This is a genomic window from Thalassospira sp. B30-1, from assembly GCF_015767575.1.
In the GTDB taxonomy this organism is placed as follows: Bacteria; Pseudomonadota; Alphaproteobacteria; order Rhodospirillales; family Thalassospiraceae; genus Thalassospira; species Thalassospira xiamenensis.
The window spans coordinates 2,038,792-2,096,462 of sequence record NZ_CP065232.1; the positions used below are offsets into that span (position 1 = coordinate 2,038,792).

Below are 57,671 nucleotides of genomic sequence, written 5' to 3' on the forward strand. Positions count from 1 at the left end.
GCGAAACACGATCACGCTATGCAATTGGTGAGTGATTTTGAAAAATCACTATGCCTTGGTATAGATGTTTAACTAAAATTAACTTCAATCGGGCATTTTCGTTTCCCACGCCTTTTGACGGGAATGCACATGACCGCGTCTTCAACAAAATCGGAACTGACCTTAGCAAGGTTCGTTGAAAACCTGCGCAAACACGGGGCCAATGGCAAGCGGTCGATTGTTGCAATTTTGAATATCCCCGTATCCTTGCGCCTTGAACCGCAGGATTATCAGGATATTTCGCGTGATGCATTTCATCATCTGCCTGAAAAGACCCAAGAATATCGTCTTGAAAACGGTATGGTCGCTTTTATTCGTCCATCCAAATCGTTTGGTGAAACCGATACGTTTTTGACCAGTGTGACCGAAACGCTCAAGGACGTTATCCATCGACAGGGTTTGGGCGACATCCCGCAAAAGCTTTGGAACGAATTTTCCTGGCCAGAAGACCGCAAGGCAATGTTTGGTTTGTTGGGGCTTCCTGAAGAAAACCATTTTCCAAACGAAAGCCTGCAACGCTTTGATATGGCCGAAATGCTGCGTTCTGCCATCACTGATGAAGCGGTTTTCGATTCCTGTCGCCGTCAGGCTATTCTGGAATTTCACGACAGCCGTCGCGAAATCCTTGGCCATGAACTTTATTGTTCGCTGGATTATCTGCGTCACCACCATCTTGCCAGTTTCCTTCTGGAAGGCCCGGGCGAGGTTGAAATCCTGTCGCGCGTGCTTGATGAGAAGGTGATGGATGTCACCAAAAGTCTGGCCCCTCAAATGCTGCCGGATACCTTGCATCTGAATATGATGGTGCAAACGGTATTCAGTGATCGCTTTGCCGAGTTTCTGGGCTCGGAAGACAGTCGTTTTGCTGAAAATCTGGCGATTGAAATCTCGCTTGAAAATGCGATTTCAGATTGGTGGGAATTCGAAGATGCCTGCAATCTGCTGCATTCTGCTGGCGTGCGTGTGGGGCTTGATCGTATCACCTTGCCATCGCTTGAATTCCTGTCGCCTCAAAAGATCAATGTCGATTTCGTCAAGGTGATCTGGGATCAGAACATTATCGGCTCCAAACGGGCTGACGCGACAGACAGGCTTCGCGAATTTGCTTCTGTTTTTGCCGACCGCAACCTGATTCTGACCCGGTGTGACAGTCGCACGGCACTGCGCATGGGCCGAAGCCTTGGTGTGGATGCGTTTCAGGGAAGCTACATCGACGCGCTTTTGGGTAAATACCTGCATAAGGAATGTAAATCGCGTAATACCACTTCGGATCGTAAATGTGCTGTATGTCAGTGGGCACCGCGCGAATTACGCAAAAATGGTTGCGAATTTCATTTCAGGGCTGGGAAAATTCTGGCCGAGATTTGACCTTGTCGCCCTACTACCCGGCAACACAGTGTTTCCACTGACACCCTGTATAGGGGGTTTGACAACAATCTTTCCATTTTCTAAAGTGAACAAGCCTGATCATGGTGGTCAGGCATGTCGTTGAAACACGGCGCTTATTCTCAGGGCAGGGTGAAATTCCTGACCGGCGGTAATCCTGATTTCAGGGAAGCCCGCGAGCGCCTGCCAAAGCAATTTGGCAGGGTCAGCAGATCCGGTGAGATTCCGGAGCCGACGGTAACAGTCCGGATGGGAGAGGATAAAGCGTGGCGGATAACGGGGGAACCTGTTGTCGTCAGCCTATGACTGGCGTGCGGCTTTGTCGTGCGTGCAGGCCTTTCTTTTGATGCCTTGATTCGTAAGCTCCTTAAACGGAGAACCGTTATGAATCAGAGTGTTCATCAGGAACCGGAACTTTCGATATTTGGCGATCCGATTGCACGTATGGAACGTGCACTTTCGGATTTGCGCAATGGCAAGGGGGTTCTGGTTGTCGATGATGAAGATCGCGAAAATGAAGGCGATCTTATTTTTTCCGCAGAAAATCTGACCAATGAACAGATGGCGATGCTGATCCGCGATTGCAGCGGCATTGTCTGCCTGTGTCTGACCGATGAAATGGCAACTGCACTTGATTTACCGCCGATGGTTGCAAACAACACGTCGAGCATGGGAACCGGTTTTACCGTTTCCATCGAGGCAAAGGTTGGCGTGACCACCGGTGTTTCCGCTGCTGATCGCGTGACCACGGTCAAAACCGCAATTGCCGATGGAGCAAAGCCGGATGACCTTGCCCGTCCGGGGCATGTATTCCCGTTACGTGCGCGTGCAGGGGGGGTTCTGGAACGCCGCGGTCATACCGAAGGAACGGTTGATCTGATGCGTCTGGCGGGCTTTAAACCGGCAGGTGTTCTTTGCGAAGTCACCAATCCGGACGGCACAATGGCGCGTTTACCGGAACTGATTGCCTACGCACAGCAGCACGACATTGTTGTGATCAGCATCGAAGATATCGTTGCCTATCGCGGCGTTTTACAGCTTGCAGCGGAATAAATATGTCAGACAGGGACCGTCTGGGGGTGAGAGTTTAATCTGACTTTGCGCTTCTTGGGCCCTTGGCGAGCGAGTAGCCCGACAAATTTGCGCACTTGGCAAGGCTTGCTTTATGCTTTGCTCAAGCTGAAAGGCAGCAGAGTTTTTCTGCTGCCTTTTGCGTTCGATGACTTTGTCTCGCCGGGCCGCGAACGATCCTTGATCAGTCGTCGATCATGCACCAGACCGGGGTGTGATCCGATGCCTTTTCCTTGGCGCGCGGGTCGCGATCAATATCCGATGCGCTGAGCCGGTCGGCTGCGGCCGGAGTCAACAGCAGGTGATCAATGCGAAGCCCGTTATCCTTGTTCCACGCCCCCGCACGGTAATCCCACCAGCTATATTGGTGGCCCTGCGGATTGAAGGTCCGGAATGCGTCGGTGTAGCCCATATTCATCATGGTTCGCAGTTTTTTGCGTTCCACGGTCGAACATAGAACGGTTTCGTGCAGCTTGATCGGGTCGTAAACATCCGAGTCATCCGGCGCGATGTTGTAGTCACCGCCCATAACGGCGGCGTCGCCACTTTCACGGATTTTCTCAAAACGCTTGATCAGGCGATCCAGGAAGTTCAGCTTATATTCGAATTTCTCCGATCCGACCTCGCTTCCCATCGGGACGTAGATCGATGCCACACGAATCGGACGATTTCCCGATATAGTGGCTTCGATATAGCGTGCCTGTTCGTCGTTGTCATTGCCCGGCAGGCCGCGTTCGACATCTTCAATCGGGAATTTTGACAGGATCGCCACCCCATTATAGGTCTTCTGGCCGTGCAGGGCGATGTTATAGCCAAGATCCTCGATTTCCATGGCTGGGAAGCCGTCATCGACAGTTTTGGTTTCCTGAAGCAGGACAACATCGGGCTTTGCGTCGCCAAGCCATTCAAGGATATTGGGCAGGCGAGCCTTGATCGAGTTGACGTTCCAGGTGGCGATTTTCATGCGGGCCTCGATGTTCAGGATGAATTTTGCGGCTTTATGCACAGACATAACAGCATTATGTCCAAACAAAAACGGGGTCCGTGAAACACGAACCCCGTTTTATAAATCGTTTTTCCGATGCGGATCAAACTGAGAAACTGGATCCGCAACCGCAAGATGATGTTGCGTTTGGATTATTCACACGAAACGCAGCACCAACCAATTCGCGGACAAAATCGATTTCCGCACCACCGAGAAGATCGAGCGATACGTCATCAATCACCATTTTCGCGCCGTGATTTTCGAAAATGTGGTCTTCATCGGTCTTGTCGGAATCGAGCGAGAATTCATACTGAAAACCGCTACACCCGCCACCGGAAACCTGAAGACGCAACATCAGGCCCGACTTGCCATCGCTAGCAATCAGTTCCTGAATACGTTTTGCGGCACTTTCGGTCATCTGGACCTGCCGGGCAGTTTCCGTCATTCGACACTCCTTGATTGTGCTATCCCGAAATATTCCAGTTACTGGATATTCACGGGCAACCCAACGGGTATATTGACGATCATGGTGGCAACTTTAACACAGCCTGATCGCGTTCCTTAAGGGTCTATTTAGCGTGCATGGCAGAAATGTCAAAACCTGAGAGCACGGCAACCAAGCGGTTGCTTGCGTTTTGATGCGAAATGTCCCAAAACAGCCACATCAAAATGGTTGTGATAGACCATGAACGAAATTTGCAAAGACCAAAAGTGATGAATGTTTTCAGCCTGTTGAAAAGCGACATCGAGAACCAGATTCTCGCCCTTGAAAAAGACGGCGTTCTGCCCGCTGGCAGCGATACCGCACGTATCACGGTCGAACCGCCGCGCGATGCCGCGCATGGCGATGCCGCGACCAATGCCGCGATGCTGCTTTCCAAGGCTGCGGGGATGAAGCCACGTGATCTGGCAGAAAAACTTGCTGAAAAACTCAGCACGCTAGATCATATCGAACAGGTCGAGATCGCCGGGCCCGGTTTCATCAATCTGCGAATGGCCGATGATTTCTGGTTGTCGCAGATCACCGAAGTGCTTGAAAACGGCAAGACCTATGGCAACAGCAATCTTGGTGCAAACACCAAGATGAATGTCGAATATGTATCGGCCAATCCGACCGGCCCGATGCATGTCGGCCATTGCCGCGGGGCGGTTGTCGGTGATGTTCTGGCAAATCTGCTGGCCAAGGCCGGTTACGACGTGACCAAGGAATATTACATCAACGATGCCGGTGCGCAGGTCGATGTTCTGGCGCGATCCCTGCATCTGCGTTACCGCGAAGCACTTGGCGAAACCATCGATGAAATTCCGGCTGGTCTTTATCCGGGCGATTATCTGGTGGCACCGGGCAAAAAGCTTGCGGCGCGTGACGGCAACAAATGGGTCGAAGCCCCCGAGGAAAATTGGCTGGAAGAGTTCCGAGGTTTTGCCATTGTCGAGATGATGGCATTGATCAAGGAAGACTTGCGTCTTCTGGGCGTTGATCACGACGTCTTTACGTCTGAAGCCGGACTTGTTGCCGCAGGCAAGGTGCAGGCCGCGTTCGAGCATCTGGAGAAAAAGGGCGACATTTATGTCGGCGTTCTGGAACCGCCAAAAGGCAAAACGCCCGATGATTGGGAACCGCGCCCGCAGACGCTGTTCCGGGCGACTGAATTTGGTGATGATGTTGACCGCCCTCTGAAAAAGTCGGATGGCAGTTGGACCTATTTTGCGTCCGATATTGCCTATCACTTTGACAAATACGAACGTGGTTTCAACCACATGATCGATATTTTCGGTGCTGATCATGGCGGTTACGTCAAACGTATGAAAGCCGCGACCAAGGCGATTACGGGCGGCGAGGGCGACCTTGATGTCAAGCTTTGCCAATTGGTCAGCCTATTTGACAATGGTGAGCCGGTTAAAATGTCCAAACGTGCCGGAACGTTCGTGACCCTGCGTGATGTGGTTGAACGCGTTGGTAAGGATGTCGTGCGGTTCATCATGTTGACGCGCAAGAACGACGCGACGCTTGATTTTGACTTTGCCAAAGTGACCGAACAGTCCAAAGACAACCCGGTATTTTACGTTCAATACGCCCATGCCCGCGTTAATTCGGTATTCCGTCAGGCGCGCGAAGCGTTCCCTAATCAGGATTTCTCGGATGCGGCACTGGTCGGGGCCGATCTATCGGCTTTGGTGTCGGAAGATGAAAAGATGCTGGTGCGTCGGATGGCTGAATGGCCGCGCATTGTTGAACAGGCCGCCGTTGCACATGAGCCACATCGTATCGCATTCTTCCTGAGCGAAATTGCTGCCGAATTCCACGCCTTGTGGAACAAGGGGCGTGACAATACCGCATTGCGTTTCATCGTTGCCGATGATCTGGCGGTGACGCAGGCGCGCCTTGCCATGATCCGTGCTGCCGCATTGGTTATTGCGTCCGGTCTTGATGTCTTGGGCGTTGCCCCGCTCGAGGAGATGTAATCACGATGAACGAAGAACAGGGTTTCGGCCTTAGAGCGGAGCAGCGTTATCAAGGGGCTGGCAAAAAAGCCCTAGGCGGCGGCTTGGCGAAAGGGGTGGGAACCATCGTTCTTGGTCTTGTGATTATTGGTGGTGGTCTGGGCGGGGCCGGTTACTGGTTATATAATCAGGGGCAGCCAGCACAGGAAGAAGGCAAATTGCCAATCCTTTTGCCAGATCCACTGCCGATCAAGTTGCGACCGGATGATCCCGGCGGAATGGAAGTTCCCCACCGGGATACAACGATTTATGAACAGCTTGATAGTAACCAGCCCGAGGATCAGGTGGTTCTTCAGGAACTGCCTGATATGCCAAAGGTGCCCGATGTCATACCATCCCCCGATAATACGGGAGAACCAGCGGTGATCGAACAGACACCGGAGGCCGAGATTGTCGCAAATGCAGCGCAGATCGGTTCGGGCAAAGATGTAAATGCGTCTGCGAAAACTCCAGCTGAAACAGCAATTGCCGCACCAAGCGATGCAGAAAAAGCAATCGCTGTTGCCAAGGTCAAGGAACAGGCCGCAGCACCGGCTGCCACCAACGCCAGCGGCGTATCGGAGAAAGACTTCCGCATTCAGTTGGCGTCAGTTCGCGATACGTCGGGGGCCGAAGCGGAATGGAAAAGATTGTCTTCTAAAAACAAGGACTTGCTTGGTAGTCTTCAGATGTATCTGAAACGTGCAGACCTTGGTGAAAAGGGTGTGTTCTATCGTTTGCAAGCCGGTCCTTTGCCGGACGCTGCTGCGGCTGAAACGCTTTGTGGCAACTTGAAACAACGCAATGTGGGGTGTCTGATTGTCCGGCCTTGAGGTAAGAAAACCGCGTGCCTGTATTCTGGGTGTTGAAGGTACAGAACTAAGCAATTGGGAAAAGGGCTTCTTTCGTGAAGCTGATCCCTATGGCTTTATCCTGTTTGCCCGTAATGTCACGGATCTGAAGCATGTCAAGGCGTTGAACAATCAACTGCGCGAAGTTGTTGGCAATATCAATGTGCCGATTTTTGTTGATCAGGAAGGTGGGCGCGTCATGCGCCTCAAGCCGCCGCACTGGCGCAAAATCCCTGCGGCTGGTGTGTTTGGTCAATTGTTTGAAACAGCACCTGAAAATGCCCGCGAAGCCGCATATATCAATGCGCGCCTGATGGCGGCAGATTTGCGTGATGCGGGGTTTAACATCACCTGTGCGCCGGTACTTGATATCCGATTCCCTGGTATGAGCGACGTGGTTGGCGACCGTTCCTATGGTTCGACGGTGGAACAGATTGTGCCATTGGCAAGTGCGGTTGCCGCCGGGTTGCTGGACGGCGGGATCGCACCGGTCATCAAACATATTCCAGGTCACGGGCGTGCATCGGTCGACAGTCACAAGGATTTGCCGATCGTGACCGCGTCGCGCGAAGAACTGAGTCGCCTTGATTTCGAACCGTTCCGTCAGATGAAGGATGTGGTTGCAGCGATGTCGGCCCATTTGCTGTTTACCGCGATTGATGATCAACGGCCGGGAACCGTATCGGCCAAGGTCATTTCCGAAATTGTCCGCGGTGATATCGGGTTTGAAAACCTTCTGATCAGTGATGATCTATCAATGGAAGCGCTTGGTGGATCGATTGCCAGTCGGACTCACGAATGCCTTGCCGCCGGGTGCGACATTGCCCTTCATTGCAATGGCAAGCGCACGGAAATGGAGGAAGTCGTATCCATGGCCCCGAAACTTGCCGGTGAGGCGCTGACACGTTCGCAATTGCTGAGCAATCAGATCGCAGGTTTTAATATTACACAGCCACCCTCGGCGCAGATTGCCGATTGGCAGGCCCGACTGGCTGAATTGCTATCACCGGTCTGGTCGGCTGGCGAGCAGGCGTAAGGGAAGCTGAATAGGTGAACGACATTATCGAGATTATCATTTCCGCGTCTACGTGGGTGTTGCCGGTATTGCTGGCGGTGACTTTGCACGAAGCCGCGCACGGCTTTGCAGCCAAGCTGTTCGGGGATGATACAGCGCAACGCGCCGGGCGGCTTAGCCTGAACCCGATCCGCCATATTGATCCGGTGGGGACTATTCTGATTCCCGGTTTGCTGTTGCTGACCGGTGCGCCGTTCCTGTTTGGTTATGCCAAGCCGGTCCCGGTCGCGTTCCATCGTTTGCATCCGCAACGTCTTGGTGTAATCGGGGTGGCGGTTGCCGGGCCCGCAACCAATGTCGCATTGGCAATTGCATCAATTCTATTACTGGTTGGGTTGCCGTCATTTTCGCCGGCGGTCAATGACTGGCTGGCAACGACGTTACAGCAGTCGATCTGGCTGAACTGCATTCTGGCGGTGTTTAACATGCTGCCAATTCCGCCATTGGATGGTGGGCGGGTTCTGACGGCGATATCGCCAATGCCAATTGCGCGGGTCTTGGCGCGCATGGAAAAAACCGGCATGATCCTTCTGATTGCGCTGATCTTCCTGTTGCCCTACGTCACGGGGCTTCTTGGCGTTAATCTGCCGATATTCCACTGGCTGGTGATTGAGCCTGCATCTGCACTTGTTGATTTTCTGGCCGGTATTTTCGCCTGATATGAGGCGGACGGTCCGGGGGGATTATGGCCAAACAGTTCGAACTCGATATTCCGGACGAGGTATTTGACAAGGCACCCGTTGATGATGGGCCAAGTCTTGCTGAACGCCTTATGCTGGATCTGGACGGGTTTGAAGGGCCGCTTGACCTTTTGCTGGAGCTGGCACGCGACCAGAAAGTCGACATCATCAGGATTTCGATCCTGGAGCTTGCCGAGCAGTATCTGACTTTCATTAATACCGCGCGTGAATTGCGATTGGAACTGGCGGCCGATTATCTGGTGATGGCGGCGTGGCTGGCTTATCTGAAATCTCGGTTGTTGCTACCAAAGCAGGAGTCCGACGAGGAAGAGCTCAGTGCAGAGGAAATGGCAGAGCTTCTGGCCTTCCAGCTGAAGCGGCTGGAAGCGATGAAAGCTGCCGGTGAGAAACTGCTGGAGCGGCCCAACCTCGGGCGTGATTTCTTTGGCCGGGGTGATCCGGAGGAAGTCCGGGTCACGACGGCGTCGGTTTATGATGCGTCGCTTTATGACCTGTTGAAAGCCTATGCGCAGATCATGCTGACATCTGAATCCAAGACATTGGAGATTGAGGCATTCGATCTTTATGCGATGGACGATGCAATCCGGAGGTTGCGCGATCTGTTCGGGCGACGGGTTGTACCGACATGGACAAAGCTTCTGGAATTCATGCCACATGGTCTTGGCACGCCTTTGAAGGCACGGTCGGCACTGGCTGCGCATTTTGTTGCCAGCCTTGAAATGTGCCGCGATGGCGAATTGGAAATCTCGCAAGAGCAGGTGTTTGGCCCGATCATGCTAAGGTCACCGCAAAAAAGACGCGATCCTGAATTGGACATCACATCCGGGGATTACAGCGATATGGACAAGCTAAGAGCCAAATCCGGGGCAGGGATGGATAATAATGGTGAATGAGACAGTAACCGACCCGCAGTTTGAAATCGATGGTATCGAACACGGTCCTCAAATCGACTTTCAGCACCTTCGAATTGTTGAAGCTGTGCTGTTTGCGTCTGCGGAACCGGTCAGTGAACGGGTTCTTGCTGCGCGTTTGCCCGAAGGTTCAGATGTTTCCCTTTTGCTTGAAGAACTGCAGGCAAACTATTCAGAGCGTGGGATAAATCTGAATCGTGTAGGTGAAAAATGGGCATTTCGCACTGCGGCTGATTTGGCAGGTGATCTTCATATCGAGGTCGAAAAAGCAAAGAAAATGACGCGTGCAACGCTCGAAACGCTGGCGATCATTGCCTATCACGAGCCGGTTACACGTTCCGAAATTGAAGAAATTCGTGGTGTGGCTCTGTCCAAGGGGACGCTTGATATTCTGCTGGAAGCGAAATGGATCCGTCCGAAGGGGCGCAAACGTGTGCCGGGCCGTCCGGTTCTTTGGGCGACGACGGATGATTTTCTGGATCATTTCGGGCTTGAACATCGTGACGATCTGCCGGGACTTGCCGATTTGAAGGCCGCTGGATTGCTTGATAGCCGTCCTGGCATGGGCCGATACGGTGCTAGTTCCGACGAGGAAGCATTGCCCGATCTGGTTGATGATGGCGAAGTTACCGATGCTGTTGTCGAAGAAGCTCTTACGACCCGTAATCTGGCCGATCTTGATGAAACCATCTACAGCGATAATCCCAATCTGGAAGAAGAATACGACGCGGAGAACCGTTAAATCGGACCCATTCACATCTTTTATCATGCTTCTTTGATCCAGCTTCTTGCATGCGCTGTTGGGTAGGATTAAATCTGGGAAAGATTTTGCAACTTAATTGCAGGGTTTCCCGGCAAAAGAATAAAGAGAGATCTGATGCCCGACGGCTTGAGAATGTCCAATGTCAGCCATGATTTCGGTAGTACCAAGGTTCTCAAAGACATAAGCTTTGACGTTGCGCCCGGCGAACTGGTTTGCCTTTTGGGGCCCTCGGGATGTGGCAAGACTACTGCATTGCGTATTGCCGCAGGGCTTGAAAAGCTTCAGCAAGGCAGCGTTTCCATTAATGATCAGCTTGTAGCGCGGCCCGGGGAATATCTTGAACCCGAAAAACGCGGTGTCGGTATGGTGTTTCAGGATTACGCCCTGTTTCCGCATCTGAGCGTTGCCAAGAATATCGGGTTCGGTCTGCGTTCATCAAATGAGATTGAACGCAAGGAAGCGGTCCAACGTGCGCTTCGGCAGGTCGGTATGGCAGATTATTACAATGCCTATCCCCACGAATTATCCGGCGGGCAGCAACAGCGGATTGCACTTGCCCGAGCTCTGGCGCCAACACCGCGCGTGATGCTGCTAGACGAGCCGTTTTCGGGGCTTGATGTCGCACGCCGGGCCGAACTTCGTGATACCACGCTGCATGTTTTGAAAAATGCCGGGATCGCAACCATCATGGTGACCCATGATCCGGAAGAAGCGATGTATATGGCGGATCGGATTATCATCATGAATGAAGGGCAGGTGATGCAGGATGGCACCCCAGAAGACCTTTATTTCAATCCGCAAAATCGTTTTGTTGCATCTTTCTTTGGCGAGGTTAACCGTTTCCCCGGAACTGTGCAGGGTGGGATTGTGACGACGCCGCTTGGTGATGTGGCGCAGGGTGATCTTGATGACGGAACACCGGTTGAAGTTCTGGTGCGCCCGGAAGGATTGCAGATTGCCGATGCCATGAATGGACATGATATTCTGGCGCGGGTCGATGCTGTGCGGTCACTTGGTGAAATCAGTCTGATGCATTTATCGCTTCATGCGGGCGGGCATGTCCATGCGCGCGTGCCACGCAGACTTTCGTCAGTAAATCAGGGGTCGGTCGCTATTACGCTTGATCCTGACATGACCTTTGTGTTTCCTATGAATTAGGCCAATTTCAACGCGAAACAGGTCCGATGAGACTAAGAAACAAACATACAGGTTCGTAGCGGTGCACGGTATATTCACAATCGTTGCATTGCACAGTGGGGGGCTTTCTGCCATTATCCGGGCATTCTCGCCGGATGGCAGATTGGATCTTTGGAGATAGAAGTTATGGGTATTGGCGTTTGGCAAATCGTTCTGATTCTGGCGATTGTCCTGATCATCTTTGGTGCCGGCAAACTGCCGAAAGTCATGGGTGACATGGGTAAAGGGATCAAGAGCTTCAAAGCAGGCATAAACGAAAAAGACGAAGACAGTGCTGCTTCGGCCAAAACCATCGAAAACAACACGTCTGCTTCGGTTTCTGCTGAAAGCAAAGACAAGGATTCCGTGAAATCCTGATCGTCTGTCGGATTTCCTTCAGATAGGCGTGTTCCATGTTTGATATCGGCTGGACCGAAATGGCACTTGTGGCCGTCGTCGCGTTGTTCGTCGTCGGCCCCAAGGACTTGCCCCATGTGCTTTACAAGCTTGCCGGGTACTGGAAAAAAGTGCGCGGTATGGCGCGCGAATTTCAGGGCGGTATCGATAATCTGATTCGTGAAGCCGAACTTGATGATCTGCGCAAGCAGGTCACCGATGCACGTTCGAGCACATCAGACTTCATCGAAAACAAGATTGCCGAGCCGAAAACCAAGCCAAAACAGGCAAAACCGGCAGATAAAACTGCCGAAAGCGAAACCGACAGCAAATCGGAAACCAAAACCACAGCACCGAAGACCGATGCCGCGGCATCGGCAAAACCTGCTGCTGCGGATAAGAAGACTGATCATCCGGAGAGCCAGGCGTGAACATGCAGTCGGATGACAAGCAGATGCCGATCATGGAGCATCTGATCGAGCTTCGGAACCGTCTGACATGGGCGGTTCTGGCACTCTTTATCACTTTCGGTATTTGTTATTATTTCGTCGAAGATATTTACGGGTTCCTCGTAAAGCCCCTTGCTGACGTCATGGGGCCGGACCGGCGCATGATCTATACCGCATTGACCGAGGTGTTCTTCACCTATGTGAAGGTCTCGTTCTTTGCGGCCTGTTTTGTTTCCGCACCGGTCTTTCTTGGCCAGTTATGGGCCTTTGTCGCGCCGGGACTATACAAGAATGAACGTTCGGCATTCATGCCGTTCCTGTTTGCGACGCCGATCCTGTTCCTTGCGGGCGGGGCACTGGTTTACTACCTGATCATGCCGCTGGCGTGGAAATTCTTCCTTAGTTTCGAAAGTGCAGGCGGGGCATCGGGACTTGCCATTCAGCTTGAAGCCAAGGTCGGCGAATATCTTGCGCTGGTGATGAAGCTTATTTTTGCGTTTGGCCTGTGTTTCCAACTGCCGGTATTGCTGACACTAATGGCGCGCGCTGGTATCGTAACCGCATCTTCGCTTGCCAAGCGGCGCAAATATGCGGTTGTGATCGCCTTTGTGTTTGCCGCAGTGCTGACGCCGCCGGATCTGATTTCGCAGGTTGGCCTGGCAATCCCCATCATCATTCTTTATGAAATTTCGATCCTGATGGCGCGGATGTCGGAACGTAAACGTGCCAAGCGCGAAGCGGAAGAAGATGCCGAGCTTGACGATGACGATGAGGATACCGATCACAATAAAGACGACGTCGATACCCAGAGTTCGGCTGCGGCAGCTGCTGATTACGGGGACGATGATGGCAAAGCAGATGACAAGACCGATTTCAAAGCGCTTGCAGGTTCTGCGCCAAAATCTGATACGCCTTCGTCATCCCGATCTTTGGGATCCGCGAAAGGCGACGATGACGAGGATGATTTCAACAGCGCGCGCTGATTGAATTGTCCGGTTCTCGAATGACCGATCTGACGGGGTGGACCAAGCGTCCACCCCATCGTATAAAAGCCCGAATAATTGCCCGCATAGCTGAATAACAAGGTGCCGTTTCATGCACGACATTAAATGGATTCGTGACAACCCCGAGGCCTTTGACGCGGCGATGACCGCGCGCAAGGTCGAAATGACCGCCCAGCGTCTGATCGATATCGATGCAGACCGTCGTCGCCTGATGACTGAACATCAGGAAATGCTGGCGCGCCGCAAATCCATTTCCGGTGAAATTGGCAAATTGCGCCAGAGTGGCGGCGATGCTGACGAACTGATGGCCGAGATGGGTAAACTCAAAGACCGGATCAAGGATGCCGAAGACGGGCAGGCCGGTTTAAACGAGCAGCTTGATCTTTTGCTGTCGTCGCTTCCGAACGTTATCGATGAGGAAGTTCCGGCAGGCGAAAGCGAAGAAGACAATGTTGAAGTTCGCAAATGGGGAATTCCCGGCGAATTTGACTTCAAGCCGCTTGAACATTTCGAGATCGGCGACAAGCTTGGCATGATGGATTTCGAAACTGCGGCTAAACTTTCGGGTTCGCGTTTTGTTATTTTGCGTGGTGGCTTGGCAAAGCTTGAACGGGCATTGGGTCAGTTCATGCTGGACCTGCATGTAAACGAGCATGGTTATGAAGAAACCATCACGCCGATGCTGGTACGCGATGATGCGATGTTTGGCACCGGTCAGTTACCGAAGTTTGCCGAAGATTCGTTCAGAACCACCAATGACATGTGGCTGATCCCGACGTCGGAAGTGACGCTTACCAATCAGGTCGCGGGCGAGATTATCGACGAAGCCGCATTGCCGCTGCGCTATACCGCATTGACCCAGTGTTTCCGCTCGGAAGCCGGTTCGGCCGGGCGTGATACGCGCGGCATGATCCGCCAGCATCAGTTTTCAAAGGTTGAAATGGTGTCGGTTGTGGCCGCCGAAAAATCGAACGAGGAACTTGATCGAAAAACCCGCTGTGCGGAGACCGTTCTTGAACGTCTCGGTCTTCCCTACAGGACGGTGGTTCTGTGTTCAGGCGATATAGGTTTTGCCGCGCGCAAAACATTTGATATTGAAGTCTGGCTTCCGGGGCAGGGTAAATATCGTGAAATTTCATCCTGTTCTAACACCGGTGATTTCCAGGCACGGCGCATGAATGCGCGTTATCGTGCCGCTGGCGACAAGAAAACCAGTTTTGTTCATACCCTGAATGGATCGGGGCTTGCTGTTGGGCGTTGCCTGATTGCGGTGATGGAAAACTATCAGCAGGCAGATGGTTCAATTCGTGTGCCGGATGCATTGAAGCCCTATATGGGCGGTGTCGAGGTGATTTCACCGCGCGGATAGGGGGCGATATGGTCGATCTGAAAAATGCCCGCATCCTGATCAGCAACGATGACGGGATTGATGCGCCGGGGATTCGGCTTTTGGAAAAGCTTGCCTGTTCGCTTTCCGATGATGTTTGGGTTGTCGCACCGACGACCGAGAAAAGCGGGGCTGGGCATTCGCTTACCCTGCGCCATCCGTTGCGGATCCGCAAACGTGACGAGCGACATTTTTCTGTCGACGGAACGCCAACCGATTGTGTTCTGCTGGCTCTTCAGCAAATCATGCGTGACAGTCCGCCCGATATTGTTCTTTCGGGGATCAACCGGGGTGGCAACCTTGGCGAGGATGTGACCTATTCCGGTACGGTTGCGGCCGCGATGGAAGCAACGTTGCTGAATGTGCCTGCAATTGCCTTTTCCCAGTTTTTTTCCGGCAATCTGATCGACTGGTCGGTTGCGGAAAAGCACCTTTTACCGGTTGCGGAAACCCTTATTCACACGACTTGGCCACGTGGCGTTCTGATTAACGTCAATTTCCCGGAAGCCGAACGTGACGGCGGTGCCCGGATCGAAGTTTCCCGGCAGGGGCAGCGCAAGATTGGCGATCATATTGCCGAACGCCTTGATCCGCGCGGAGAGCCTTATTATTGGATCGGTGCGATCAAGTCGGAATTGCCCAAGGATGAAAATGCGGACTTGCGGGTCATTGAGAGGGGCGATATTTCGGTAACTCCGATCAGTCTCGATTTCACGCATTACGAGACGCACGCAAAACTGACGAAGGCATTTCCGTGAACGAGCCTGTCATTGCCCGAGAAGCTGAAATCGAACATCTGCTTGCGATCCTGCGCAATGACGGGATCCATGACGAGGACGTTTTACGTGCGCTGGCCAGCATCCCGCGCGAAATTTTCGTCGCCGAGCCGTTTGTTAGCCGGGCATGGGAAAATGTCGCCCTTCCGATCAGCAAGGGCCAGACGATTTCACAGCCCTATATCGTCGCCCTGATGACGCAGGCGCTTGAGCTGAATGACCGGATGAAGGTGCTTGAGGTCGGTACCGGGTCGGGCTATCAGGCCGCTATCCTCGCCAAGCTGGCACGCCGGGTTTACACGCTTGAACGGCACAAGCCGCTTCTGCGTGAGGCGGAAGACAAATTCCGCGAATTGGGGTTGCATACGATTTCGACCCTGCATGGTGATGGCGGGCTTGGCTGGAAGGCGCAGGCACCGTTTGATCGTATTATCGTGACTGCGGCAGCACAAGATGTACCGCCGGTGCTGGTCGATCAGTTGGCGATTGGCGGGATCATGGTCGTGCCGGTGGGCGAGGTATCCCACACGCAACTGCTTTTGCGGGTTTTGCGGACCCCCACCGGGATTGATGTAACCGAACTGATGCCGGTACGTTTCGTTCCGATGTTGCCGGGTACCGAAGAATTCTGAGCCGATTGCTGCATCTGATTACGGATTGTTAACGGCTGATCGCAGACAATGTTTTCTATGATGGAAAATAGTGTCAAACAGGCAGTTCGAAGAATACGGACGCTGGCGCTTGTCTGTGGGACAACCGCAGCGCTTGGCGGCTGTTTGCTTAATTCCGTCCCTGTGCCAGTAGTTTACGGCGAAGGTGCGACTTACAGCCCCTATAGCATGCCAAATCTCAAAAATGGTGAGCGGGTTATTACGGTCGAACCGGGTGATACTGTTTCGGGGCTTGCCAACCGGTATCGCAGCGATTTTGGCCGTTTTACCGAGCGAAACAAATTGGCGAAGCCTTATGTGATCTATCCGGGACAGCGGCTTGTGCTGCCGCCTTGGGATCCGTCTTATGACAGTAACAGCCAGACTGCAATTGCAAGCCGGTCATCATCGACGACACCAAGTTCAACAAGCTCCGCGCCGCGTAAGACCGTCACCATCGGCGGCAAGCGCGAAGTTGTCAGTGTGCCGCTTGGTACATCTGAAACGGCGGCCGTACCCGAACGCTCGTCAACGGTTCAAACCGCGCGTATTAGTCCGAATAACGGCGGCAGCATCCCGACGCCTGGCCTGAAGCCACAGGATTTCGCCGCGCGCGCCGAACAGCGTTACGCATCTGCCAATAGCTGGAATAACGATACCCGCCAGATGCCCGAAGCAACACCGGTTGCGGGGCAAGGCAGTGCAGTTCGTAAGAATGTCGTTATTGCCGAACCCGACAATCGCAAGGGCTTTGTCTGGCCGGTTCGCGGTGACATTGTTCTTAAATACGGTGCCAGCACGGGCGGTCTTTACAATGACGGAATCAACATCAAGGCTGCGCGTGGTACGCCGATCCTTGCTGCGGATAATGGCGTTGTGACCTATGTCGGGAATGAGTTGCGCGGCTTTGGCAATCTGATCCTGATCAAGCATGCTGATGATTATGTGACAGCCTATGCCCATACGGAAAATCCGATGGTGGCACGCGGCGACGTTGTCGAGCGCGGTCAGAAGATTTCAAGTGTCGGCAGCACGGGTGCCGTTAACCAGCCGCAACTTCATTTTGAAATTCGTCGTGGACGAAAATCCACGGACCCGATGAAATACCTGCCACAGATGATGGTATCGCGATAAACAAAACGCCCGGACCTTGATGTTCCGGGCGTTTTGTTTATACGCTGCTGTCCTGGGCAGTCAGCCAAGCTTTTTCCCCATTTCGCCGGCTAATTCCTGAATGAATTGCCATGCAACGCGGCCTGAACGACTGCCACGTGTGACCGTCCATTCCTTGGCTCGGGCACGTAGGTCTTCAATCGGAACATCAAGCCCGAATTCCTTGGCGTACCCTTCGATGATTTCGAAATAGACATCCTGTGAAATGTTGTGGAAGCCAAGCCACAGGCCGAAGCGGTCGGATAGGGATACCTTTTCCTCGACGGCCTCGGACGGATTGATCGCGGTTGATCGTTCGTTTTCGATCATATCGCGCGCCATCAAATGACGACGGTTCGATGTCGCATAGAAAATCACATTGTTGGGGCGGCCTTCGATGCCGCCTTCAAGCACAGCCTTAAGCGACTTGTAGGATTCATCCTGCAAATCGAATGAGAGGTCATCACAGAACAGAACCGTCTTGCGACCGCTTTCTTCGAGAATATGCAGAAGATGGGGCAGGGTCGGGATGTCTTCGCGATGGATTTCGACCAATGCTAATGCGCCAGCCTTTTCCGTGTTGATTTTGGCGTGCATCGCCTTGACGATCGAACTTTTGCCGGTGCCACGTGCGCCCCAAAGCAACGCATTGTTGGCCGGAAGTCCATTGGCGAACCGTTTGGTATTGTTATAAAGAATCGTCTTTTGCTGTTCGATTCCCTGCAAAAGATCGATATCAATCCGGTTCACATTGCGCACCGGTTGCAGATAACCGCTTTCGGCCTGCCAGACAAAGGCATCAGCCGCGGCAAGGTCATTGGTTTTATGCGCAGGTGGGGCCATGCGTTCCAGCGCGTCGGCAATGCGTTCAAGGGTGGGCAGCAATTGATTGAAATCGTTGGTCATTAAAGCCTCTTGGATGTTTCTTTTTATCGTGGTGGCGACAGATATGCTCAAAACGCTATCACAAGGCGATCTGGCAATAACAGTGCCATATGATTTAGCGCGCTTTTGGTGACGTGAACAGAACCACAGAATACGGGATTTAACCGATAAAAATCCTGTTCTTTCTTGCGTTGACGGGACACACCGTTATATTCCGGCAGTTGATTTGTTTTGTTGTATGGGATTAGGAGTTCCTAATGTTGATTTCGCCGGCTTTCGCGCAGGGCGCAGGTGGCGCAGGTGGTGCAGATATGCTTACCAGCTTCCTGCCGCTGATCCTGATTTTTGTTGTTTTTTATTTCCTGCTTATCCGTCCGCAGCAGAAAAAACAGAAAGAGCATAAAGCGATGCTCGCTGCTGTTCGTCGTGGTGACAAAATCGTTACCGCCGGTGGTCTGATCGGTACCGTTGCCAAGGTTATTGGTGACGATGAACTTTCGGTCGAGATTGCTGAAGGGGTCAAAGTCAAGGTTGCACGCGGCATGGTTTCGACAGTTCTGTCGAAAACCGAGCCAGCCAAAGGCGACGACAAAGACGAAGACGAAAAAGAAGCTGAAGAGACCAAAAAAGACTGATCTCTTTGATGACTTGCAAGGCGGGGCAAAATGCTCCGCCTTCTTGTTTACAGCCGGTGGCCTGCGGGGTGTAACTCTCCCGATGTTCGATAGAACCAGACCAAGGTTTTCCAGACAAATCTGGTTAAAGGACACATGCTTTATTTTACGAAATGGAAAGCAGCACTGGTTTTGCTGGTGTGCGCTTTGGGCGTTATATACGCTGCACCGAATTTCCTGCCCAAGGGCACGTTGGCGACTGAAGCCAGCTATCTTCCGGGTAAACAGATCAGCCTTGGTCTTGATCTGCGCGGCGGATCGCACATGCTGCTTGAGGTAGACATTAACAGCGTGATCCGCGAGCGTTATGAAGCGCTTGGCGATACGATCCGTTCGACACTGCGCGAGGAACGCATTCGTTACCGTCCGCGCGATGCCGGATTGGACGGTGCGGAAGTCACCATCGTCAATGCCGACGAGGTCGAAAAAGCCCGCGATCTGATCCGTGATGTCGAACCTAATACCGTCATGAGTGGTGACGGCAACAACATTATCGTTTCCTACACCGAACAGGCCCGCAAAGAGCTTGTTGATCGCGCGATCAGCCAGTCACTTGAAGTGGTGCGCCGTCGTGTTGACGAACTGGGAACGACCGAACCGTCGATCCAGCGCCAAGGTGAAGACCGTATTGTTGTTCAGGTACCTGGACTTGATGACCCGTCGCGTTTGCGCGCGATTCTTGGCCGTACCGCGAAAATGAACTTCCACCTCGTGAACGAGGAAAAAACGGCTTCCCAGGCGCGTGCCACCGGCATGCCGCCGGGAACCATTATCCTGCCATCGGCTGATGCCGGTGACCGTGCGGCCGGTATCAACGAATATCTGATTGACCGTCGTGTGGTTGTTTCGGGTGATAACCTTATCGATTCCCAACCCACCTTTAACGATGGTCGCCCCGTTGTTTCATTCCGCTTTGACGCGGCAGGTGGTGCGCGGTTTGGCGACATGACGTCGAAAAATGCCGGTCGTCGTCTGGCTATCGTTCTGGATGGCGAAGTGATTTCAGCCCCGCGGATCAATGAACCGATCCTTGGTGGTAACGGTATCATTACCGGCCAGTTCAGTGTTCAGGAGGCCAACGATCTTTCGTTGCTGTTGCGTGCCGGTGCATTACCCGCACCAATGCAGATCCTTGAAGAACGTTCAGTCGGCCCCGGGCTAGGACAGGATTCTGTCGAGGCCGGTGAAATTGCAGCCGTTCTTGGTCTTGTCTTCGTTATTGCCTTTATGGTGATCAGTTATGGGCGGTTCGGGATTTATGCCGATATCGCACTTCTGATGAACCTTATCCTCGTGCTGGCAGTGATGTCGGTATTGCAGGCAACGCTGACACTGCCGGGTATCGCCGGTATCGTTTTGACGGTCGGTATGGCGGTTGACGCCAACGTACTGATTTTCGAACGTATCCGTGAAGAACGTAATAATGGCCGTACGATCATCAACGCAATTGATGCCGGTTATCGCAGTGCGATGTCGACCATCCTTGACGCCAACCTGACCACGCTGATTGCGGCTCTTGTGCTATTCAGCTTTGGTTCCGGGCCGATCAAGGGCTTTGCCGTCACGCTTGCCATCGGCATTATCACGTCGATGTTCTCGGCAATCTGGGTGACCCGACTGTTGATTTCGGTGTGGGTTAAACGCCGTCGTCCGACGGAACTGGTACTTTGAGGAAGGGAGCAGGAAAATTATGAAACCATTGCATCTTGTTCCGGATGACGTGAACGTCCCGTTCCTCAAATTCCGGAAAATCTTTTATATTGTCTCGCTGGTCATGGTGCTGGCATCTGTTGGCTTATTTGTAACCAAGGGGCTGAATTTCGGGATCGATTTCCGGGGTGGTATTCTCCTTGAAATCAAAACCGACGGTCCGGCCGATATTGGTGCGCTGCGTGATAATCTTGGTTCTCTTGGACTGGGGGATGTATCAATTCAGGAATTCGGCGAACCCGATGATGTCCTGATCCAGTTGCAGCGCCAGGACGGTGATGAAAAAGCCCAGATGGCAGCGCTTGCTACTGTGACCGAGGCACTTGGTGACAATGTTACCATTCGCCGTAGCGAACTGGTCGGTCCGAAGGTCGGTGACGAGCTGAAGGAAGCTGGAGTCTATTCGGTTGCCATCTCGCTTTTGCTGATCATGGTCTATATCTGGTTCCGGTTCGAATGGCAGTTTGCCGTGGCATCGGTTGTGGCACTTCTGCATGATGTTCTGATTACCATCGGTTTCTTTGTGATCACCGGTGTTCAGTTCGATCTGGCGACGCTGGCAGCGGTTCTGACCGTTGCCGGTTATTCGATCAACGATACGGTGGTTGTATTTGACCGTATTCGCGAATATCTGCGCAAATTCCGCAAGATGGAAATACCCGATCTTCTTGATCTGTCGATCAATTCTACCCTGTCACGTACGACCATGACATCATTTACCACATTACTGGCGCTGATTGCGTTGTTCGTATTTGGTGGTGAAGCGATCCGTGGTTTCACGATGGCGCTGATTTTCGGCATTGTCATAGGGACTTATTCGTCAATCTGTGTGGCGTCTCCGTTGCTGATGGTTCTGCGGCTTAACCGCAAGATTCCCGAAGGCGAAGAGACCCAGAAGGCCGGTGCCTGATTCCTCAGCCGCAAGACATGGATTTACAGAAAGGCCGGGTTTGTGCGAAAACAACCCGGCCTTTTCCTTTAGAGCGCAGTGGCGTATGACCTTTGCGAGCTGATTTAAACCATTTTCAAAACTGGTTCTTGCCTGTGGCGCTTAATATGGACGCAAGAGATGGTCATCGGGCAAACTTGCTCGGTAGTCTGTGGATGATGGCGGCAATGGCAGCATTCGCCGTTGAAGACGCATTTGTGAAGGCCGTTTCGGCGACGCATCCAGTGGGACAGGTTTTGATCCTGTTTGGTGTCGGAGGGGCGGTTTTATTTGCCGCGATTGCCAAAGCCCAGAATAAACGACTGCTTGACCCGGCGGTTCTGTCGCGTCCTATGTGTGTAAGGATCGTGTTCGAGGTTATCGGGCGACTGTTTTATGTGCTTGCGCTTGCTTTAACACCTTTGTCTTCGACCACGGCCATTTTACAGGCAACGCCGCTTATTGTGGTTCTTGGCGCGGCGCTCATTTTTGGTGAAAAAGTGGGATGGCGCAGATGGTTGGCAATTTTTGTTGGTCTGATCGGTGTTTTGATCATTCTTCGTCCGAGCGCCGATGGCTTTTCAGCCCTGTCGTTGCTGGCGGTGATCGGAACAATCGGTTTTGCCGGTCGTGATCTAGCCAGCCGGGCAGCCCCGATATCGTTGGGGACGTCTATTCTGGGATTCTATGGTTTTATTGCCATTATTATTGCCGGTATCGTGTTTTCGGTTTGGGAAGGCAAAGCATTTACGCTACCCGACGGCCATAGCCTTTTCTATTTTTCCGGTGCGGTCCTGATGGGGATTTCTGCTTATGCCGCCCTGATGAAAGCGATGCGCAGCGGTGATGTTTCGTCGGTTACACCGTTCAGGTATACTCGGTTGTTGTTCGGTATTGCCTTGGGCGTGTTCCTGTTTGGTGAGGAACTCGACATGCCCATGTTGATCGGGTGTAGTATCGTTGTTGTTTCCGGGTTGTTTATTTTGTGGCGCGGGAAAAAAGCAAAGGCACCTGCAGCTGCGCTTTGAGGCCGACAACGCCGGAAGAACTTTTCAAGGTTGCGTCAAGAGGGAATGATATGTCTTTGGAAGTAAGTCCGCTGATCGCAGAAGGCCGAAAGATCGTTACCAGCTATGGGGATGGCCTGTTTCGTTTTGGCGAAGAAGTTGTCACTGGTTCGGTTTTACTGTTTCCCAAGAATGTCTATTCCTGGCCGTATGAGAATATTGATCAGGTTGATGTCGATGCCTTTGGTCGGGTGATTGAAGCATCCGACGAGATCGATATCCTGCTGCTGGGAATGGGAAGTGGCATGAAACCATTGCCTGCTGAATGGCGCATTGCACTTCGCAAACATGGCATTGTCGTCGAGCCGATGGATACCGGTGCTGCGTGTCGCACCTATAATGTTCTGGTATCGGAAGCCCGTCGGGTTGCCGCAGCCCTGATTTCGGTTTGACCCGTGTTATAAGTCGCGCAGTTTCAGATATTCATGCAACTGCGCACGGACCTTCATCACACTTGCGATAACCGCTGCCGGTCCGGGCGGATAATCCGGCGGAAAGGCATCCCCGCATAAAAACAGGTTCCGCCAAGGTGGCGTAATCCGGTGGCGAAGTGCTGCAACCCCCGGACTGAGTTCCGGAAAAGGGGCTTCACAGTCAACATAACTGAAAGCCGGATGCTCATCGCCGGTTTCAATTTTTGTCCTTTCCGACAGATCAAGATTCAAATGCTGATCGCAAAGCTCTGTGACGCGCTGCCAGATCGTTGCGGCCAACTGAACCGCTGTGCCGTCGCTTGGCAGAATCAGACTGCTGTTCATGCTGACCTGTATGTGACGACGGTTGCAATAAATCGCACGTACCAGATCATCATCGGCTAGGACACAGCATGGTTCGGCAAAGCTTTTGCTGGCCTGAAACACAAAAGTTCGTCGATGCGCCGGGGCTGGCGGAATGCCGATATCAGGTACCGCATCGCAAAGTGGCCTTGGATGAAGTGCAAGCACCACGGCATCTTGCGGGCGCACCTCGATCTGATCATCGCCGAAAAACAGGTCGGTGGCGAAATCCGTCGTACTGTCGATATCACCAAGTTCCATACCGCTTATGATGTCGCCGCCAGCTGCGATAAAATGATCGCGCATAGTGGGCAGCGCGATATCGTTTAGGATGATAGGGTCAATCGCCGCGAAGGCGTGGCTTGCATTATGGCGGCGTATTTCACGCAATGTCGGCATTAAAACGCGCCCCAGCAAAGCGGCCGAGCAATTGTGGGCTGGCATTGAAAACAGTACCTCGGCCAGTGTCGCAAGTGCACCCTGATGATAGGTTGCTGTCGGTGTTTCCATATCTTCACCCAAATCAGCAGCGACCCGCATTCGTTGACTGACACGCCGGTCTTCACTGGCGTAACGGGAGAACCATAAATTCCATGCCGTAAACAGCCGTGCGAAAATTGTCGGGCGACGTGCAATCAAAGCCGCGGCAATACCGTGATCAAGATCAATGATGGCGGGGCTTCGTCCGGGGTGTTTAAGGCCGATAACCGCATGTGCCGGTCGGATCAGTTTTCGCGGAATTTCCGGCCATTGCGAGAAAAAATGCCGAACCAGATCCTCGGGATCATAGAAAATTTCGGGTTCGGCAACCTTGTGGTTTTTGGGGGAAGTTTTCATGCCGCGTGTCCAGCGGCTGGCGAAAGGTTCGCCGGAATCGTACAACGTTACGGATACACCATCCTGCGCCATTTGAGTTGCAAGTGCTGAGCCAGCAAGTCCGGCGCCAATGACATGAAGTCTTGGTGCAGCAAAGGATGCCATATGCCTGTCCTGTTTTAGTTGTTATACAGGGGCCGCAAGAAACAATCCGTAGCGGTAACCGTTAAGTCATTGTTTGATTTAAAACCTTAACAGCAGATTACATGTGAAGTCATGGACGAAATTACATCCGAAATTGATAGCCTGAATAGCGAAGTCATCGATCAGATGACCAATTGGGTCGAGATGCTGGGCGGCGGAGAAATCGGCAAATATGTCGTCGCAGGGGCGGTCCTGCTGTTTGTGTTCGTCCTGAAACGTGTTCTGGCACTTGGTGTCATTGGTAGCCTGCGCAAGCTGGCGCATCAGCACAAACATAGTACAGCCGCCCATGTTCTGGACGCCTTCGAGGCGCCGATTCAGCTTCTGGTGATTCTGGGGGGCGTGTATTTTGCGATCGAGATCCTTGATCTTCCGGAAAACTTTGACGCCGTTCTTTTTGAGCTGATCGGCATTTTTGCGACCTTCTCGGTCTTCTGGGCGCTATTCAGGTCGATTGAACCGCTGGCAATGTCATTTAACAATCTGGCATGGCGTTTTGGGGGCGGTCTTGGTGATGATTTGCGACAGTTCTTTATTCGGGCTGTCAAGACGCTGATTGTTGTGATCGGCGTTGTCGTTCTGTTGGAAAACTGGGGCCTTGATGTTTCTGCATTTCTGGGCGGTCTTGGTCTTGCCGGTATGGCCGTGGCATTGGCCGCAAAGGATTCTGTCGCCAATGTTTTCGGCGGCCTGACCATTCTGGCAGATAACCTTTACAAGCGGGGCGACTGGATCGAAACACCGCAGTTTGAAGGAACGGTCGAGGTCGTCGGCCTTCGCGCGACCAAGGTTCGAACGTTTGCCAAGGCCTTGGTGACGATGCCCAATGCGCAAATCGTCGATTCCCCGGTAATCAACTGGTCCCGCATGACCCATCGCCGCATCAAGATGGTGATTGGGGTCGAATATCGCACCACAGCCGATCAGATTGAAAAGATCGTCGACGATATCCGATCCTTCCTGAAAAACGATGATGATGTCGCGCAAACCGATGTGGCGCAGATGGTGCATTTGTCTGATTTCGGGGCAAGTTCGATCAACATCGATCTGTATTACTTTACGACCACTACCGATTGGGTGACATGGCGCGATATCCGCAACCGGCATATCATTGCATTCAAACGTATTGTCGAGGATAACGATGCGGCGTTTGCCTTCCCGTCGCAGTCGCTTTATGTCGAAACCCTGCCGGAAAAAATGACCGATAACACCAATGATGATCGCGCTGAAACATCGCGCAAGATCGGATAACGTGCGATGACTGACACGCCAAAACTTTCCTATTGTGCCGATTACGTGCGTCGAAATGACAAGGACCGGTTTTTATGTTCGCTTTTCGCAAGTCCGGACAAACGTGAAAGCCTTTTCACGCTTTATGCCTTTAATCAGGAAGTATCGAAAACGCGCGAAATGGTTAGCGACACTATGCTGGGCCATATCCGGTTGCAATGGTGGCGTGACACCCTTGCTGAGATTGAGCAGGGTAAAATCCGCAAGCATGAAGTTGTTGAACCTCTCTCGGTCGTGATCCAGTCCGGGCGGCTTGATGCGCGTGATCTGGAAAACCTGATAGCTGCGCGTGAATTTGACCTTGCCGATAAGGCGCCGGCAAATCAGGCTGAACTCGATCACTATATCGATCAGACGTCCGGGCATCTGGCGGTGATGGCGACCGAACTGCTTGGTGTGGATGATGCTGATGCCAGACACGTCGCCCGACTGGCCGGTAATGCATATGGTTTGGTGGGAATTCTGCGCGCGATGGTTTTCCATGGCCGGGCAAAACGGCTTTACCTGCCTCATGATCGGATGGAACATTATGGGGTCGGGCAGGGCGACATTTTTGAATTCCGCAAAACAGACACAGTCAAAGCACTGACGCGCGAGATCGCCGAACTGGCGCAAAACCGGATCAGGGAAGCCAGAAAGTATCGTAAATATCTGCCGTCAAATGCATTGGCCGCGGCATTGCCTGTGGTTCTGGCTGATGGATATTTACGCAAGCTTGAAAAGGCCGGTTTTGATCCATTCAGTGCCGAGTTTGGTCTTGCCCGCCCGGCCAGTTTCCGGCTGACGGTAAAGGCATTTTTAAATCGATACTGAGCACTACGCTGGATATTGGCGAAACCTCATCTAAATAGATGTAATGGATACAATATTTTCGTAAAGTCTTGTGGTAGCGTTATTTGACGCTGGTGGCCTGATGGCAAACGGGGCGGACGAAATGAACATAACGAGGTCCAACATGATGAATTTGCATGCGCCGATCAAAGCTTTGGGGCTGTTTGGCATGCTTTTGATCATGTGGCTTGTTGTGCCAGCGCCTTGTCATGCGGGAAATATCGGCACGTTTGTTGGCGAGTATCACGGGACATCGATCTATAACGCCGAGGAAGAACTTAAAGCGCGCGATCTTGACGTGAAGATCACGGAAACCGGTCGTGGCTTTACCATTGATTGGTCAACGGTAATTCACAAGGCTGATGGTCGCGAAAAAAACGTATCGCTGAGTATCGAGTTCTATGCCACGGATCGGCCCGACATTTATGGAAGTGCGATGCGCACAGGCCTGTTTGGCAAACGTGTTCCCAATGACCCGTTACAGGGTGAACCGTTTGTCTGGGCGCGTATCGTCGGAAAAACCCTGACCGTTCATGCGCTTTACATCACGGATGACGGTGGTTACGAAATGCAGGTCTATGAACGCAGCCTGGATGCAGATGGCAATATGGATCTCGTGTTCAAACGGTTCCGAAATGGCGAACCTATCCGCGATGTCACCGGAAAGCTCAAACGCCAAAACAAATATTGAAATTTAAAAGGCCACATCGGATGATGCGGCCTTTGTTTCATGCGGCGTTGATGTCTGAAAGCCATGTGTCAAACAAGGGAATAGCGCGGTCGCTATAAAGCTTCTTGCGGTCGCGGCCTTTTACCCGTTTGGTCAGGTCAAGTTCCGGGAAAAGCCCGAAATTGACATTCATCGGCTGGAAGGTGCTTTCGTCAGCGCCGCCAGTGATGTGGTTTAAAAGGGCTCCCATGGCGGTTGCAAGCGGCGGTGTCGGGATTGTTTTGCCTTGCTTTTCAGCCGCAGCAAAACGCCCAACCATCAGGCCTACAGCGGCACTTTCCACATATCCCTCACAGCCGGTGATCTGCCCGGCAAATCGGATATCGGTCCGGGCTTTCAGACGAAGCGTGGCATCCAGAAGACGTGGGGAATTCAGGAAGGTGTTGCGATGAATACCGCCTAGACGGGCGAATTCGGCATTTTCAAGCCCCGGGATCATGCGGAAGACGTCGGCCTGCGCACCGTATTTCAGTTTCGTCTGGAAACCGACCATGTTGTATAGCGTGCCCAAAGCATTGTCCTGGCGCAGTTGCACGATGGCGCGTGGCTTACGGGTCGGATCATGCGGATTGGTCAGACCAACCGGCTTCATCGGGCCGTGACGAAGGGTTTCGCGGCCACGTTCAGCCATGACTTCAATCGGCAGGCAACCATCGAAATAGGGAGTATCTTTTTCCCATTCCTTGAATTCGGTTTTATCACCTTCGATCAGGGCGTCGATGAAGGCGTTGTATTGCTCTTCATTCATCGGACAATTGATATAGTCCTTACCATCGCCCTTGTCGTAACGCGACTGGAACCATGCCTTGTCAAAGTCGATGCTTTCCTTATAGATGATCGGGGCAATCGCATCGAAGAAGGCAAGGCTTTCCTCGCCGGTGGTCTTGCGAATGTCTTCGGCCAGTGCGCTTGAGGTCAGCGGGCCGGTTGCGATGATTGTGCTTTCCCATTCGACCGGTGGCAGGCCATCGATTTCGCCACGCTCCATGGTGACCAGAGGATGATTCATCAGCGCATCGGTTACCGCCTGCGAGAAACCTTCGCGATCAACAGCAAGAGCGGCACCGGCGGGAACCTTGTGCGCGTCCGCACAGCGAATGATCAGTGACCCGGCACGGCGCATTTCATCATGGATCAGGCCGACCGCGTTATATTCCTTGTCGTCAGACCGAAACGAGTTGGAACAGACCAGTTCGGCACATTTGTCCGTGTGATGTGCGTCGGTCGGTCGGGTAGGGCGCATTTCGTGCAGGATAACCGGAATGCCGGCCTCTGCCAGTTGCCATGCGGCTTCGCTACCGGCAAGACCGGCGCCGATAATATGAACAGGTTTGACCGTGCTCACGGTTGCGAACTCCTCAGCAAAAACAGAATTAAACTTTCTGGCACACACATAGCGGTGCAGGAGGCCTGATTTCAAGTGAATTGCGCCATTTCGCTGCTGCATATCACTTATGTGACCGTAAATTATTCACAAACCACCTGTTGCTGCGTCGCTGATACCAGACACATCCATCACAAGGACGGCATCATGAGCTATCCGCATCGACCCTATGGTTACGATCCGGCCCATTGCCCTGTGATGGGGCTTGTTCCAATCCGGCGATCCAGACAGAGCACGACGATTGATTGTTTGCCTGATGGAAATGGCGGTGATGGTGCGACAGACGGAGATGATAACATATCTGCGCGCAAAACTGCCGCCTCTACCATCGGACGGATTGCCTTTCCATTTGGTGATATCGGCGCCAACAAGTTTGGCAGCAGTGATGTTGAAAACATGATTGATTATGTTGTCGCCACCCGCCAGGGATGGCGCGCATCGCTTGTCATGCGGTCGTTTTTGCGCTGGTGGCGCAAGGATGAAGGGCTCGATGCCGATGCCCAAATGCGCAAAACGTCAGATGCAATCGTCATGTTGCTGGCGCTCAATCAAGGGCGGGACGGATTTGTGCATGGTTATCTGTCTGATCTGGCGGGCGGGCACGAACAGCTTGATAACACACAGCGGGCTTTTTTCCGTTCGCTTCGGGTGGCAGCAATTGCGCTGGCGCTTTCGCCGATATTGCTGGTCGTGTCGGTGATACTGTTTTTGCACGTCGACCAGATCGTCAGCGCTGGGCACGGCAAACTGTTCGGGTTCAGTTATGATTTGTTGTTCTTTGTCGGCAGTTTCGGTGCGATCGGGGCACTGGTAAGCATGATGATGCGGTTGGGTAAGGATGTCGACTGGGCGGAAATGGAACCGGCGTCGGTTTTTTTCAATTTTCTGTTTCGACCCTGCCTTGGTTTTTGCTTCGCCCTGATAGTATTACTGGCACTGCGCGCCGGTATTCTGCCGATCCCGCTGGATCAGTTACACAATATTTCCGACATGGATCAGATCGGAACGATTTCTGGTGCTGGGCAACAGATTTCCATCGTGCTGGTGCTGGCATTCCTGTCAGGCTTTAGCGAGCGGCTAAGCTCTGCTCTTGTCAAACGGGTCGAAGATCGGGTCGAAGCGGGCTAGGTGCCCGCTTCGCTTTAAGGCATTACTTCAGGCCGAGATGGCGTTTAAGGTATTTACCGGTATAGCTTTCCTCGTTGGCCATGATGGCCTCTGGTGTGCCGCAACCAACCAGCTTGCCGCCGCCATCACCACCCTCGGGACCGATATCAATGATCCAGTCGGCAGTTTTTATGACATCAAGGTTATGTTCGATCACAACCACCGTGTTGCCCTGATCGACAATGGTGTGCAACACTTCCAGAAGCTTGCGGATATCATGGAAATGAAGCCCGGTGGTTGGTTCATCAAGGATGTAAAGCGTGCGGCCAGTGGCCCGCTTTGACAGTTCCTTGGCAAGCTTCACGCGCTGCGCTTCACCACCCGAAAGGGTCGTTGCCTGCTGACCGAGATGGATGTAGCTCAATCCGACCTGTTTTAAGGTTTCCATCTTGTCGCGAATGGATGGAACGGCCTTGAAGAAATCGGCACCTTCTTCGACTGTCATATCAAGAATGTCAGATATCGATTTGCCTTTAAATGATATTTCCAGAGTTTCACGATTGTATCGCTTACCCTTGCACTGATCACAGGTAACGTAAACATCAGGCAGGAAGTGCATTTCGATCTTGATCACGCCATCGCCCTGACAGGCTTCACAACGCCCACCCTTGACGTTGAACGAGAAACGGCCGGGCTTATAGCCACGTGTTTTGGCTTCGGGCAGTTGCGCGAACCAGTCACGGATCGGGGTGAAGGCCCCGGTATAGGTGACCGGGTTCGAACGTGGGGTGCGGCCAATCGGGCTTTGGTCGATATCGATGATTTTGTCGATATGTTCAATGCCGGTGATGGTGTCATGGGCACCGGGATGATTGCGCGCATTATGCATCCGCTTGGCAAGCGCCTTATACAGCGTTTCAATGACAAGGCTGGATTTTCCGCCCCCCGAGACACCTGTAACGCAGATGAATTTACCAAGCGGGAATTTGGCATCGACATTTTGCAGGTTGTTGGCGCGTGCACCCTTGATCGCAATCGATTTGCCATTACCCTTGCGGCGTTCCTTGGGAACGGCGATCTGTTCAACCCCGACAAGATACTTTCCGGTCAGGCTGTTCGGGTTCTGCTGGATCTGTTCGGGTGTGCCTTCGGCAACAATACGACCGCCATGGATACCGGCACCAGGGCCCATATCAACGACGTAATCGGCGGCACGAATGGCGTCTTCGTCATGTTCAACAACAAGCACGGTGTTGCCCAGATCGCGGAGACGTTTCAGGGTCTCAAGCAAGCGGTCATTGTCACGCTGATGCAGGCCAATGGAAGGTTCATCCAGAACATACAAGACCCCGGTCAGGCCGGATCCGATTTGCGACGCCAGCCGGATACGCTGGCTTTCGCCACCTGAAAGTGTGCCAGATGTACGCGACATCGACAGATAATCCAGCCCGACATCCCGCAGGAAACGCAGGCGATCATTGATTTCGCGCAGGATGCGTCGCGCGATTTCGGTTTCTTTTTCGTTCAGTTTGCCTTCAAGCGCCTGGAACCAATCGGCGGCTTTGCCAATCGAAAGGTCGGTAATTTCCGAAATCGTACATTTGTCGATCTTTACGGCCAGTGCCTCGGGTTTCAGGCGATGGCCTTCGCAGGTCGGGCAGCTTGAAACCGTCTGGTATTTCGAAAGTTCATCGCGTGCCCACTGGCTGTCGGTTTCACGCCAACGACGCGACATGTTGGGAATGACGCCTTCGAACGGTCGGGCAACCTTGTAGCTGCGCGAACCGTCATCGTAGGTCACCGTGACGTCTTCATCACCTGAACCATACAGAATGATGTCCTGCGCTGTTTTCGGAAGCTTTTCCCATGCGACATTGGTCTTGAAGCCGAAATGCTTGGCGACCGCCCGTAGGGTTTGAAGATAATATTTCGATGTGGTGCTGGCCCACGGCGCAACAGCGCCGTCGTCAAGGCTTTTGCCTTCATCCGGGACGACCAGTTCCGGGTCGAATTCCATCTGGGTGCCAAGACCATCGCAAGCCGGGCAGGCGCCAAACGGGTTGTTGAACGAAAACAGGCGTGGCTCGATTTCTTCTATCGTAAAGCCGGAAACCGGGCAGGCGAACTTTGCCGAGAACACGGTTGTTTCGCCGGTTTTGGCATCTTCGGTCAGGACGATACCGTCTGTCAGTTCAAGGGCGGTTTCAAAACTGTCGGCAAGGCGGGTTGCAATCCCTTCCTTGACGATCAGACGGTCAACCACGACCGAGATATCGTGCTTGAGTTTTTTGTTCAGTTCAGGTGCTTCGTCGATGTCATACATTTCGCCATCAATCTTGACGCGCTGGAACCCGCGTGTGCGAAGGTCACGCAGTTCCTTTTTGTATTCACCCTTACGCCCCCGAACGAACGGTGCCAGCAGATAAAGCCGCGTGCCTTCGGGCATTTCCATAACGCGGTCAACCATCTGCGATACGGTCTGGCTGACAATCGGAAGGCCGGTTGCCGGAGAATACGGGATGCCAACGCGCGCCCAGAGAAGACGCATATAGTCATAAATTTCGGTAACCGTTCCCACAGTCGAGCGCGGGTTGCGCGATGTTGTTTTCTGTTCGATGGAAATGGCAGGAGACAGGCCATCGATATATTCCACATCGGGTTTTTGCATCAATTCAAGGAATTGACGTGCATACGCTGACAGGCTTTCGACATAACGACGCTGTCCTTCGGCATAAATCGTATCGAACGCCAGCGAACTTTTGCCTGACCCTGACAGACCAGTGATGACCACCAGAGCATCGCGGGGCAGTTCAACATCGATATTTTGCAGATTATGTTCTTTCGCACCGCGAACCGAAATTTTCGTCAGCATGTCGGGCCTTTTGTTCCTGTAATGTTCGGAAAAGGTATAGAGGAGCCAAACCTGATACGCAAGCGCACCCCTGACAGTTCCTGTCAGTATCTGTCAGGAGTAGTTTATTTTTGCAGTGGCGCAAGATTGCACACGAAAAAACCCGCCGGAAAAACCGGCGGGTTGAACATGCTTTTGCAATCCTAAAGGATCACCCTTTGGTAACCGACCGGCCGGTTGCGCCAAGATCCTTGAAAGCTTCTTCGAGGCGGGCCGCCATCGAGAGTTCGGCTTCGCGGACCCATACGCGCGGGTCGTACTGTTTTTTGTAGGGCTGATCGGTATCCGGATCGACCTGATATTTGAAAGCACGTGCATTGGCTTCGACATATTCGCCAACCGGGCGCGAATAGGCGAACTGGGTATCGGTATCGATATTCATCTTGAAGACGCCATAGCCGACTGCTTCTTCGATTTTTTCTTTTTCCGAACCCGAACCGCCATGGAACACGAAGTCCAGCGGACGGTCGCCAAGATTATGCTTTTCCGAAACGTATTTCTGGGATTCCAGAAGGATTTCCGGACGAAGTTTGACGTTGCCAGGCTTATAAACACCGTGAACGTTACCGAATGCCGCCGCGACCGAGAAATGGCCTAGCGGAGCAAGACGGCGATAGGCTTCTTCGACTTCTTCTGGGCGGGTATAAAGGCGCGGATCAATTTCCTCGACACTGGTGTCAAGGTCATGGCCGATACCGTCTTCTTCGCCGCCGGTCACGCCCAGTTCGATTTCCAGGCTCATTTCGATTTTTGACATGCGTTTGAGGAACTCTTCGCAGGTCGACAGGTTGTCTTCGAGCGGTTCCTCGGACAGGTCCAGCATGTGGGAGCTATAAAGCGCCTTGCCGGTCTCGGCATAGGCCTTTTCGCTCCATTTCAGCATTTCATCGACCCACGGAACGAATTTCCGGTTTGCGTGGTCGGTATGCATGACGACAGCAACACCATAATACTCAGCCATCAGCTGGGCATGGCGTGCAGCCGAAACAGCGCCCACAACACGTGCAGCTGCTGCGTCCTTGATGCCCTTGCCGGCAAAGAACTGTGCACCGCCATTCGAAAGCTGAATGATGATGTCAGAACCGGCATTTGCAGCGGCTTCAAGGGCGGCATTCATCGTGCTGGACGATGTGATATTGACGGCGGGAAGGGCGTAACCGTCCTGCTTACAGGCAGCGACAAGGTCACGATAGGCAGAACCGGTAACAACACCGGGTTTAACGGAAGGCATGTGGGTACTCCTCCTGGGGGTCAGAGTATTATTGTTTCCCCCGTGCGTACCGACTGATCCGCAGCGAGGGCAATCCGTAAGGAGCCCAATGCATCTTCCATATGCTGCGTAAGGTCAAGGTTTTCCGTTATAGACTTTCGGAAAAATTGCTGTTCACGCAGACACAGGCCGTCATGATCGGGCTCGTCGTCTGTGCGGATGATTTCGTCAGATTGTGTAAATTTTCCGGCAGCATCTGTGGCAGCATGGTGAAGCTTTAAGGCATTCGTTTTTGTGTGGGTGTCGATATCGGCTGAACCGGCACCTTTTTCTTCAACATCGGTGATGGAAACACAGCCTTTCGGTCCGATCACATCTTTGACGAAAAAGGCGGTTTCGCTGATCATTGGTCCCCAACCGGCCTCGTACCAGCCAACTGATCCGTCATCAAAGCGCACCTGCAACTGACCATAGTTATACATTTCAGGTGCAACTTCATCAGACAGGCGTACGCCGATGGCGCTGACCGATACCGGTTTTGCGCCGGTCATCAGACACATCATGTCAAGATAATGCACACCACAATCGACAATCGGTGAAACACTGTTGAGCAACCGTTTATGGGTTTCCCAGAAAGCACCGCTGCTTTGTTGGTTCAGGTTCATGCGCATGACGAGCGGCTTGCCTAGTGTCTTTGCAACTTCAACGAACTTTGCCCAAGACGGATGATGGCGCAGGATATAGCCGATCACCAGTTTGCGACCGTGCTTTTTGGCTGCATTGACCACACGTTCGGCATCCTCGGCAGTAGCTGCCAATGGCTTTTCAATAAAGACATGCGCCCCGGCTTCGAATGCGGCGATGGCAAAATCAGCATGGGTTTCGGTATATGTGTTGATCGAAACTGCATCAGGTTTTGTTGCCGCCAGCGCAGTATGAAAATCGGTAAATTGCGGGTAGGCGGCAAAACCATCCGGAAGGTTTTCTGCCGGGATTTCGGAACGGGCACACAGTCCGACGATTTCGTACCCGTCAAGCGCGTGATAGGCCTTGGCATGCGATAATCCCATATTGCCAAGACCGACGACAAGAATACGAACAGGCTTCATGTTGTGCCTCCTGATAAGTTTCTAATGCTTTGTTGTATTGAGATTATTCTACGCCTTTGATCCAGCTCCGTGTGACGTTGTAATCGTCATCAAACAGGATCATGTCGGCCTGATAGCCCGGTGCGATGTGTCCCATGACATCGTCAAGTTTCAGGAACGCGGCCGGATACAGGGACGCCATGCGAAGCGCTTCGCCAAGATCGATGCCGACCATTTCGACGCAATTCTTAACCGCGGCGATCATGTCGAGGTCCGATCCGGCCAATGTACCATCAGCCAGCGCGCAGCGACCATCGGTGGCCATGATCTCCTCGCCACCCAGAACAAAGCGTTTTTCGTCAGCCCCGACTGTTGGCATGGCGTCGGTCACCAGCATGATCTTGCCTTTGGCCTTGGCGTGAATGGCAACCTTCAGAACGGCTGGATGCACATGATAGCCATCAGCGATCAATCCGCACCAGGTGCTGTCATCGGCCATCGCCGCACCGGCAACACCGGGTTCACGGTGGGTCATCGGGCTCATGGCATTAAACAAATGCGTGAAGCCGCGCATGCCTTCGGCAATGGCAGCCTGTACGTGGTTATAAGTGCCCGCAGTGTGACCGGCGCAAACCAGAACGCCACGATCAGCCAGCTTTTTAATTGTGCCTTTGGCGGCCTTTTCCGGGGCCATGGTCACCAGGATACGGCCATTGGGAAGGCGGGTCAGAAGATCAATCGCGTCATCTTCCATCGGGCGGATGATGTTCGCGTCATGCACGCCTTTGCGTTCGGCATTCAGATACGGGCCTTCCAGATGGATGCCGACAATGCCCGGCACATCCTGACTGATCGCATCGGTGACGGCCGTTATCGCGGCTTCCATTTTATCGCGGTGATCGGTGATCAGGGTCGGCAGCATGGCCGTGGTGCCATATTTACGATGACCCGCCATGATCGCGCGAATACCGTCGATATTTGGTTCGTCATTCAGCAACACACCGCCGCCACCATTGACCTGAACATCGATAAGGCCCGGTGCAAGTGTCTGATTTTTTGCATCAATCACGTTGATGTTTTCAGTAATATCGCAGCTTTCGACAATTGCATCGACCTTGCCGTTCCGGACAATGACAGCTTTGCCGTTATGGAAATCTGTACCGTCAAAGACACGTGCATTGGTAATGGCAAAATCGGTCATCAGTGCGTCTCCGTTACTTTGGACAGGTGTGGTGGCGCATCTGGATTGCAACCACGTTCCAGCGCAACATGTTCTGCGAGCGTATAGAATGTCTGGATCATTGCGATGGGGGCCAGAAGCGGGTGGATATCCTCGACCACCGGAAGATGGCCCTTGATATCAGCGTGACCGGTTTCGGCGGCGAACAGATTATTGGTTTTCGCCCGCATTTCTTCGAGGAATCCCTCGACACTTTCGCGCGAAGCATCTTGTTGGGAAAAGACCAGCAACGGGAAATCCTTGGTTACCAGTGCCATCGGGCCATGCTTCACTTCGGCTGCGCTGAAAGCTTCGGCATGCAAGCTACTGGTTTCCTTGAATTTAAGGGCTGCTTCCTGTGCGATGGCAAAGGCCGGACCTCGGCCGATCACATAAAGACCGTTTGATTTCGCAATCGCGTCAGCAGCATCAAGCCAATCCTTGCCAAGTGCCTTTTCCAGTGACACGGGCAGGGTGGAAAGTGCCTTGTTAAAGGCCGGATCCCGGGTCCATCCCCCAACGATCTGTGCGATGGCAGACAATGTTGCGATATAGGATTTGGTCGCGGCAACACTGATTTCAGGGCCTGCCATCAGCGGAATGACATGGTCAACCGTATTGGCCAACGGGGAATCAACGACATTGACCAATGCTACGGTGCGGGCACCGGCATCACGGGCGGCCTCGGCATTCTTGACCAGATCCGGGCTTTTGCCCGACTGGGAGACGGCAATAAACAAGGCGTCCTTGCTGGCGATAGACCGGTTATATATCGAGACGATCGATGGGGCCGCAGATACGACCGGAATGCCAAGCTGGCTTTCAATCAGATATTTTGCGTAAAGCGTTGCATGATCAGAGCTGCCGCGCCCGCACGTCACAACGAATTTTGGCGGGTTGGCACGCAGGTTTGCGACCAGAGCATCAATTGCAGCCTTGTTATGATCAAGCTGCTTGGCAACGATGGCCGGGGCTTCGGCCAGTTCGCGACCCATCTGGGTTTTGGGTGTCCAGCGCGTGCTCATATCGAGTGTTTCCTCAAACTTTTGGGGCGACGTGCGACGCGATCATTTTCAGCGCGCATCAACTTGCATTTCGGCGATGAAGTCGTAACTGTCGCCACGATAATAGGAACGGGTGAATTCGACCGGTGTACCGTTGGCAAGGAAAGAACGGCGTTCGATGTAAAGGGCTGCGCTGCCATCAGGTACGCCAAGGATTTTTGCCGTTTCGCCATCAAACAATTCAGCCCGAAGACGTTGAAGAGCGCGTTCAGGCTTTTTGCCGTATTTTGCCAGCGCATCATAAAGCGACTTTTCGACTTCATCCGGGCTTGGCAGGAAGGCGCGTGGCACGACTGCGTATTCGAGAGCCATCGGTTTGTCATTGGCTGTACGCAAACGCCGTAACCTTGTTACTTCGGTACCCGGCGAAAGATTAAGCGCCATGGCTTCTTCGGGCGAGGCATGACCGAGGGTTTTTTCAATCCAGACTGCACCGGGCTTCATACCACGCGTGATCATATCCTCGGTAAAGGATGTCAGGCGCGAAAGGGCCTGTTCAACGCGCGGGGCGACAAATGTGCCTGCGCCGTGACGCTGTACAAGGACGCCTTCTTCTACAAGGGCACGCATGGCATTTCGTACGGTAACGCGTGAAATACCAAGTTCATTAGCTAGATCGCGTTCGCTTGGCAGGGCGTCATCGACTTTCAGGATACCATCATCGATAACGGCCTTGATTGCCGTTTGCAGGCGGCGATACAGCGGGCCATGACCGATATTTTCGATGTCCCGGGCACGCAGGCTTGCGATGACGTCTGCTGTACTGATCATGCATGCACCTTTTGATATTTCCTGGCCATCAGGATTGCCCCATGCAGGGCATCGTTTTGTGCCGGAACCAGATCGGACCGGATATCGTCAGGCATGCGTTTGGCCATCTGCTCGGCAAGGCCGCCCATCAAACTCAGCCGTTTCGCGCCGAATTCCTGAAGCTTGTGCAGAATATTGCGATTTGCGGTTACAGCAACATCAATGATGGCGGCAGCAGTCGAGTCACCATGGCTGTCGGCATCGAATACCATTGGGCAGAATGCGCCATAATCAGCTGGTCGGGCTTTCTCGGCAAAAGCGACGATTTCTTCTGGATTGTCGTTAAAATGTTTCATGACGGCGCGAGTCAGTTCGGATGACACCGCCAAACCTTCGTGGGCAAGCAGGGCGGTTTCAATCGCCGTCCGGCCAATACGGGCGCCGCTTCCGATATCAGAAATCTCGAAGCCCCAACCGGCAAGTGCCAATTCACGACCCTCGACAATCGCCTGTCCGCAGGTACCGGTTCCAACAATCAATATGGCACCATCAGCACCATCATGTGCGCCAAGGCATGCAGTGTAGGCATCGGTCGCAAAACAGGCACTGGCGAACGGATGTTTATAGGATTCGGCAAGTTTGCGTTCGCGCTCCAACGGCAAACCGGCCAGTCCAAGTCCTGCGTGCAAATCCGAAATGCGGCTGTCGGAAAGGCCTGCTTCCTTGAGTGCCATGGTCGCAGCGGCAATGATTTCGCCAAAGACGTGGTTTATGCCAAGGCGGGTATTTGCCCCGCCGCGCATGGCTTCACCGAGGGTCTCGCCCGCGCTATTGACAATGCGCGCCCGGCAGCGCGTACCGCCACCATCAATGCCAAGGTAGAGCTTTTCTTTTTGTGTCTTCTGCATTTTGACCATCCCTAACTGGCTGGATCATAGCAGAGTGGTATCTTAAAAAGCAATACCAATATAAATCCACTAATGCTGTTCTCGGTCCCATTTTGGCATTATGTAGATAAGAATGGCGCTGCCGGTGATAAATTGAAATCACCTATTATCTATCTGAAAATAAGTGAAACATGAGGTGGATCTGAGTAAATTTCGGGGTGCGTTCAGGAAGCACCTTGCCTTGCTGGTATCATAATGGTATTTAATTGATGGAGGGAGATTGGAAAATGGCATCACGCACTGAAGAATTTGATATGCGCTTTGCCGGGTTGGATCAGTGGTCCGACGCCGATTTCCTTATGGCTTTGTGGGAAGGCCAGATGCGCGCGGTCGCATCGCTGGGGCCGGTTCCTGTCGGATATGGCAACAGCCGCAAACGGGATAGCACGTCGCCTGGGCGGCGGCGGTCGTCTCGTTTATGTTGGTGCTGGAACTTCCGGCACGGTGGCCTGGCAGGATGCCAAGGAACTTGGCGGAACGTTTGGCTGGCCCGAAGACATGACCATTGTCATGTTGGCAGGCGGCTTGCAAAGCGAGCCGGGTGTATTCAATTCCGCTGAAGACGATACCAAAGCCGCAGAAGACGAAATTACCCGACATCGCATAGGTGAAGGTGACGCGGTTATCGCCGTCGCTGCTAGCGGCTCTACGCCTTATACATTGCGCGCCGTTAAACTGGCGCGTGAGCGCGGTGCTTACACCGTTGGTCTTTGCAATAACCCTGATGGCAAACTTTTGACGACGGCAGAGTGCGGTATTTTTCTTGATAGCGCGCCCGAAGTTATCGCTGGCTCAACCCGGATGGGGGCAGGGACCGCGCAGAAGGCTGCCATAAATATCCTTTCATCGCTTGTCATGAGCAAGCTGGGGCGACTTTTTGATAATCTGATGGTCGGCATGCGTGCCGAAAACATCAAGTTGCATGATCGCGCCATCCGCATTACGGGGCATATTGCTGGTTGCGATGCGCGGAATGCCGAAAGCGCCCTTGAAAAAGCACAGTTTGATATCCGCATCGCGGTCCTGATTGCCAAAGGGCACGAGACCGCGAAAGCCAAAGAAATTCTTGCGATGTTTAACGGAAATCTCCGGGCAGCGCTTGAGTATAAGGACTGACATCTGCAGGGATAGCAGTCCCCGACATTGATCAGAGGAGGCATAAATGTCGAATAAAGTGTTTGCAAAAGGCCTGGCAGCGGCCCTGGCGGCAAGTGTCGCCCTGGTTCCGTTGATGGCATCTGCCGGCGAACTCGTGATCGAGAGCTGGCGTAACGACGATATCGATATCTGGAATGACCAGATTATCCCGGCCTTTAACAAGGAATATCCTGAAATCAAAGTGACTTTCTCGCCGACCCCGCCGACCGATTATAACGCGCTGATCAATGCGAAATTCGCAGGCGGTACTGCTGGCGATCTGATTACCTGCCGTCCGTTCGATGCGTCGCTTGAACTTTACAAGCAGGGAAATCTTGCACCGCTTGATGATATCAAGGGGATGGACAATTTCTCGGACGTTGCGAAATCCGCATGGCAGACCGATGATGGTTCCGCCACCTTCTGTCTGCCACTGGCATCGGTTATTCATGGCTTCATCTATAACAAGGAAGCCTTCGAGGCGGCCGGTGTAGAAGTGCCGAAAACCCGCGAAGAGTTCTATGCCGCCCTTGATAAAATCAAGGAAGAAGGCAGCTATATCCCGATGGCAATGGGGACTGCTGATCAGTGGGAAGCCGCCACCATGGGCTTCCAGAACATTGGTCCGAATTACTGGAAAGGCGAAGAGGGCCGTAAAGCCCTGATCGATGGTAGCCAGAAATTCACCGACAAGCAGTATATTGATACCTTTACTGAAATGGCGAGCTGGTCGAACTATCTGCCGGACGGTTATGAAGCCATTTCCTATCCGGATGCGCAGAACCTGTTCTCGCTTGGTCGCGCGGCAGTTTATCCGGCCGGTTCGTGGGATATTTCCCTGTTTAACAGCCAAGCCGATTTTGAATTCGGTGCCTTCCCACCGCCACCGGCTGCGGGTTCGGATACCTGCTATATCAGTGATCATACCGATATCGCGCTGGGTCTGAATGCCAAATCGCCGAATGCCGCCGAAGCAAAGATCTTTCTCGAATGGATGACCGGTTCGGAATTTGCGTCGCTTTATTCGAACGCGCTGCCGGGTTTCTTCTCGTTGTCGAACCACAAGGTTGAAATCAGCGATCCGGTTGCCAACGAGTTCGTCAGCTGGCGCCAGAAATGCGAGTCAACCATTCGTAACTCGTATCAGATTCTGTCACGCGGCACGCCGAACCTTGAAAACGAACTGTGGAACATTTCCGCACAGGTTATCAACGGCACCGTTACCCCGGAAGAGGCAGGCAAAGCTACCGAAGCCGGACTTGCGAAGTGGTATGCGCCGCATCAGTAAGGCCTGAATACAGATGGCAGGTGACTTCTTGCGCCTGCCATCCTTGTATCCGCAGTAATATGTTGCAGTTCCGCAGATCACGCTGATTGACAAATGCGGCGGACAGGACTGCAATCAGGCGCTTAGATGAACGCTTTCGACCGGGGGCGCGTTCCCCTTACGCTTAATCTCAGAAAGACAGGATAAGGTATGGCGCATTCCGGGCCCATGACCGATTGGCGCAAGGCAAAATTGCCTGTGTTTGCCTTTCTGGCACCTGCGACGATCATCTACACATTGTTCATGATCTATCCGCTGATCGATTCCATACGTCTCAGTTTTTATTCCACGCCAAGCGGCGGGGAGATGGCCTTTGTCGGTTTCGATAACTATCGAACCATTCTGGGAGATCCGGACTGGTCGGCGACCTTCTGGAACAGTTTCTGGAACAACATGAAATTCTTTGCGGTTCACATGCTGGTGCAGAACCCGATCGGGATCGCGCTTGCGGGTATTTTAAGCCTTCCGCAACTGAGGTTCCGCAACACCTATCGCACGATGATGATCATGCCAACCATGCTGTCGGTGGTGATTGTCGGTTTCATCTGGCAACTGATCCTGAGCCCTGTCTGGGGTGTGGGCGTCGATATCCTTGATATTTTCGGCCTGAAATCACTGTTTGGTCCGTGGCTTGGCAAGGAAGGTTCGGCCCTGATCACGCTTTCCTTTATCTCGGTCTGGCAGTGGGTCGGCATCCCGCTGATGCTGATTTATGCGGCCCTTCTGGCTATCCCCGATGATCTGGTCGATGCGGCGATTGTCGATGGCGCGACCCATTTCGAGGTGTTTCTGCATATCAAGCTGCCGCTGGTTCTGCCGACGGTTGCGATGGTGTCGATCCTGACATTTGTGGGTAACTTCAATGCGTTCGACCTGATTTATGCCGTAAAGGGTGCGTTGGCCGGTCCGAATTTCTCGACCGATATCATGGGCACACTGTTCTATCGCACATTCTTTGGCTACCAGTTGCAGCTTGGCGATCCGAGCCTGGGGGCGACGGTCGCGTCACTGATGTTCCTGATCATTCTTGCTGGTGTTCTGTTCTATCTGTTCGCCGTGCAGCGCCGTCTGGCGCGCTACCAGTTGTAAGGAGGCGGCCAGATGATGATGAATAAAAATATTCGCAGGGAAGACATGTCGCGTGCCGTGATCGTGCATGCGATCCTGCTGACCTACACGTTGGTGGCGCTGTATCCGATCTTTCTCGTGATCATCAACGCATTCAAATCCCGCAAAGGTATTTTTAAAGACCCGATGGGGTTGCCGAATGCGGAAACCTTTAGTCTTGACGGTTTTACCAAAGTCCTGGCCAAGTCGAATTTCGAGCTGTTTTTCTTTAACAGCTTTACCGTAACCGTCGTTACCATCGTTATTGTTCTGCTGCTTGCATCGATGGCCGCCTGGGCGCTTTCGGAATACAAGTTTCCGGGCAATACGTGGCTTGCGCTGTATCTGGCTGTTGGCATCATGGTTCCGATCCGTCTGGGATCGGTTTCAATCCTGAACCTGATTGTGGAGTTGGGATTGATCAATACGTTGACCGCACTTGTGTTGGTCTATGTGGCGCAGGGGTTGCCTTTGGCGATCTTTATCCTGACAGAATTCATGCACCAGATACCCAAGGATTTGAAAGAAGCCGCCCGTTGCGACGGGGTCGGTGAATTCAAGATTTTCTTTGCAGTTATCCTGCCGCTGATCCGACCGGCCGTGGCAACGGTCGCCGTGTTTACCATGATCCCGATCTGGAATGATCTTTGGTTCCCGCTGATCCTTGCCCCGGGGGATGGCAAGCAGACCATTACGCTTGGTATCCAGCAATTCATTGGACAGTACGTTACCGACTGGAACGCGGTTCTGGCATCGTTGAGCCTCGCGATCATTCCGATCCTGATTCTTTATCTGATTTTCTCCCGACAACTCATTCGCGGCCTGACATCTGGCGCGGTGAAATGAGTATGATTGTGACAGGAGCTTACCTAAATGGCTGATTTGAAACTGGACCAGATCCGCAAAAGCTATGGCGCTGTTGACGTGCTGCATGGCATTGATCTGGATGTGAAGGACGGAGAGTTCGTCGTATTTGTTGGGCCGTCGGGCTGCGGCAAATCGACGTTACTGCGTATCATTGCCGGTCTGGAAGATATCACCGGTGGTGATCTGATGATCGACGGGGATATCGTCAATACCAAAAGCCCGCGCGACCGCGGGATTGCGATGGTATTCCAGTCCTATGCGCTTTATCCGCATATGACGGTCTATAAAAATATGGCGTTCGGCTTGAAGCTTGCCAATCACGACAAAAGCGCGATTGACCAGCGGGTGCGAGAAGCCGCCCGCATTCTGCAACTGGACAAGCTGCTGGATCGTCGTCCTTCTGAATTGTCGGGCGGGCAACGTCAGCGTGTCGCAATTGGTCGCGCCATTGTGCGTCAGCCGAAAGTTTTCCTGTTTGATGAACCACTGTCGAACCTGGATGCGGCGTTGCGCGTTCAAACCCGTATCGAGATCGCCAAGCTGCATCAGGAACTAAAATCAACGATTGTCTACGTCACACATGATCAGGTCGAAGCGATGACGCTTGCCGACAAGATCGTTGTGATGAATGCCGGCAATGTCGAGCAGGTCGGATCACCGATGCAGCTTTATCATCATCCGCAAACACGCTTTGTTGCCGGTTTTATCGGATCGCCTGCAATGAATTTCACAACGGTTCATATTGATGCCGTCGAACAGGGCAAGGTAACCGTTACCGTGCCGGGAGGCGCCAAGGCTGTTCTGCCGTTTGACGTGCCCGCAGGTGATGTCGGCAAGGATGTCGAACTGGGAGTCCGGCCGGAGCATCTTTCACCGGGTGAGCAGGGGGATTTGTCGATTTCCGGCGAGGTCGATGTTGTCGAGAAGCTCGGCGACTCTACCTATCTGTACCTCAAGCTGGCGAATGGGGACCGCTTCACAGTTCGCGCGCCTGGCCACAGCCGTATTAAAATTGGCGAAACTCTCAGTGCCGCAGCCGAAGCCGGGGCTTCTCATCTGTTTGATGCCAACGGAAAGGCCTATGACAAGCTTCAATGCCCACCGGAATATAGTGCCGCCGAATAGAGTTTAGCTTCCAGATATTTAGACATGAAGGGGTAGCCGGTTTGGCTGCCCCTTTTTTATTTGCAAGCAGATGCGTTTGGGGCCCGAAATTCCGAAAAATTGTTGCAGAAGTTTAACTTGCAGAAAGTCCGGTTTCACGGCGAGAATTGAAACGAATTGTTCAAAAGAACGCAAAATGATCGATTTTGCTTTCGTTTCAACAGAGTTTCTTGCGATACTGGTGCTGTCCCGGAACGTTAGCAATGCCCTAGAATGCATTGACGCCGGACAGGGGAAGTGCCGTCACGTCAACAGAGAGGTAAAATAATGTCGAAAAAGCATGGCGCACTGCGCGGTTCTTTGCTGGGGCTTACTGCTCTTGCCGGAATGGCGATGCTTGGTGCAAACGCACAGGCTGAAGAGCTTCGTTTGCTGACCTGGGGTGGATATGCCCCGGATGACGTCGTCGAGATGTTTGAGAAAGAGACCGGAATCGACGTTGAAGTCACGCTTTCGAACAACGAAGACATGATTTCCAAACTGCGTGCTACCGGTGGTGGCGGTTTCGATCTTGCCCAGCCGTCCCAGGACCGCATTTCTGGTGCACAGCTCGAATATGGCATTTACAAGCCGATTGATCTTTCCAAGATTGATGCTGCGAAGTTCATTCCTTCGATGCTGGAAGCAACCAAGAAAAATACCACGCTTGATGGCGAGGTTTATGGTGTCCCACATGTCTGGGGGACCAGCGGCCTGATCGTTGACACGACCAAAGCTGGTGACGTCAAAGATTATACCGATCTTTGCAATGCCGATATTTCGGGCAAGGTTTCCTATCGCCTGAAACGTCCAACCCTGATCGGATTTGCTTTTGCAATGGGTATGGACCCGTTTGCGGCATATGGCGATGAAGCCAAGTATCAGGAAATTCTTGATGCGGTTGAGAAAAAGCTGGTTGAGTGCAAGCCAAACGTCAAAACCTATTGGGAAGGCGGCGATGCACTGCTTAACCTTGTGCGGTCGGGCGAAGTTGTTGCCGCAATGGCATGGGATACCGGTGGCTGGAAACTCAATAACGACAACGCCGATATCACGTTTGTTGCCCCTGCATCAGGTGCATTGGGCTGGATCGATACCTTCGTCTTGCCGCGCAAATCCGATAACGAAGATGCTGCTTACAAGTGGATCAATTTCGTCATGCAGCCTGAGATTGCTGCCAAAATCACCGCAAGTGCCGGTAACTTTACCGCATCCAAAGGTGCGGACGAGTTTGCGGATGACAAGCTGAAGGCGCAGTTCCAGGGAAGCTTCCCAGCCGAAGCCCTTGATAACATTAAATGGTATCCGACGGTTCCGGCTGGCCTGGAAACCCTTGAAGGCAAAACGCTTGATCGTGTGAAAGCAGCACAGTCGTAAGCCAAGTTGCTCTGATCCTGTTTGGATCGGATGATAATGTCCCCGGCATATGTTGCCGGGGACATTGCATTTTTTCATTTCTGCGATAGCCGGGTTCAAGCTGGCATCGGTAATTCATTTCAAGCAGGCTCCTATGGCAGATCAATTCGACCTTGAATGTCGTGACGTGGTCAAAAAGTTTGACGCTTTTACCGCGGTAGATTCGATTTCACTTACGATTCCCAAAGGGTCCTTCTTTTCTATTCTGGGGCCAAGTGGTTGCGGTAAAACCACGCTGTTGCGCATGCTGGCCGGGTTTCAGGCACCGACATCGGGCGATATCCTTATCAAGGGATCATCGGTGCTGGGTGTCCCGCCAAACCGTCGACCGGTGAATATGGTATTTCAGCATCTGGCGCTGTTTCCGATGATGAATGTTTCGGAGAACGTGGCATACGGACTGAAACGCCGTGGTGCTGATCGGGCTACAATCGAGAAAAAGGTCATTGATACACTGGCACGTGTCGGGTTGCCGGATTCCGGCCCCAAACAGATCAGTCAGCTTTCTGGAGGGCAGAAACAGCGTATCGCAATTGCTCGCTGCCTTGTGCTGGAACCAGCGGTGCTGCTGCTTGATGAGCCGCTCGGCGCTCTTGATCTCAAGTTGCGTGAGCATATGAAGGTGGAGCTCAAGCAATTGCAGCACGAGATCGGCACGACCTTTGTTTACATCACGCACGACCAATCCGAAGCCTTGGTAATGTCCGATCAGGTGGCCGTCATGAATGCAGGCCGGTTTGAGCAGGTTGGGGCTCCGCAGGATCTTTATTACAACCCGCATACGGCTTTCGTTGCCGGATTTGTTGGAGAAAGCAATCGCTGGAAGGGGACGGTTGGCATGACGCATGACGATCATATCGTTATCAATCTACCGACCGGTGGGGCCGTTCTGGCATCTCGCAAGACTCATCCAACACTGGCTGAAGGGCAACCTGTTGATGTTTTTGTCCGTCCGGAAGCCATCGCGATTGACGGGCAGGGCAAGACTGACAATGCGATTGCCGCAAAAGTTGACAATGTTCTGTTTAATGGTGCCGCCAGCAGTGTTCAGGTCCGCGATAAGGCAACGGGCCATGAAATGACGGTTGCGTTACCGCAAACGGGTGTTTTTGCCAATCTGAAATCCGGTGATCTGGTCAATTTGACCTGGGGGGCTGAACAGACCCGATGCTTTGTCGCAGCACAAAATCAAGAGGCGACAGCATGACAAATCCTGCATCCTCGGGCACTGGCGGGGCTGTTCGCTTTGGCGCGCTATTGCTGGCTATGCCCTTGTTGCTTTGGCTGTTTTTGCTGGTGATCCTGCCGCATGTCGACTTGTTGCTTGTGTCGCTGCGTGAACGGATTTCATATGGCAAGTACGAATTCAGCCTGATCAATTACACCGAGTTTTTTGTCGAGCCGCTTTATTGGAACACCTATGTTCGAACGGCGGTGATGTCGATCATGGCGACCGTACTTACGCTTTTGATCGGTTTTCCTGTTTCCTATTACATCGCCAAAGTCATGCGGGGCAAAGGCAAGAATGTTTTGTTCCTGCTATGTCTGATCCCGTTCTGGGTATCAGAGCTGGTGCGGACGTTTGGCTGGATGATTTTGCTGCGCGAAAGCGGTGTGATCAGCAATTTCCTGCAATGGGCCGGGATCGCCGATGGGCCTGTTGAGATGCTTTATAATGATGCCACCATCATGGTGGGGCTTGTATATACGTCGATGTTGTTCATGGTCGTGCCTCTTGTGTCAGTACTTGACAGCCTTGACGACAGTTTGATTGAGGCAGGCTATGACCTTGGCGGAAATGCATTCACGGTGACACGCGATATCGTCATTCCGCATGCCATGCCCGGAATCGCGTCAGGCTGCATCGTTGTTTTCATGCTGACACTTGGTAACTATCTGACCCCGAACCTTTTGGGCGGCAAGGATAGCCTTTGGTTTACCGAGCAAATCTATACACAGTTCATCACGCGGTTTAACTGGGAATCCGGATCGGCATTCGGGTTCCTGCTGCTGGTTCTGTCATCGATGATTGTTTGGATCGGTCTGAAGCTGAGCCGCCAGACACTTTCAGAAACCGTGAGCTGAGGGAGGAAACCGCCATGATTCCGAGCATTCCGCAGCCGCGCTTTTACAAAGGCATTTACGCAGGGTATATCGCTCTATTTTTCATCTACCTTAGTGCGCCGTTGATTGTTGTTGGTGTGTTTGCCTTCAATGATAGCTTGTTCCCGTCCATGCCATGGGAGGGAGGCACACTCAAATGGTTCTTTGGCAGCGACGGTCCGTATATCGGAATATTCAATGACGGCAAGTTGCTGGAAAGCGTTGGGGTTTCAGCCTTTGTCGCATTTTGGGTGACCTTGCTGTCGGTTACTGTCGGAACCTGCAATGCGTTCCTGTTTGAACGTGCGCAGTTTCCGGGAAAAAATCTGCTTTATGTGGTGGCGTTGTCGCCCTTGGTTATTCCCGGGGTCATATTGGGCATATCGATTCTGGTCTTTTCCAATGCCATTGCAAACGGAATTGAAGAAGCGATTGGATGGGATCTTGATTTCCTGCGACCGGGGCTGTTTCTGGTGATTATCGGACAATTTGCCTTTATCACTACGATAACGACGCTGGTGATTTCTGCGCGTCTTCGCAAATTTGACATCAGCCTGGAAGAAGCCGCACTTAATCTTGGTGCAACACGACAGGCAGCTCTTTGGACGGTTACCATCCCATTCCTGAAACCGGCATTGATCGGGGCGGGGATCGTTGCATTCCTGATGTCGTTTGAAAATTTCAACACAACACTGATGCTAGTCGGATCTGATGCGCCGTTGACCATTGCCATGTTTGACCGCCTCAAACAGGGATCAACACCGGTTCTGAACGCGCTGTCCCTGCTGCTTATGGTGGTTTCTGGCGGCTTGGCATTGCTTTCCGTTTTTGTTCAGCGTGACAGGAATTCCACCTGAGATTACAGCGTCAAGATGCAGCGATCCATGTTCGCAAATGAACATTGAACGGGTATCCTTTGGGTACCCGTTTTGCATATGCAAATGGAGTTGTTGCAATGCGTTGTTGCAAGTGCATGACTTTGTAATATTTGTGAAAGTGCCGAAAAATCTGGGGAAATGTTAAATGTGCGCATGTGAAAGACATTAATGCCATTCATCAGGATTGAAAGCCTTTGCAAGCTGTTCGATTTATGAGATGTTCATATGAACATTTGAAGGGGTCGAATACACAATAAAAATCAAAAACTGACAGTTTTTAAGGTCATTTCGCGCATCAAAAGTAAATTTCCGAAAACTGTCACTTGAGGAAACGTCCCCCTCGAATGAAAACGAATGCGTTGTGTCGACCGATCAACAGGCGGTTGGCGCGAACGAGTTTTTATTTGGGAGATAGAAGATCATGTTTCGCAAAACCCTGATGGCAGCAGCAGCTGTGTTCGCACTGGGCGGCACAGCGAATGCTGCGACCGAGATCACCTGGTGGCATGCCATGGACGGCGCACTGGGCGATGTCGTCAATCAGATCACTGCCGACTTCAACGCCAGCCAAGACGAATATCAACTGGTTGCTGTGAACAAAGGCGGTTACGAAGACACGATGACGGCCGGTATTGCTGCTTTCCGCGCGAAAAACCAGCCGAACATCATCCAGATCTTCGATGCCGGTGCTGCAACCATCATTAACGCCAAAGGCGCTGTTAAACCGGTTCAGGACCTTATGCAGTCAAATGGTGTCAAGTTTGACATCAATGATTACATCCCGGGGGTTCGCTACTTCTATGCCGATTCCGACGGCAAGATGATTGGCATGCCGTTCAACAGCTCGACCCCGCTGCTTTATTTCAACAAAGATGCGTTGGCCAAAGCCGGTGTTGAGGTGCCGAAAACCTGGCAGGAATTCGAAGAAATCGCACCGAAGCTGAAAGAAGCCGGTTTCGAAGGCCTTGCCGAGTCACACAGCCCGTGGATCTTCTTTGAAAACTTCATGTCGCGTCACAACCTTCAGATGGCAACCGCCAACAATGGTTATGATAGCACGGATGTTGAACTTCTATACAACAATGACGCGCTCAAAGATCACTGGAAGCACGTCAAAGAATGGAAAGATGCCGGTTATTTCGGTTACTATGGCCGCGCATGGGGCGCCAACCAGGACGCCTTCCTGCAGCAGAAAGCCGCAATGTGGCTCGGTTCTTCCGGCTCGTTCGGTGGTCTGAAAAAATCTGCACAGTTTGAATTTGGCACTTCGACCCTTCCATATTGGGAAGGCGTTGGTGACGCGCCGAAATCGACCTTCATCGGTGGTGCCTCGCTGTTCGCATTCTCTGGCCACAGTGCAGAAGAAGATGCCGGCGTTGCCAAATTCTTCGAGTTCCTGACCAAACCGGAAACCCAGTTCTACTGGCACAAAGAAACCGGTTATGTTCCGATCACCACCGCGGCCTACGAACTTGCCAAGAAAGAAGGCTACTATAACGAAAGCCCGGACGCCGAAGTCGGCATTCAGCAGCTTTCCGAAGAAGGTGGAGAGTGGACCAAAGGTTATCGCCTTGGTTTCTACGTTCAGATCCGTGAAGTCATCTATCGCGAAGTCGACAAGATGATGAATGGTGAAGCAACCATCGATCAAGCTTTTGTTACGATCGAGGAAGAAGGCAATGCGCTTCTGAAACGCTTCCACGATACCTATTCGAACTAAGCATTATCTCGCTGACAGGGCGGCTTTTACCGGCCGCCCTGTTTTTCGATTCCTGGACCGGTCTTGGGGTTGCGTCAGCAATGAAACGCGTACAATTCGGGCACAGCCCGGTGCCATACTTTTTTGTGGCACCACAAATTCTGATTATTGCGATATTTTTCCTGTGGCCTGCCGCACAGGCAGTTTATCAGTCTTTCCTGCTTGAGGACGCCTTTGGCATGTCCTCGCAATTTGTTTGGTTCCGAAATTTTGAGGATGTGCTTTCGAGCAGCAGCTGGCTGAAGTCAGCCATTTTCACAGCTGTCTTTTCCTTCCTTGTGGCATTCATTTCCATCGCGATTTCGCTGTTTCTTGCCGTTCGGGCCGATGAAGTGATCCGTGGAGCCAAATCATATAAAACGCTTTTGATGTGGGGATATGCCGTTGCGCCGCCCGTGGCGGGCTTGCTGGGCAATATGTTGTTCAACCCTTTGATGGGCGATCTATACAAGCTGTTCAACAGCTTCGGGTTTGAGTTCAATCACATCCAGAATGCCAATGATGCGGCATTTGTCGTGACACTGATTGCCGTGTGGAAACAGGTCAGTGTGAATTTCATTTTCTTCCTGTCAGGTTTGCAGGGAATTCCGAAATCGGTAACTGAAGCCGCCACGCTGGATTGCAAAAGTGCGGAACGTCGTTTCTGGACGATTACCTTCCCTCTGCTGGCGCCAACCACATTCTTCCTGATGGTGATCAACCTGACCTATGCGTTCTTTGAAACGTTCGGGATCATCGATGTTTCCACCAAGGGATCACCGGGCGGTGCGACAGCAACCCTTGTTTACAAGGTTTATGTCGACGGATTCCTTGGAGCGGATATGGGCGGTAGTTCGGCGCAATCCGTGCTGCTTATGATCATGGTCAGCGTGCTGACTGTGTTCCAGTTCCGATTTATCGAACGCAAAGTGCATTATTAGGGGGGACGCGTCATGTATCAGTCAAAATGGCGTTCTATTACCAATCATGTGATCCTTATTCTTGGATCGCTCTTTATGATCTTGCCGGTATGGATTGCGTTCGTTTCATCGACCCATACGCGTGAATTTCTGTTCCAGAACGGCTTGCAGTTCTGGTTTGGCGGACATTTCCTTGAAAATTATGGCGCGATCCTGTTTGACACGGCAGCAACAAAAGGCCGTGTTACGGCGCTTGAAATGCTGTTTAACAGCATGGTTCTTGGACTTGGCTTTGCGATTGGCAAAGTCATCATTTCAATGATGGCGGCATATGCGATCGTCTATTTCCGCTTCCGGCTTGCGGTGCCGATATTCTGGGTCATTTTCTCGACCCTTTTGCTGCCTCTTGAAGTGCGAATTGTGCCATCCTACGAGGTGGTATCAAGCCTTGGGCTACTCAATACCTATACCGGCTTGATCCTACCGCTGATTGCGTCGGCAACAGGTACGTTTTTCTTCCGTCAGTTTTTCCGGTCTGTTCCGGATGAGCTTTTGGAAGCCGCGCGTCTGGATGGGGCAGGGCCGCTTCGTTTCTTCATCGATATCCTGGTGCCGCTTTCGGTCACCATGATTGCTGCGATCTTTATCATCATGTTTGTGGTTGGCTGGAACCAGTATCTTTGGCCGTTGCTGATGACTACTGATGATCAGCTTTACACCATCGTGATCGGGATCAAGCAGGTTTATAATTCGCTTTATGAAGGCGGCCAGATTCCGCAGTTCCCCAAGGCATTTGCACTGACAATCATGGCAACCATCCCGCCGGTACTGGTGGTGGTGATTTTCCAGCGAATGTTCGTAAAAGGTCTGGTCGAAACCGAAAAATAGGCTCGATCAACCATTTGATATCAGTGATTTAAAGATACACAGATCCGCATACAGGATACGAAAATGGCAACTGTTACCCTTAATCGGGCTGAAAAAACCTATGACAACGGCTTCAAGGCTTTGCATGGTATCGATCTTCATATTGGTGACGGGGAATTCACCGTTCTGGTCGGCCCGTCGGGCTGTGGCAAATCAACACTTCTGCGAATGATCGCGGGCCTTGAAAGCATTACAGGTGGCGAGATCAAAATCGATGACCGGGTTGTCAACAATGTTGCGCCAGCTGATCGTGACATCGCGATGGTGTTTCAGAACTATGCGCTTTATCCGCATATGACCAACTATGCCAACATGGCATATGGTCTTAAAAATCGCGGATACAGCAAGGTGGAAATCGACACCCGCGTTCGAGATGCCGCCAAGATTCTTCAGCTTGACGATTATCTGGAACGCAAACCGCAGCAGCTTTCGGGCGGGCAGCGCCAGCGTGTGGCAATGGGGCGTGCAATTGTGCGCGAACCAAAGGTTTTTCTGTTTGATGAGCCGCTGTCGAACCTTGATGCAAAGCTTCGTGTCGATATGAGGCTTGAGATCAAGAACCTTCAGCAACGTCTTGGAATTACGTCAGTTTATGTGACGCATGATCAGGTCGAAGCCATGACACTGGCAGATCGCCTGATTGTCATGAATGCTGGCGTTGCCGAACAGATTGGTACGCCGATTGAAATATATGAAAAACCGGCCAGCCTCTTCGTCGCGAGCTTCATCGGATCGCCGTCAATGAACTTCCTGAACGGGACGGTTTCGGATGACAAAAGCCACGTCGTTATCGGCGATGGCAGCAAGATTGATCTTGATCATCAGATCGAGGCCGGTCGCGAACTGGTGGTCGGTGTCCGTCCAGAACACTTTACCCTGACTGTCGATGGCAGTGGTGCATTGAAGGCCAGGGTTCGAATGATTGAGTCGCTTGGTGCGGAAACGCTGGTCTATCTTGAATTCGGTGAAAAGAATGAGAGTGTAACGTTGCGCATGCAGGGCACGCATCAGTTTGCCAAAGGACAGGAACTGGCACTTTCGACCACAACCGATCAGGTGCATCTGTTTGACAGGGACAGTGGCAAGCGTCTCTGATCTTGATTTGATCTCTGGTTCGTCGCAAGACGGTCTGCAGCGGCCCCGGTGCGTCGATCGTGCCGGGGCTGTTTTTTAGACGGAAGGAATGCGTAACCGGGTTAATTTTGTCCTTGTTTCGATACAGCCAAGCAGGTAGTTCCTTGGCCATACAACGCAGGAGCATCATGTGAACGCCGAACAGAAACAGGTTCTTTATCAGGAAGCTGAAAAAGAACTGATCAGCATCACTCAGGGTGAAACCAATGTCACCGCGTTGATGGCGACAATCAGCTGTATTCTTGCACAAAAGTTCGACTATTATTTCTGGACTGGCTTTTATATCGTTGATCCAGCGAAAGAAAATGAACTGGTCGTCGGGCCTTATCAGGGGACTTTGGGGTGCCTGCGCATTCCGTTTGGTCGCGGTGTTTGCGGCACAGCTGCTGCGACGCTCAAAACCCAGGTTGTTGAAGATGTTCACGCTTTTCCGGGGCATATCGCCTGTGACAGCCGGTCGAACTCCGAGATTGTCGTGCCAGTGCTTAATGCGCAAGGACAGTTGATTGCGGTGCTCGACGTCGATAGTGTCGAGACTGGTTCGTTCGACGATACTGATCGCATCGCACTTGAAACTTTAATGCAGCGCATTTTTGCGCAATGATAACTCACCAGTTTCGTTCATACGAAACGGCGGACAACACAAACTTTGGAAGATAACCCATGGCTGGCAGTGTCAATAAAGTCATTCTCGTCGGGAACCTCGGCCGCGATCCTGAAATTCGTTTCACCCAGGCTGGCAAAAAGATTGCCAATTTCAGCATTGCGACCTCGGAACAGTGGCGAGACCGCCAGTCGGGCGAGCGTCGCGAGCGCACCGAATGGCATCGCATCGTCGTTTTCAACGAAGGTTTGGCCGATGTGGTCGAACGCTTTGTGAAAAAAGGCAGCAAGCTTTATATCGAAGGCCAGCTTCGCACCCGCAAATGGCAGGGGCAGGACGGCAAGGACAATTACACCACTGAAATCGTGCTTGAAGGCTTCAATTCGAACCTGACCATGCTCGACAACCGCGGCGAAGGCGGCGGCATGGGTGGCGGCGGCGCAAGCTCTGGCGGCAGCTATGGATCGGACAATGGTGGCGGTTATGGCGGCGGATCGGATGCCGGTTGGGGCAATGGTAGCTCGTCAGGCGGCGGTTCTGCGCCTGCCGGAGCACCGGATCTTGATGACGAAATTCCGTTCTAAGACGCGGTTGGTTGCAAGACTTGTTGATGCCCTCGGGAACCTGCTTTTTCGGGGGCATTTTTGTTCATGCCAGAAGAGTGCATCTGAATAAGCCACCCAGCCGATCTTCCGGTTCCCAGCCTCGCATCTGAGAAAAGTAGCATTCCCATGACATCGAATGGCAAGTTGACCCTTGATTTCATAAAGCAGCAGGCAGAAGAAGAACAACTAATACCGACGAACTTCAAGCAGGTGAAGCTGACAAAGAAGTTTCTGTTGCCGCACATCCGGGAATTGCAAGACGACATGCTAAGTCTGAGATTGCAGTTTGATCGTGAGTTTGAGCAGGCCCGGCACCCGAAAAAAGGCGAATATCCCAAGGGATACTGCTATGAAATCACCAAAGGCGTCAAAGAGCTTTTGGTGCATGAGTTGCAGGCACCAAAGACCTTGGGGATTGGCGCGTTACGAGACTTTTGTCTGAATGGTGGACTAGCCAAACGTGTTTGGGGCAATCTTCGACACGAATATTTTCAGAATGCTTTCCAGTTCGGCGATCTTTATGTCGATGTTTCCAATGACACAGTGACGATCACCAAGCCAAAGGTGGAAATCCTTCCGCTGGCCAAAGCCCGCTTCTATTCGATCTCGGACTATGACATCTATGCCGGGCTCGCAGAGAAATACTGGAAGGGTAATATCTATCCAAACCGGCTTTTGCCTGAATTGGCTGTTTTGTTCCCGATTTTCTTTGTTTCGGCGGACGGGAAGCTCGAAGCGCATGCGAATTACCAGACGATCCTGTATCGCAATATGCAACTCGATTTCGCGTTAGCGGAGAGGTTTCTGACCAAGGGCAGGTTTCAAGATCGGGTATTGCCTGAAAACCATGCCAAACGCCTGATATCCGAGTTCGGCGGTCTTGAAATGCCGGTATCAAATGATGACCTTAAAAGACACTTCGCCGCCGCCCGGCAAAGCGAATTACGGCTGGATGCTGTTCGTTGTCAATTGCTGCTTGATCAGGCGCGAGCAATTTGAAATTGTTGTAACTTCAAACATATAATGTGTTCGTTTGAACATTTGCGCGGTATTCAAATCCGGGAATATAAATTTGGTCGGACCGATCTTTGGTAACCCGGACATGGGTAGAAACTACATCGTGCAGGACTGTGTCTATGCCGTCATCCGCAACGATGCCGGTGAGGTTGCGGTTGCGCGCACTCCCAAAGGCGTGGTTCTCATCGGGGGCGGGGTCGAGCGTGGCGAAAGTGAGCGTGATGCCTTGCATCGCGAAGCATATGAAGAATCCGGTTACAGGATAGATATTCGCAATCGTCTTGGAATTGCTTCACAATATGTCAGCAATTTTACCAAAGGCCGGTTTCGGCTCAAGCGTGGTGTGTTCTTCCTGTGCGAGTTCACTGAACGACTTGGGCCGCCAGTTGAACCGGATCATGAACTGATCTGGCTTGCCTATGATGATGCGCATCAAAAATTGATCCGGCCATTTCATCGTTGGGCGCTTGAAGTAGGATTTGCGGGAGAGCAGGCATCGCCTTAACCGCAACACTTTTTATATTTCTTGCCCGAACCACAAGGGCAGGGATCATTGCGACCAATGTTGACGGAGTTAAGAACAGTTTTTAGGTTTCCTTGTTCGGGAAATTTACCATCTATATAAAGCCAGTTCCCGTTGCGGCGTTCAAATCGGGATATTTCGTGCAAGACATGATCGGTACCTCTATCGCGAAACCGGGCAACGAATTCGACAATGCCATTCTGATCAAGAATACCGCCTTTATCCGTCGCAATGATTTCCAGTCCAGTCCATTCGCATCTGTCCGACCTGATCTGATCCTGATCAAATCCTGATGCCTTTTCCGGAGCCAGTGTTGCCAGAAGGTAATCCGCGTCTCGGCAAACAAATGCGCTGTAACGAGCGCGCATCAATTGTTCGGCAGTTGAGGCTTTTCGCTTTCCAGCCAGGATTGCCCCGCAGCAATTGTTGAAACTTTCGCCTTTTCCACAAGGGCAGGGGCCTATGGCTGCAGGTTTATGCATCGCACTTCACAACTGTCCATTGGTCACATAAATCATTGTCGCTCAAACGCATTGTTAATGTCGTGTCATACCAGCCCCAACAGGAGCGGATATCGACCCGTCCCATTATCACATTTTATGGGATGCCTTAAAACGCTGCAAAAAACAATCAGTATGCCTTCTTTTTGCCGTATATCGATTTTAGCGTGAAGATATTGGTATTGATAATTCCCGACTGCGTTTATCGGGTAAATTATGTAAAATACTGATATTGAAAGTTAAATATAGCTGAAATCCAGTCAGGTTTATCTTGACGAATTTAGTCGGATTTAGGTATATTAACTTTTGCGGGTGGGGGCCCAATGGCACCGCCGGATGATGTTCCGGCCTAATGGCGGACATGTAAATTGTCGATTTGCTTCGAGGAAGGAAGAGACACGATGAATATACGTTATCTTTGCGTCTGCTGTCCTCTCCCATAGGGCCTATGGGATGAAATTGCGACCGGACGAAACCATTTCCCAAAATGAATGCCGGTCGTCCACGTGATTTAAGTCACAACTGACAGTGTTTGCGCGTCATCTAAAGTCTGTTTGAATTCGTAGGAAGAATTGTCAGGCGTGGTGCGTAAACCTCTCTGGAGGACATGATATGAGCACGATTAAATTACCTGCAGTACCGCAGGACGACGGTTTCTCCGGTTACCTGAGACAGGTCTGGAAGTTTCCGATGCTCAGCGTAGACGAAGAATATATGCTTGCACGCCGCTATCACGAGCATGACGACACGGATGCAGCTCACAAGCTGGTCACAAGTCACTTGCGTCTTGTTGCGAAAATTGCGTTCGGCTATCGGGGCTATGGCCTTCCAATGGCTGATCTGGTGGCCGAGGGCAATACTGGCCTTATGCGGGCTGT

General features: G+C 52.4%; 57 protein-coding genes and 1 riboswitch (2 of these 58 only partly in view). Of the genes, 44 read left to right on the top strand and 13 right to left on the bottom strand.

The genetic code is table 11. The features are described 5' to 3' along the window. The 3 genes from IT971_RS09880 to ribB all read left to right on the top strand — a co-directional run. A protein-coding gene (locus IT971_RS09880) for an aminotransferase class IV (RefSeq protein WP_063094077.1) crosses the window boundary here: on the top strand, positions 1-72 show its end. 795 nt of this gene lie to the left of the window's left edge; only the last 72 of its 867 coding nucleotides appear in the window; its start codon lies beyond the left edge, outside the window; it ends in the stop codon at positions 70-72. 57 nt (positions 73-129) lie between these two features. Beyond that, positions 130-1,407, top strand: a complete 1,278-nt coding sequence (locus IT971_RS09885) for an EAL domain-containing protein (RefSeq protein WP_063094079.1) — start codon at positions 130-132, stop codon at positions 1,405-1,407. A gap of 132 nt (positions 1,408-1,539) precedes the next feature. Then, positions 1,540-1,690: riboswitch (FMN riboswitch) on the top strand. A 119-nt stretch (positions 1,691-1,809) separates the two neighbouring features. Next, positions 1,810-2,478 carry a 3,4-dihydroxy-2-butanone-4-phosphate synthase gene (gene ribB / locus IT971_RS09890; RefSeq protein WP_007089643.1) on the top strand — a complete coding sequence of 223 codons (669 nt, stop codon included), beginning with the start codon at positions 1,810-1,812 and terminating at the stop codon, positions 2,476-2,478. A gap of 202 nt (positions 2,479-2,680) precedes the next feature. On the opposite strand, the gene xth is transcribed toward ribB, so the two are convergent. Together xth and erpA are read right to left on the bottom strand one after the other, a co-directional pair. Then, positions 2,681-3,508 (bottom strand): exodeoxyribonuclease III, encoded by an 828-nt coding sequence (xth, locus tag IT971_RS09895; RefSeq protein WP_082822696.1) that lies wholly within the window; start codon positions 3,506-3,508, stop codon positions 2,681-2,683. Positions 3,509-3,584: 76 nt separating this feature from the next. After that, on the bottom strand, positions 3,585-3,926 hold the full coding sequence (erpA, locus tag IT971_RS09900; protein ID WP_007089641.1) for an iron-sulfur cluster insertion protein ErpA: 342 nt from the start codon (positions 3,924-3,926) through the stop codon (positions 3,585-3,587). A gap of 269 nt (positions 3,927-4,195) precedes the next feature. Between erpA and argS the strand changes: the two genes are divergently transcribed. The 14 genes from argS to IT971_RS09970 all read left to right on the top strand — a co-directional run bounded on the left by argS (position 4,196) and on the right by IT971_RS09970 (position 17,238). Then, positions 4,196-5,947 carry an arginine--tRNA ligase gene (gene argS, locus IT971_RS09905; protein WP_063094081.1) on the top strand — a complete coding sequence of 584 codons (1,752 nt, stop codon included), beginning with the start codon at positions 4,196-4,198 and terminating at the stop codon, positions 5,945-5,947. 5 nt (positions 5,948-5,952) lie between these two features. Next, positions 5,953-6,798 carry an SPOR domain-containing protein gene (locus IT971_RS09910; protein ID WP_063094083.1) on the top strand — a complete coding sequence of 282 codons (846 nt, stop codon included), beginning with the start codon at positions 5,953-5,955 and terminating at the stop codon, positions 6,796-6,798. Continuing rightward, positions 6,785-7,852, top strand: coding sequence for a beta-N-acetylhexosaminidase (gene nagZ / locus IT971_RS09915; protein WP_063094085.1), 1,068 nt, complete (start codon positions 6,785-6,787; stop codon positions 7,850-7,852). Before IT971_RS09910 ends, nagZ begins: the two co-directional genes overlap by 14 nt. Before the next feature lie 14 nt (positions 7,853-7,866). Beyond that, complete coding sequence (locus IT971_RS09920; RefSeq protein ID WP_007089637.1) at positions 7,867-8,550, top strand: site-2 protease family protein; 684 nt, start codon at positions 7,867-7,869, stop codon at positions 8,548-8,550. A gap of 26 nt (positions 8,551-8,576) precedes the next feature. Further along, positions 8,577-9,485: a ScpA family protein gene (locus IT971_RS09925; protein ID WP_063094088.1), complete on the top strand. Its 909-nt coding sequence runs from the start codon at positions 8,577-8,579 to the stop codon at positions 9,483-9,485. Beyond that, positions 9,475-10,245, top strand: coding sequence for an SMC-Scp complex subunit ScpB (gene scpB, locus IT971_RS09930; protein ID WP_063094090.1), 771 nt, complete (start codon positions 9,475-9,477; stop codon positions 10,243-10,245). The genes IT971_RS09925 and scpB overlap by 11 nt, the downstream gene beginning before the upstream one ends. A gap of 135 nt (positions 10,246-10,380) precedes the next feature. Beyond that, on the top strand, positions 10,381-11,424 hold the full coding sequence (locus IT971_RS09935) for an ABC transporter ATP-binding protein (protein WP_063094091.1): 1,044 nt from the start codon (positions 10,381-10,383) through the stop codon (positions 11,422-11,424). A 165-nt stretch (positions 11,425-11,589) separates the two neighbouring features. Continuing rightward, on the top strand, positions 11,590-11,820 hold the full coding sequence (gene tatA / locus IT971_RS09940; protein WP_007089633.1) for a twin-arginine translocase TatA/TatE family subunit: 231 nt from the start codon (positions 11,590-11,592) through the stop codon (positions 11,818-11,820). Positions 11,821-11,855: 35 nt separating this feature from the next. Then, positions 11,856-12,269 (top strand): Sec-independent protein translocase protein TatB, encoded by a 414-nt coding sequence (tatB, locus tag IT971_RS09945; protein WP_063094093.1) that lies wholly within the window; start codon positions 11,856-11,858, stop codon positions 12,267-12,269. Between the two features lie 2 nt (positions 12,270-12,271). Beyond that, the gene (tatC, locus tag IT971_RS09950) at positions 12,272-13,270 is read left to right on the top strand and encodes a twin-arginine translocase subunit TatC (RefSeq protein WP_306460226.1); all 999 of its coding nucleotides are present in this window, start codon (positions 12,272-12,274) and stop codon (positions 13,268-13,270) included. 112 nt (positions 13,271-13,382) lie between these two features. Beyond that, entirely contained in the window at positions 13,383-14,660 is a 1,278-nt protein-coding gene (gene serS / locus IT971_RS09955) for a serine--tRNA ligase (protein WP_063094097.1), read from the top strand. 8 nt (positions 14,661-14,668) lie between these two features. Next, positions 14,669-15,436 (top strand): 5'/3'-nucleotidase SurE, encoded by a 768-nt coding sequence (gene surE / locus IT971_RS09960; protein ID WP_063094099.1) that lies wholly within the window; start codon positions 14,669-14,671, stop codon positions 15,434-15,436. Beyond that, entirely contained in the window at positions 15,433-16,086 is a 654-nt protein-coding gene (locus tag IT971_RS09965; RefSeq protein ID WP_037992525.1) for a protein-L-isoaspartate(D-aspartate) O-methyltransferase, read from the top strand. The genes surE and IT971_RS09965 overlap by 4 nt, the downstream gene beginning before the upstream one ends. Before the next feature lie 57 nt (positions 16,087-16,143). Then, positions 16,144-17,238 (top strand): peptidoglycan DD-metalloendopeptidase family protein, encoded by a 1,095-nt coding sequence (locus IT971_RS09970; protein ID WP_223305092.1) that lies wholly within the window; start codon positions 16,144-16,146, stop codon positions 17,236-17,238. 60 nt (positions 17,239-17,298) lie between these two features. Here the strand turns inward: IT971_RS09970 and IT971_RS09975 are convergent, their stop codons facing one another. Next, positions 17,299-18,162, bottom strand: coding sequence for an ATP-binding protein (locus IT971_RS09975; RefSeq protein WP_037992528.1), 864 nt, complete (start codon positions 18,160-18,162; stop codon positions 17,299-17,301). Positions 18,163-18,398: 236 nt separating this feature from the next. Between IT971_RS09975 and yajC the strand changes: the two genes are divergently transcribed. From yajC to IT971_RS10000, 5 genes are all read left to right on the top strand, one after another. Further along, a complete protein-coding gene (yajC, locus tag IT971_RS09980; protein ID WP_007089625.1) occupies positions 18,399-18,776 on the top strand; it encodes a preprotein translocase subunit YajC in 378 nt (125 codons plus the stop codon). A 135-nt stretch (positions 18,777-18,911) separates the two neighbouring features. Further along, the gene (gene secD, locus IT971_RS09985) at positions 18,912-20,486 is read left to right on the top strand and encodes a protein translocase subunit SecD (protein WP_007089624.1); all 1,575 of its coding nucleotides are present in this window, start codon (positions 18,912-18,914) and stop codon (positions 20,484-20,486) included. Positions 20,487-20,505: 19 nt separating this feature from the next. Further along, the gene (secF, locus tag IT971_RS09990) at positions 20,506-21,435 is read left to right on the top strand and encodes a protein translocase subunit SecF (protein WP_007089623.1); all 930 of its coding nucleotides are present in this window, start codon (positions 20,506-20,508) and stop codon (positions 21,433-21,435) included. Between the two features lie 146 nt (positions 21,436-21,581). After that, positions 21,582-22,481, top strand: a complete 900-nt coding sequence (locus IT971_RS09995) for a DMT family transporter (RefSeq protein WP_063094103.1) — start codon at positions 21,582-21,584, stop codon at positions 22,479-22,481. A gap of 50 nt (positions 22,482-22,531) precedes the next feature. Continuing rightward, positions 22,532-22,912, top strand: a complete 381-nt coding sequence (locus IT971_RS10000) for an Mth938-like domain-containing protein (protein ID WP_007089621.1) — start codon at positions 22,532-22,534, stop codon at positions 22,910-22,912. A gap of 6 nt (positions 22,913-22,918) precedes the next feature. On the opposite strand, the gene IT971_RS10005 is transcribed toward IT971_RS10000, so the two are convergent. Beyond that, positions 22,919-24,277: an NAD(P)-binding protein gene (locus tag IT971_RS10005; RefSeq protein ID WP_063094105.1), complete on the bottom strand. Its 1,359-nt coding sequence runs from the start codon at positions 24,275-24,277 to the stop codon at positions 22,919-22,921. 111 nt (positions 24,278-24,388) lie between these two features. Here IT971_RS10005 and IT971_RS10010 point away from each other — a divergent pair, with 111 nt between their 5' ends. The 3 genes from IT971_RS10010 (at position 24,389) to IT971_RS10020 (ending at position 27,128) form a co-directional block, all read left to right on the top strand. Beyond that, on the top strand, positions 24,389-25,567 hold the full coding sequence (locus IT971_RS10010) for a mechanosensitive ion channel family protein (protein WP_037992534.1): 1,179 nt from the start codon (positions 24,389-24,391) through the stop codon (positions 25,565-25,567). A 6-nt stretch (positions 25,568-25,573) separates the two neighbouring features. Next, the gene (locus IT971_RS10015; protein WP_063094107.1) at positions 25,574-26,419 is read left to right on the top strand and encodes a phytoene/squalene synthase family protein; all 846 of its coding nucleotides are present in this window, start codon (positions 25,574-25,576) and stop codon (positions 26,417-26,419) included. Between the two features lie 142 nt (positions 26,420-26,561). Beyond that, positions 26,562-27,128: a hypothetical protein gene (locus IT971_RS10020; RefSeq protein WP_063094108.1), complete on the top strand. Its 567-nt coding sequence runs from the start codon at positions 26,562-26,564 to the stop codon at positions 27,126-27,128. A gap of 37 nt (positions 27,129-27,165) precedes the next feature. Here IT971_RS10020 and trmFO read toward each other — a convergent pair whose 3' ends face one another. Next, the gene (gene trmFO / locus IT971_RS10025; RefSeq protein ID WP_063094110.1) at positions 27,166-28,512 is read right to left on the bottom strand and encodes a methylenetetrahydrofolate--tRNA-(uracil(54)-C(5))-methyltransferase (FADH(2)-oxidizing) TrmFO; all 1,347 of its coding nucleotides are present in this window, start codon (positions 28,510-28,512) and stop codon (positions 27,166-27,168) included. Positions 28,513-28,698: 186 nt separating this feature from the next. Here trmFO and IT971_RS10030 point away from each other — a divergent pair, with 186 nt between their 5' ends. Then, the gene (locus IT971_RS10030; protein WP_223305094.1) at positions 28,699-29,679 is read left to right on the top strand and encodes a hypothetical protein; all 981 of its coding nucleotides are present in this window, start codon (positions 28,699-28,701) and stop codon (positions 29,677-29,679) included. A gap of 22 nt (positions 29,680-29,701) precedes the next feature. Here the strand turns inward: IT971_RS10030 and uvrA are convergent, their stop codons facing one another. The 7 genes from uvrA to IT971_RS10065 all read right to left on the bottom strand — a co-directional run bounded on the left by uvrA (position 29,702) and on the right by IT971_RS10065 (position 38,808). Next, entirely contained in the window at positions 29,702-32,530 is a 2,829-nt protein-coding gene (gene uvrA, locus IT971_RS10035; protein WP_063094114.1) for an excinuclease ABC subunit UvrA, read from the bottom strand. 190 nt (positions 32,531-32,720) lie between these two features. Beyond that, positions 32,721-33,800, bottom strand: coding sequence for a class II fructose-bisphosphate aldolase (fbaA, locus tag IT971_RS10040; protein WP_063094116.1), 1,080 nt, complete (start codon positions 33,798-33,800; stop codon positions 32,721-32,723). 20 nt (positions 33,801-33,820) lie between these two features. After that, on the bottom strand, positions 33,821-34,888 hold the full coding sequence (locus tag IT971_RS10045; RefSeq protein WP_063094118.1) for a Gfo/Idh/MocA family protein: 1,068 nt from the start codon (positions 34,886-34,888) through the stop codon (positions 33,821-33,823). A 43-nt stretch (positions 34,889-34,931) separates the two neighbouring features. Next, a complete protein-coding gene (gene nagA, locus IT971_RS10050; protein ID WP_063094120.1) occupies positions 34,932-36,068 on the bottom strand; it encodes an N-acetylglucosamine-6-phosphate deacetylase in 1,137 nt (378 codons plus the stop codon). Continuing rightward, positions 36,068-37,111, bottom strand: coding sequence for an SIS domain-containing protein (locus IT971_RS10055; protein ID WP_063094122.1), 1,044 nt, complete (start codon positions 37,109-37,111; stop codon positions 36,068-36,070). The genes nagA and IT971_RS10055 overlap by 1 nt, the downstream gene beginning before the upstream one ends. Before the next feature lie 48 nt (positions 37,112-37,159). Further along, on the bottom strand, positions 37,160-37,921 hold the full coding sequence (locus IT971_RS10060) for a GntR family transcriptional regulator (RefSeq protein ID WP_037992551.1): 762 nt from the start codon (positions 37,919-37,921) through the stop codon (positions 37,160-37,162). Then, positions 37,918-38,808, bottom strand: a complete 891-nt coding sequence (locus tag IT971_RS10065) for a BadF/BadG/BcrA/BcrD ATPase family protein (protein ID WP_063094124.1) — start codon at positions 38,806-38,808, stop codon at positions 37,918-37,920. Before IT971_RS10065 ends, IT971_RS10060 begins: the two co-directional genes overlap by 4 nt. A 399-nt stretch (positions 38,809-39,207) precedes the next feature. On the opposite strand from IT971_RS10065, the gene IT971_RS10070 reads away from it, so the two are divergent. The 17 genes from IT971_RS10070 (at position 39,208) to IT971_RS10150 (ending at position 56,275) form a co-directional block, all read left to right on the top strand. Beyond that, positions 39,208-39,963: an N-acetylmuramic acid 6-phosphate etherase gene (locus IT971_RS10070; RefSeq protein WP_196871225.1), complete on the top strand. Its 756-nt coding sequence runs from the start codon at positions 39,208-39,210 to the stop codon at positions 39,961-39,963. 46 nt (positions 39,964-40,009) lie between these two features. Then, entirely contained in the window at positions 40,010-41,272 is a 1,263-nt protein-coding gene (locus IT971_RS10075) for an ABC transporter substrate-binding protein (protein WP_063094127.1), read from the top strand. Between the two features lie 189 nt (positions 41,273-41,461). Further along, entirely contained in the window at positions 41,462-42,400 is a 939-nt protein-coding gene (locus IT971_RS10080) for a carbohydrate ABC transporter permease (protein WP_037992557.1), read from the top strand. Positions 42,401-42,412: 12 nt separating this feature from the next. Then, the gene (locus IT971_RS10085; RefSeq protein ID WP_037992558.1) at positions 42,413-43,264 is read left to right on the top strand and encodes a carbohydrate ABC transporter permease; all 852 of its coding nucleotides are present in this window, start codon (positions 42,413-42,415) and stop codon (positions 43,262-43,264) included. Between the two features lie 27 nt (positions 43,265-43,291). Beyond that, the gene (locus tag IT971_RS10090; RefSeq protein ID WP_037992559.1) at positions 43,292-44,410 is read left to right on the top strand and encodes an ABC transporter ATP-binding protein; all 1,119 of its coding nucleotides are present in this window, start codon (positions 43,292-43,294) and stop codon (positions 44,408-44,410) included. A gap of 306 nt (positions 44,411-44,716) precedes the next feature. Further along, on the top strand, positions 44,717-45,805 hold the full coding sequence (locus tag IT971_RS10095) for an extracellular solute-binding protein (RefSeq protein WP_110252359.1): 1,089 nt from the start codon (positions 44,717-44,719) through the stop codon (positions 45,803-45,805). 133 nt (positions 45,806-45,938) lie between these two features. Continuing rightward, entirely contained in the window at positions 45,939-47,051 is a 1,113-nt protein-coding gene (locus tag IT971_RS10100; protein WP_037992643.1) for an ABC transporter ATP-binding protein, read from the top strand. Then, a complete protein-coding gene (locus IT971_RS10105) occupies positions 47,048-47,929 on the top strand; it encodes an ABC transporter permease (RefSeq protein WP_007089600.1) in 882 nt (293 codons plus the stop codon). The genes IT971_RS10100 and IT971_RS10105 overlap by 4 nt, the downstream gene beginning before the upstream one ends. Positions 47,930-47,943: 14 nt before the next feature. Then, positions 47,944-48,804: an ABC transporter permease gene (locus IT971_RS10110; protein WP_007089599.1), complete on the top strand. Its 861-nt coding sequence runs from the start codon at positions 47,944-47,946 to the stop codon at positions 48,802-48,804. Positions 48,805-49,246: 442 nt separating this feature from the next. Then, positions 49,247-50,545 (top strand): sn-glycerol-3-phosphate ABC transporter substrate-binding protein UgpB, encoded by a 1,299-nt coding sequence (ugpB, locus tag IT971_RS10115; RefSeq protein WP_037992560.1) that lies wholly within the window; start codon positions 49,247-49,249, stop codon positions 50,543-50,545. Between the two features lie 80 nt (positions 50,546-50,625). Further along, on the top strand, positions 50,626-51,504 hold the full coding sequence (locus IT971_RS10120) for an ABC transporter permease subunit (RefSeq protein WP_007089597.1): 879 nt from the start codon (positions 50,626-50,628) through the stop codon (positions 51,502-51,504). A gap of 12 nt (positions 51,505-51,516) precedes the next feature. Next, positions 51,517-52,371, top strand: coding sequence for a sn-glycerol-3-phosphate ABC transporter permease UgpE (gene ugpE, locus IT971_RS10125; RefSeq protein ID WP_007089596.1), 855 nt, complete (start codon positions 51,517-51,519; stop codon positions 52,369-52,371). A gap of 63 nt (positions 52,372-52,434) precedes the next feature. Further along, positions 52,435-53,505, top strand: a complete 1,071-nt coding sequence (locus IT971_RS10130; protein ID WP_007089595.1) for a sn-glycerol-3-phosphate import ATP-binding protein UgpC — start codon at positions 52,435-52,437, stop codon at positions 53,503-53,505. A 169-nt stretch (positions 53,506-53,674) separates the two neighbouring features. Continuing rightward, positions 53,675-54,148 (top strand): GAF domain-containing protein, encoded by a 474-nt coding sequence (locus IT971_RS10135; RefSeq protein ID WP_063094130.1) that lies wholly within the window; start codon positions 53,675-53,677, stop codon positions 54,146-54,148. Positions 54,149-54,207: 59 nt separating this feature from the next. Then, the gene (ssb, locus tag IT971_RS10140; RefSeq protein WP_007089593.1) at positions 54,208-54,732 is read left to right on the top strand and encodes a single-stranded DNA-binding protein; all 525 of its coding nucleotides are present in this window, start codon (positions 54,208-54,210) and stop codon (positions 54,730-54,732) included. A gap of 147 nt (positions 54,733-54,879) precedes the next feature. Then, a complete protein-coding gene (locus tag IT971_RS10145; RefSeq protein WP_063094132.1) occupies positions 54,880-55,752 on the top strand; it encodes a hypothetical protein in 873 nt (290 codons plus the stop codon). 73 nt (positions 55,753-55,825) lie between these two features. Beyond that, entirely contained in the window at positions 55,826-56,275 is a 450-nt protein-coding gene (locus IT971_RS10150; protein ID WP_063094134.1) for an NUDIX domain-containing protein, read from the top strand. Here the strand turns inward: IT971_RS10150 and IT971_RS10155 are convergent. Next, on the bottom strand, positions 56,272-56,775 hold the full coding sequence (locus IT971_RS10155) for a YchJ family protein (RefSeq protein ID WP_074624810.1): 504 nt from the start codon (positions 56,773-56,775) through the stop codon (positions 56,272-56,274). The genes IT971_RS10150 and IT971_RS10155 overlap by 4 nt on opposite strands. A 630-nt stretch (positions 56,776-57,405) precedes the next feature. On the opposite strand from IT971_RS10155, the gene rpoH reads away from it, so the two are divergent. Further along, on the top strand, positions 57,406-57,671 hold the beginning of the coding sequence (gene rpoH / locus IT971_RS10160) for an RNA polymerase sigma factor RpoH (RefSeq protein WP_037992565.1). The gene runs 604 nt beyond the window's last position; only the first 266 of its 870 coding nucleotides appear in the window; it begins with the start codon at positions 57,406-57,408; the stop codon falls past the right edge of the window.

Excerpts from the sequence above, each read along its gene's own strand:
- serS (WP_063094097.1), top strand. The coding sequence starts at position 13,383 with ATGCACGACATTAAATGGATTCGTGACAACCCCGAGGCCTTTGACGCG.
- IT971_RS10110 (WP_007089599.1), top strand. The coding sequence starts at position 47,944 with ATGATTCCGAGCATTCCGCAGCCGCGCTTTTACAAAGGCATTTACGCA.
- IT971_RS09885 (WP_063094079.1), top strand. The coding sequence starts at position 130 with ATGACCGCGTCTTCAACAAAATCGGAACTGACCTTAGCAAGGTTCGTT.
- surE (WP_063094099.1), top strand. The coding sequence starts at position 14,669 with ATGGTCGATCTGAAAAATGCCCGCATCCTGATCAGCAACGATGACGGG.
- secF (WP_007089623.1), top strand. The coding sequence starts at position 20,506 with ATGAAACCATTGCATCTTGTTCCGGATGACGTGAACGTCCCGTTCCTC.
- IT971_RS10015 (WP_063094107.1), top strand. The coding sequence starts at position 25,574 with ATGACTGACACGCCAAAACTTTCCTATTGTGCCGATTACGTGCGTCGA.
- scpB (WP_063094090.1), top strand. The coding sequence starts at position 9,475 with ATGGTGAATGAGACAGTAACCGACCCGCAGTTTGAAATCGATGGTATC.
- IT971_RS10100 (WP_037992643.1), top strand. The coding sequence starts at position 45,939 with ATGGCAGATCAATTCGACCTTGAATGTCGTGACGTGGTCAAAAAGTTT.
- secD (WP_007089624.1), top strand. The coding sequence starts at position 18,912 with ATGCTTTATTTTACGAAATGGAAAGCAGCACTGGTTTTGCTGGTGTGC.
- IT971_RS10075 (WP_063094127.1), top strand. The coding sequence starts at position 40,010 with ATGTCGAATAAAGTGTTTGCAAAAGGCCTGGCAGCGGCCCTGGCGGCA.
- tatA (WP_007089633.1), top strand. The coding sequence starts at position 11,590 with ATGGGTATTGGCGTTTGGCAAATCGTTCTGATTCTGGCGATTGTCCTG.
- IT971_RS10060 (WP_037992551.1), bottom strand. The coding sequence starts at position 37,921 with ATGATCAGTACAGCAGACGTCATCGCAAGCCTGCGTGCCCGGGACATC.
- IT971_RS10020 (WP_063094108.1), top strand. The coding sequence starts at position 26,562 with ATGATGAATTTGCATGCGCCGATCAAAGCTTTGGGGCTGTTTGGCATG.
- IT971_RS10045 (WP_063094118.1), bottom strand. The coding sequence starts at position 34,888 with ATGAAGCCTGTTCGTATTCTTGTCGTCGGTCTTGGCAATATGGGATTA.
- IT971_RS09995 (WP_063094103.1), top strand. The coding sequence starts at position 21,582 with ATGGACGCAAGAGATGGTCATCGGGCAAACTTGCTCGGTAGTCTGTGG.
- nagA (WP_063094120.1), bottom strand. The coding sequence starts at position 36,068 with ATGACCGATTTTGCCATTACCAATGCACGTGTCTTTGACGGTACAGAT.
- IT971_RS09925 (WP_063094088.1), top strand. The coding sequence starts at position 8,577 with ATGGCCAAACAGTTCGAACTCGATATTCCGGACGAGGTATTTGACAAG.
- IT971_RS10005 (WP_063094105.1), bottom strand. The coding sequence starts at position 24,277 with ATGGCATCCTTTGCTGCACCAAGACTTCATGTCATTGGCGCCGGACTT.
- IT971_RS09910 (WP_063094083.1), top strand. The coding sequence starts at position 5,953 with ATGAACGAAGAACAGGGTTTCGGCCTTAGAGCGGAGCAGCGTTATCAA.
- IT971_RS09970 (WP_223305092.1), top strand. The coding sequence starts at position 16,144 with ATGATGGAAAATAGTGTCAAACAGGCAGTTCGAAGAATACGGACGCTG.
- IT971_RS10120 (WP_007089597.1), top strand. The coding sequence starts at position 50,626 with ATGAAACGCGTACAATTCGGGCACAGCCCGGTGCCATACTTTTTTGTG.
- IT971_RS10030 (WP_223305094.1), top strand. The coding sequence starts at position 28,699 with ATGAGCTATCCGCATCGACCCTATGGTTACGATCCGGCCCATTGCCCT.
- IT971_RS10095 (WP_110252359.1), top strand. The coding sequence starts at position 44,717 with ATGTCGAAAAAGCATGGCGCACTGCGCGGTTCTTTGCTGGGGCTTACT.
- ugpE (WP_007089596.1), top strand. The coding sequence starts at position 51,517 with ATGTATCAGTCAAAATGGCGTTCTATTACCAATCATGTGATCCTTATT.
- IT971_RS10000 (WP_007089621.1), top strand. The coding sequence starts at position 22,532 with ATGTCTTTGGAAGTAAGTCCGCTGATCGCAGAAGGCCGAAAGATCGTT.
- IT971_RS10080 (WP_037992557.1), top strand. The coding sequence starts at position 41,462 with ATGGCGCATTCCGGGCCCATGACCGATTGGCGCAAGGCAAAATTGCCT.
- tatB (WP_063094093.1), top strand. The coding sequence starts at position 11,856 with ATGTTTGATATCGGCTGGACCGAAATGGCACTTGTGGCCGTCGTCGCG.
- uvrA (WP_063094114.1), bottom strand. The coding sequence starts at position 32,530 with ATGCTGACGAAAATTTCGGTTCGCGGTGCGAAAGAACATAATCTGCAA.
- tatC (WP_306460226.1), top strand. The coding sequence starts at position 12,272 with ATGCAGTCGGATGACAAGCAGATGCCGATCATGGAGCATCTGATCGAG.
- fbaA (WP_063094116.1), bottom strand. The coding sequence starts at position 33,800 with ATGCCTTCCGTTAAACCCGGTGTTGTTACCGGTTCTGCCTATCGTGAC.
- ssb (WP_007089593.1), top strand. The coding sequence starts at position 54,208 with ATGGCTGGCAGTGTCAATAAAGTCATTCTCGTCGGGAACCTCGGCCGC.
- IT971_RS10010 (WP_037992534.1), top strand. The coding sequence starts at position 24,389 with ATGGACGAAATTACATCCGAAATTGATAGCCTGAATAGCGAAGTCATC.
- IT971_RS10085 (WP_037992558.1), top strand. The coding sequence starts at position 42,413 with ATGATGATGAATAAAAATATTCGCAGGGAAGACATGTCGCGTGCCGTG.
- IT971_RS10070 (WP_196871225.1), top strand. The coding sequence starts at position 39,208 with ATGGCAACAGCCGCAAACGGGATAGCACGTCGCCTGGGCGGCGGCGGT.
- IT971_RS10090 (WP_037992559.1), top strand. The coding sequence starts at position 43,292 with ATGGCTGATTTGAAACTGGACCAGATCCGCAAAAGCTATGGCGCTGTT.
- IT971_RS09975 (WP_037992528.1), bottom strand. The coding sequence starts at position 18,162 with ATGACCAACGATTTCAATCAATTGCTGCCCACCCTTGAACGCATTGCC.
- IT971_RS10065 (WP_063094124.1), bottom strand. The coding sequence starts at position 38,808 with ATGCAGAAGACACAAAAAGAAAAGCTCTACCTTGGCATTGATGGTGGC.
- IT971_RS10130 (WP_007089595.1), top strand. The coding sequence starts at position 52,435 with ATGGCAACTGTTACCCTTAATCGGGCTGAAAAAACCTATGACAACGGC.
- IT971_RS10055 (WP_063094122.1), bottom strand. The coding sequence starts at position 37,111 with ATGAGCACGCGCTGGACACCCAAAACCCAGATGGGTCGCGAACTGGCC.
- IT971_RS10145 (WP_063094132.1), top strand. The coding sequence starts at position 54,880 with ATGACATCGAATGGCAAGTTGACCCTTGATTTCATAAAGCAGCAGGCA.
- IT971_RS09935 (WP_063094091.1), top strand. The coding sequence starts at position 10,381 with ATGCCCGACGGCTTGAGAATGTCCAATGTCAGCCATGATTTCGGTAGT.
- erpA (WP_007089641.1), bottom strand. The coding sequence starts at position 3,926 with ATGACGGAAACTGCCCGGCAGGTCCAGATGACCGAAAGTGCCGCAAAA.
- yajC (WP_007089625.1), top strand. The coding sequence starts at position 18,399 with ATGTTGATTTCGCCGGCTTTCGCGCAGGGCGCAGGTGGCGCAGGTGGT.
- IT971_RS10155 (WP_074624810.1), bottom strand. The coding sequence starts at position 56,775 with ATGCATAAACCTGCAGCCATAGGCCCCTGCCCTTGTGGAAAAGGCGAA.
- argS (WP_063094081.1), top strand. The coding sequence starts at position 4,196 with ATGAATGTTTTCAGCCTGTTGAAAAGCGACATCGAGAACCAGATTCTC.
- ribB (WP_007089643.1), top strand. The coding sequence starts at position 1,810 with ATGAATCAGAGTGTTCATCAGGAACCGGAACTTTCGATATTTGGCGAT.
- IT971_RS10105 (WP_007089600.1), top strand. The coding sequence starts at position 47,048 with ATGACAAATCCTGCATCCTCGGGCACTGGCGGGGCTGTTCGCTTTGGC.
- ugpB (WP_037992560.1), top strand. The coding sequence starts at position 49,247 with ATGTTTCGCAAAACCCTGATGGCAGCAGCAGCTGTGTTCGCACTGGGC.
- xth (WP_082822696.1), bottom strand. The coding sequence starts at position 3,508 with ATGTCTGTGCATAAAGCCGCAAAATTCATCCTGAACATCGAGGCCCGC.